The sequence below is a fragment of the Enterobacter cloacae complex sp. P1B genome (genome assembly GCF_014982345.1).
GTDB lineage: Bacteria > Pseudomonadota > Gammaproteobacteria > Enterobacterales > Enterobacteriaceae > Enterobacter > Enterobacter bugandensis.
Genome location: NZ_JADCLF010000001.1, coordinates 1 through 57,409 on the forward strand (window position 1 = coordinate 1; position 57,409 = coordinate 57,409).

The following is a 57,409-nucleotide window of genomic DNA, read 5'->3' on the forward strand; positions in this document are numbered from 1 at the left end:
CAAAAATACCCTCTCCCGGGAGGGAGGGGGGATAAAAATATTACTGTGCTTCTGCCAATTGACGGTCACGGCGGCACTTAAACACCCAGCCGATCAGCAGCAGAACGATCCACGCACAGCCCACGTACAGGGAAATGCGGGTATCCGGATGGTAGCCAATCAGGCCAATGATAAACACCAGGAAGATCAGCCCGACCACGGTCGTCGCCACCCCGCCCGGCACCTTAAACTTCAGCGCTTTCGCCTCATCCGGCGACAGACGGCGGCGGAAGGCAATCTGCGACAGCAGGATCATGATCCACACCCACACGGTCGCGAAGGTCGCCAGGGACGCAATCACCAGGAAGACGTTCTCCGGCATGATGTAGTTCAGGTAAACCGAGAACAGCAGCGCTACGGTCATCACCACCACCGTCACCCACGGCGTGCCGCGGCGTGAAGTTTTGGCGAACACCTTCGGCGCGCTGCCCTGCTCCGCCATGCCGTGCAGCATGCGGCCCACGCCAAAGACGTCACTGTTGATGGCCGAAAGCGACGCGGTCAGCACCACAAAGTTCAGAATGCTGGCAGCAAAGGCAATGCCCATATGCTGGAAGGTCAGGACAAACGGGCTACCGTTAGTGCCCACCTGGTTCCACGGGTAGATGGACATAATCACGAACAGCGTACCCACGTAGAACACCAGAATACGCATCGGCACCGAGTTGATGGCGCGCGGAATAGATTTCTCCGGATCTTTCGCTTCCCCGGCGGTGATGCCGATAATCTCGATGCCGCCGTAGGCGAACATTACCATCTGTAGCGACATCACCATCCCGAGCCAGCCGTTGCTAAAGAAGCAGCCGTTGCTCCAGAGGTTATGGATGCCGGTCGGCTGGCCGCCGTTGCCAATCCCCCAGATGATGATCCCGAAACCCGCCACAATCATGATGATGATGGTCGCGACTTTGAAGAAGGAGAACCAGAACTCCAGCTCGCCGAACACCTTCACGCTCATCAGATTGACGGCGCAAATGAGCAACACCACGCTCAGCACCCAGATCCAGTGCGGCACCGCCGGGAACCAGACGCCCATGTAGATGCCGAATGCGGTTACGTCGGCAATCGCCACAATCAAAATTTCGAAGCAGTAGGTCCAGCCGGTGATAAACCCGGCCAGCGGGCCGAGGTTTTCCTGCGCGTAGCGGGAGAAGGAGCTGGCAGACGGGTTGTGAACCGACATTTCGCCGAGGGCGCGCATGATGATATACGCCGCCACGCCGCCGATGATGTACGCCAGCAGCACGCTTGGACCGGCCATTTTGATGGCATCTGCCGAGCCATAAAAAAGACCGGTGCCGATAGCAGAGCCCAGCGCCATAAAGCGGATGTGGCGCGTGCTCAATCCACGTTTAAGTTTGTTAGTGCTTTCCATTTTAAATCTTGCCATTCAACACGAAAAAACAAAAAACCACGGGGCCTTAAGCCCCGTGGTTAAACAGTTTGTTGCCGTTGATTAATGAGCGTTCGATGTGACCTGACGCCCTGCAGCACGGTCCCAGATAACCGCCAGAACCAGTGCAACAACGGTAGGCATCAGCCAGGCCAGGCCCTGCTCGGACAGCGGCAGACGCTGTGTCCAGGCTGGCAGAATTTCAGCGAACGCTGATGCTTTAATCCCGTCAAGGATACCAAAAATCAGGCTGATAAACATGGCTGGCGCAATAATTCGTGAGGAGTTATGCCACCACGGACGGGTGAAGCTCAGCACCACCAGCACGATGCACGGCGGATAGATCGCCGTCAGCACCGGGATAGAGACCTGAATCAGGTGGCTCAGACCGAGGTTAGACACCGCCATGGAGAAGATACCGAGAATAAACACCAGGGTACGGTAAGAGAGCGGCAGATACTGCGCAAAGAACTCTGCGCAGGCGCAGGTCAGGCCAACCGCGGTTACCAGACACGCCAGGAAGATCAGCGCCGCCAGCAGCATGCTGCCCGCCCCACCGAAGGTGTGCTGAACGTAAGCGTGCAGGATAGCCGCACCGTTCGCGTTCTGATCAACCAGCATCGCGCTGTCAGAGCCCAGGCGGAACAGCGCCAGATACAGCAGCGTCAGGCCCACACCGGCCATCAGGCCAGCCCAGATGGTATAACGGGTCAGCAAACGCGCTTCGGTCACGCCGCGGGAACGCGCGGCGTTAACGATAACGATACCAAACACCATCGCGCCCAGCGTATCCATCGTCAGGTAGCCGTTCACAAAGCCGTTAGAGAACGCGGCGTTTTTATAGGCATCCATCGCGTCGCTTATCGGGCCGGCTGGCCAGATGATGGCCGCCACGGCCAGCACGATCAGCGCTACAATTTTCAGCGGCGCCAGGAAGTTACCTACCGTGTCCAGCAGCTTGCCCGGATAGAGGGAAACCAGAATCACGATGGCGAAATAAATCAGGCTGTAGATGAACAGCGGCATCGCGCCGTCGCCGGTCAGCGGGGCGATGCCCACTTCGAAGGAAACAGTCGCGGTACGCGGGGTGGCAAACAGCGGACCAACGGCCAGATAGCAGACGGTAGCCAGCAGAACGCCAGCCACTTTGCCAATCGGGGTGCTAAGGCTATCCACGCCGCCACCGACTTTCGCCAGTGCGATAACGGTCAGTACCGGCAGGCCCACGGCAGTAATCAGGAAACCAAACGCGGCGGTCCAGACGTGTTCACCCGCCTGTAAGCCAACCATTGGAGGGAAAATGATGTTGCCTGCGCCAACGAACAGCGCAAATGTCATAAAGCCCAGCGCGATAATGTCACGCGATTTTAAGTGATGGGTCATAAAACCTTACTGCCTGTGGATGTGGTGTTGAAAACGTTGAGATTTTTCGATTTCCCTGACGGGACGATACAGCCGAAAATTTGCTCAATTTCAGCGGGAAATGCTCCCGTCCTGGCGTGGAGAAGAATAGTTTTTCGATTTACCACGCAAATACAGTCGGTCTGACAGTATCTGGGGGGCAATTTAAACGCTTATAACGTTTAAAGGCAAGGAGGGATCGCAAAACCAGAACAATATGCCAGTATGAAAACGCACACCAGAACAATGCGCTAATTATAGGAAAAACCCATGGCTAATCATGCGAACAAAAAACAGCCAACCGTATAAAATTCACACGCGTTTCGCTTGACTGCAAAGCAAACGGGCCAGCGATGGCTGACCCGTGGAAAGGTAAAATGACACGCCTGCCGTCAGGCGCTCTTTTTGGCAATTAATCGTTCCGGGATAACGAAACTAAAGCGGGTTCCCTTACCCAGGGTACTCTGGATATCAAGACGGCTTTCATGGTGATTCACCGCGTGTTTCACAATCGCCAGCCCCAGGCCGCTCCCCCCCGTCTGCCGCGATCGCGCTTTATCCACCCGGTAGAAGCGCTCGGTCAGGCGCGGAATATGCTCCGGGGCGATCCCCGGCCCGTTATCCTCCACGCTAAACTCGGCACCTGCCGGCGTATGCTGCCAGCGCACCACGATATCCGTTCCTTCCGGCGTATGGTTTACCGCGTTGTACACCAGGTTGGAGATGGCGCTACGCAGTTCATCCTCGCTGCCCAGCACCTTCAGCGTGTTGTCGACGTCAAAGGTCAGCTGATGTTTTTTATGGCTTAACGTCTGCGCTTCACGCTCGACGACGCGCAGCATCATTGGCACATCAATGGTGTCATTCAGCGCAAGAGAAGGCGCCGCTTCAATCTTTGACAGCGTCAGCAGCTGCTTCACCAGCCCTTCCATACGGTGCGTTTGCTCGCGCATCGTATGCAGCGCTTTTTCACGCGGCGCGCCTTCCAGGGTTTGCTCCTGCATCATCTCCAGGTAGCCCTGCAGCACGGTCAACGGGGTGCGTAGTTCGTGGCTGACGTTGGCGAAGAAGTTACGACGCGCCCCTTCCAGCTGGTGCATCTGGGTGACGTCGCGCGCCACCATCAGCCACTGGCGATCGCTGTAGGGCATCACGCGGATTTCCAGATGGCGACCGTTATTCAGCTTCAGATTGTGGGGACGGGTGAAATCACGCTTTTTCAGATACAGCGTGAACTCGGGATAACGCAGAAGGTTGAGGATGTTCTGACCATTGTCGTCCGGCCAGCGCAGGCCCAGCAGCTGTTGCGCAAGCCCGTTACACCAGAAAATAGTTCCTTCTTCTGTCGTCAGGATCACCGCATCCGGCAGCGACTCTGCGCCGCTGCGAAAGCGTTTGATCAGGCTTCCCAGCTCGCGGCGACGCTTTTTATTACGCATCTGCATCTGGTGCAGGCCGTACAGCAGCGGCTCCCAGCTGCCGCTTCCCGGCGGCGGGGTCATACTGCGGTCCACCCACAGCCACCAGGAGAGACGCAGCAGGTTCCAGAAATGCCAGGCTAACAGCCCGGTGACCGCCGCCAGCAGAAACCACGGCAGATGCCCAAGTAAGGCCCCCAGAAGAAGGGCCGGAATACAGCATAAGATCAGTTCAAAGACGAGCCTTTTCCATGACAGACGTTCCAGCACGCGTCACACTCCTGTCATTATTCAGAAACGGGTCGAGAAACGATAACCCGTACCGCGGACCGTCTGTACCATGCGATCGTGGCCGCTCAGTTCCAGCGCTTTTCGCAGGCGGCGAATATGTACGTCAACCGTCCGGTCTTCGACATACACGTTAGTTCCCCAGACGTTATTCAGCAACTGCTCGCGGCTGTAAACGCGTTCCGGATGGGTCATAAAGAAGTGCAGGAGTTTAAATTCGGTAGGCCCCATGTCGAGGGGATTTTCGCCGGTCATCACGCGGTGTGACGTTGGGTCAAGGCTGAGGCCCTGCATCTCGATCACCTCTTCGACCGCCATCGGGGAAATACGGCGCATGACGGCCTTAATGCGGGCAACCAGCTCTTTCGGGGAGAAAGGCTTGGTAATGTAATCGTCCGCGCCGGTCTCCAGACCGCGCACGCGATCCTCTTCCTCTCCGCGCGCCGTGAGCATCACCACCGGGATGTCGCGGGTCAGCGCTTCACGCTTCAGATGTTTGATAAACTGCAGTCCGGAGCCGCCGGGCAACATCCAGTCAAGCAGAATCAGATCGGGCCAGGGTTCATTCAGCTGGTTCACCGCGCTGTCATAATCTTCCGCTTCAACCGGCTGGAAGCCATTTTGTTCGAGCACGAAGCACACCATTTCACGAATTGGAGCTTCATCTTCTACGACCAGAATACGTCTCGCCATACTTTGCCCTGTCTTATCTTATTTAAGTTACAAGTTTGTAATGCGGCGCCATTATGCGTCAGATTTATGACAGATTTATGAAAAACAGTACCACTATAAATGGCAAACTGTTGTTTTATTACAGCGGTTATTTTCCTTTCCCTGACAGTTTATAATCGCCCGCATCGTTTTTCGCCACGGATCTCCTATGCGCATACTTCACACCTCGGACTGGCATCTGGGTCAAAATTTTTACAGCAAAAGCCGTGCGGCTGAACATGAAGCGTTCCTGAACTGGCTTCTGGAAACGGCCCAGGCGCACGAGGTGGATGCCATTATTGTGGCGGGTGACATCTTTGATACCGGTTCGCCGCCGAGCTATGCGCGTGAACTGTATAACCGCTTCGTGGTGAACCTGCAGCAGACAGGCTGTCATCTGGTGATTGTCGCCGGTAACCATGACTCCGTCGCCACGCTCAATGAATCCCGCGACATCCTGGCGTTTCTCAATACCACCGTGGTCGCCAGCGCCGGGCACGCGCCGCAGATCCTGAAAAAACGCGACGGGTCGCCGGGCGCGGTACTGTGTCCGATTCCCTTTTTACGTCCGCGCGACATCGTGCAAAGCCAGGCGGGACTGTCGGGCGCGGAAAAGCAGCAGCATTTATTGCAGGCCATCACCGACTACTATCACCAGCAGCACGCGGAAGCCTGTGCCCTGCGCGGTGAACAGGCCATTCCGGTCATTGCCACCGGGCACCTCACCACCGTCGGGGCCAGCAAAAGTGACGCGGTCCGCGAGATCTATATCGGTACGCTGGACGCCTTTCCGGCGCAAAACTTCCCGCCCGCGGACTACATCGCGCTCGGGCACATTCACCGCGCCCAGGTCATCGGCGGCTGCGAGCATATCCGCTACTGTGGCTCCCCTATTTCGCTCAGCTTCGATGAAACCGGAAAAGCCAAATCCGTGCATCTGGTGAGCTTTGATGAGGGCAAACTCAGCGCCGTCGAGACGCTGGAAGTGCCGGTCACCCAGCCGCTGGCGGTGCTGAAGGGCGATCTGGCTGCCATCACCGCCCAGCTTGAGCAGTGGCGCGGCGCTGAGCTTAACCCGCCCGTCTGGCTGGATATTGAAATCACCACCGATGACTACCTGCACGATATGCAGCGGAAAATTCAGGCGCTGACCGAAGAGTTGCCGGTTGAGGTGCTGCTGGTGCGCCGCAGCCGCGAGCAGCGCGAGAAAATTCTGCTCGGCGCCCAGCGCGAAACGCTTAGCGAACTGCGCGTAGAAGAGGTGTTCGAGCGCCGACTGTCGCAGGAAGAGCTCGATGATGCGAAGCGCGTCAGGCTCAACGAGCTGTTCAGCCATACTCTGCACGCCCTCAATGACGAGGAAGAAAACGCATGAAAATTCTGAGCCTGCGCCTGAAAAATCTCAACTCCCTCAAGGGCGAGTGGAAAATTGACTTCACCGCGGAACCTTTTGCCAGCAACGGCCTGTTTGCCATCACTGGCGCAACCGGCGCGGGTAAAACCACCCTGCTCGATGCCATCTGCCTGGCGCTCTACCACGAAACCCCGCGCCTGAATAAGGTCTCTCAGGCGCAAAACGATCTGATGACGCGCGATACCGCCGAGTGCCTGGCGGAAGTGGAATTTGAGGTGAAAGGCGTTGCCTATCGCGCATTCTGGAGCCAGAACCGGGCGCGTAACCAGCCGGACGGTAACTTGCAGGCACCGCGCGTGGAGCTGGCCCGCTGCAAGGATGGCAAGATTCTGGCCGATAAGGTGTCGGATAAACTGGAGCAAACCGCGGCGCTCACCGGGCTGGACTACGGCCGTTTTACCCGCTCAATGCTGCTCTCGCAGGGGCAATTTGCCGCCTTCCTGAATGCCAAACCGGCCGACCGCGCAGAACTGCTGGAAGAACTCACCGGCACCGAAATCTACGGCCAGATTTCCGCGATGGTGTTTGAGAAACACAAAGCCGCCCGCAGCGTGCTGGAAAAATGCGAGGCGCAGGCGGCGGGCGTCGTGCTGCTCAGCGAAGAACAACAGCAGCAGTTGCAGCAAAGTTTGCAGGCACTTACTGACGAAGAGAAAACCCTGCTGGCCCAGCAGCAAAGCCAACAGAAAGATTTTCAGTGGCTTACGCGTCATGACGAGCTCGTGCGGGAGCAGCAGCGCGTTGCCGCCCTGCAGCAGCAGGCGCAACAGGCGCAGGCGAACGCGGCGCCGGAACTGGCAAAACTCCAGCTTGCCCAGCCCGCCGCCCAGCTTCGTCCGCTCTGGGAGCATCAGCAGGAGCAAACCGCACGTCTGACGCAAACCCAGCAGCGAATTAACGAAGTAAATACTCGCTTACAGACCAAAACCGCACTGCGCGCGCGGATCCGCAATACCGCCCTGCGTACCCATGAGCGGCTACAGGCCGAACTGACGGCGCTGGGACAGTGGCTGGCGGAGAATGAGCGTTATCGCCTGCTGGGCCAGGAAATTGCCGGCTGGCGCGCCCAGTTCTCACAGCTAAACCGTGACAAAAGTCAGCTCGTCGCGCTTGCTGCGCGGATGACTGAGCTACGTCAGAAGCTGGCTGAGATGCCGGAAAATACGCTGACGCTGACGGCGGATGAGGTCAGCGCGGCCATGGAGCAGCAGTCCCGGTCACGCACGCTGCGCCAGCAGCTGACGTCGCTGCATGCCCGCTATCAGCCGCTGCAAAAGCGCCTGAGCCAGAACGGTGAAAGCGTGCAGAAAGCCCTGGCGGAGCAGAGCAAGCTCAATGAAACCCTGGCGCTGCGCCGCCGGCAGTACAAAGAGAAACACCAGCACTATCTGGACCTGAAAGCCCTGTGCGAACGCGAAGCGACGATTAAAAATCTTGAAAGCTATCGCTCACGGCTTGAGGCAGGCAAACCCTGCCCGCTGTGCGGCTCCCACGAGCATCCTGCCGTGGAGACCTACCGGTCGCTTGAGCTGACGGATAACCAGCGTCGCCGTGATGCGCTCGAAAAAGAGGTCGCCGCGCTTAAAGAGGAAGGCCTGCTGGTGCTGGGACAGGTTAATGCCCTGGCTCAACAGATCCAGCGTGAGACAGACGAAGCGCAGGCCTTGTCTCAGGAAGAGCAAGCGCTCACTAAAGCATGGCTGGAGGCGTGCGCGTCTTTGAATATCGCATTGAATATTCAGGAGGATATCGCGCCATGGCTGAACGAGCAGGAACACTACGAGCGCCAGCTTTATCAGCTCAGCCAGCGTCTGACCCTGCAAAACCAGCTGAACGAGCAGGAAGCGCAGGAACGCCAGTATCAGCAGCAGCGCACCGCAACGCGCCAGGCGCTGGAACATACTCTTCTCGCGCTCTCGCTTAGCGTTCCCGAAGAGGGTAATGAAGCCGACTGGCTGCATGCCCGCGAAGCGGAATTTGCCCACTGGCAGGAGAAGCAAACGCAGCACGGCGTGCTTCAGGAACGCATGAGCGCGCTGAAGCCGCTGCTCGACACGCTTCCGGCAACACACGGCGAAGAGGCTGAGCCGGCCATTCCTGATGACTGGCGCGACATCCACAATGAATGCGTGTCGCTGCAAAGCCAGCTCGCCGCCCTGCAGCAGCAGGAGGCGCTGGAGCGCGAGCGCCTGCAGCAATCGCAGACGCAGTTCACCGCGGCGCTCTCCGCAAGCTGTTTTGCCGATCGGGACGCGTTCCTTGCCGCGCTGCTGGATGACGATGCTATTCGCTGCCTCGAACAGCTGAAACAGTCGCTGGAAAACCAGATACAGCAGGCCGCGGCCCTTTCCGGCCAGGCTAATCAGCAGCTGCAGGCGCACCTTGCGCTGCGCCCGGAAGAACTTGACGCGGATGCGTCTACCCTGCAAAGCCAGCTGCAGCAGCTGGCGCAATGGCTTCGTGAGAACACCACGCATCAGGGCGAGATCCGCCAGCAGCTTAAGCAGGACAGCGATAACCGCCAGCATCAGCAGGCGTTAATGCTGCAAATTGAAGAGGCCGCGCGCCAGGCCGACGACTGGGGCTATCTCAACGCGCTGATCGGCTCCAGCTCCGGCGACAAATTCCGCAAGTTCGCTCAGGGGCTGACGCTGGATAACCTGGTCTGGCTCGCAAACCAGCAGCTTAACCGCCTGCACGGCCGTTATCTCCTACAGCGTAAGGCCAGCGAGGCGCTGGAGCTGGAAGTGGTCGACACCTGGCAGGCCGATGCGGTGCGCGATACGCGCACGCTCTCCGGCGGCGAGAGCTTCCTGGTCAGCCTTGCGCTGGCGTTAGCGCTTTCTGACCTGGTCAGTCACAAAACGCGGATTGATTCCCTGTTCCTGGATGAGGGATTCGGCACGCTCGACAGTGAAACGCTGGATACCGCGCTGGATGCGCTCGACGCGCTGAACGCCACCGGGAAAACCATCGGGGTGATTAGCCACGTCGAGGCGATGAAAGAGCGCATTCCGGTGCAGATCAAGGTGAAGAAGATCAACGGACTGGGGTATAGCAGGCTGGACAGGGAGTTTGCGGTGGGGTGAGTGTTGGGTCGATTCGGTCTGGTGCCCTCTCCCTGGCCCTCTAAACATTAAAAACGGCAACGCAAGTTGCCGTTTTGCGTTTACTCCGGCCATAACCACGCCGCGCCGCGCACGCCACTGGAATCGCCGTGGACGGCTTTGCGGATCGGGGTTTCGCACTCGCCGCCGAAGACCCACTGTTTCACCAGATTTGGTACCGTGGCGTACAGCCGGTCAACGTTGCTCATGCCACCGCCGAGCACAATCACGTCCGGATCGAGAATGTTCACTACGTGCGCCAGCGATTTCGCCAGACGCATTTCGTAGCGGCTGAGCGCCAGTTCGGCCACCGGATCCTGTTCTTCCACCAAACGCATAATCTCGTTCCCCTTGAGCGGCTGGCCGCTCAGGCGGTGGTAGTCGGTTGCAAAACCGGTGCCGGAGATAAACGTCTCGATACAGCCCTGCTTGCCGCAGTAGCACGGCACCTCGGCGCGGTATTTAAGCTCGTCTTCATCCATCCACGGCAGCGGGTTGTGCCCCCACTCACCCGCCGTGCCGTTGCCGCCGATATGTGAACGTCCGCCAAAGGCCACGCCCGCGCCGCAGCCGGTACCGATAATCACCGCAAACACGGTCTGCGCTCCTGCGGCTGCACCATCAACGGCCTCAGAGACCGCCAGGCAGTTAGCGTCATTCGCCAGACGCACTTCCCGGTTCAGACGCTGGCTCAAATCTTTATCAAACGGCTGACCGTTGAGCCAGGTGGAGTTGGCATTTTTCACCACACCCGTATAAGGCGAAATGGAGCCGGGGATCCCCATCCCGACCGTGCCCCTCTCGCCCGTCGCCTGCTCGGCCATATCAACCAGCCGGGCAATCGTCTCGATCGTCTGGTGATAATCATCGCGCGGCGTCGGCAGACGGTGGCGGAACAGCTGTTCCCCCTGCTCGCTTAATGCGATGACTTCTGTTTTGGTGCCGCCCAAATCAATCCCAATACGCACAAGACTCTCCTCATTATTTTGATTATCAACAGAGTAGAAGCACGCTTCCCGATTAGCAATGCAAGCGATGCGACAATTCGTTATCATGCCCGCTGATTTAACGACAAGGCCGTGGAAATTATCATGCTGTGGTTCAAAAATTTGATGGTTTACCGTCTCAGCCGCGACGTTTCGCTGCGCGCAGAAGAGATGGAAAAACAGTTAGCCGCTTATAGCTTTTCCCCTTGCGGTAGCCAGGATATGGCGAAAACCGGTTGGGTTCCGCCAATGGGTTCACAAAGCGATGCACTGACCCACGCCAGCAGCACGGGTCAAATCATCGTCTGCGCCCGCAAAGAAGAGAAAATTCTGCCCACGCCGGTAGTTAAGCAGGCGCTTGAAGCAAAAATTTTCAAGCTGGAAGCCGAGCAGGGCCGCAAGCTGAAAAAAACCGAAAAAGATTCGCTGAAGGATGAAGTGCTGCACTCTCTGCTGCCGCGCGCCTTCAGCCGCTTCAGCCAGACGATGATGTGGATCGATACCGTTAACGGGCTGATCATGGTGGACTGCGCCAGCGCCAAAAAAGCGGAAGATACGCTGGCCCTGCTGCGTAAAAGCATCGGCTCTTTACCGGTCGTACCGCTGGCGCTGGAAACGCCGATTGAGCTGACCCTGACCGAGTGGGTCCGCAGCGGTACTGCGGCGCAAGGTTTTCAGATCCTGGACGAAGCCGAGCTGAAAGCCCTGCTGGAAGATGGCGGCGTGATCCGCGCGAAAAAGCAGGATCTGGTGAGCGACGAGATCGCCGTACACATTGAAGCGGGCAAAGTGGTCACCAAACTGGCGCTCGACTGGCAGCAGCGCATTCAGTTCGTGATGTGCGACGACGGTTCCGTGAAGCGTCTGAAGTTCTGCGACGAGCTGCGCGATCAAAACGAAGATATCGACCGGGAAGATTACGCCCAGCGCTTTGACGCGGACTTTATCCTGATGACCGGCGAACTGGCCGCGTTAATTCAGAATCTGGTGGAAGGTCTCGGCGGCGAAGCGCAGAGATAATTTCCCCTCCCCCTGATCCTCTCCCCAAAGGGGGAGAGGGAAGACGATTATTTCAGGTAGCGGCACAGATAAGAGGTCGGTTCAGCGACCTGCAAATGAAATTCGCTGTGGCCAGGGACGTTGAAAACTTGTCCGGCAGCGTAAACTTTCCATTCCGTTTCACCCGGCAGTAAGACGTTCAGCGCGCCGCTGACCACCGTCATCTCTTCCGCTTCCGCCGTGCCAAAGGTGTATTCCCCTTCAGCCATAACGCCCACACTGGCGCGGCCAGTGCTGCTGCTGGTAAAACCGATGGATTTCACTTTACCGGAAAAGTATTCGTTACTTTGAAGCATGAACTGGCCCTTATATTAAGAGATAAAAATTCACTATAGGGGCCATGCTCATCACCTGTCACGCAAAATCATTACGTCAGAAGTTCTGAGGCCAGGTGAGCCATCAGAACGTTGGATAACAGCACCGGCACGTCCAGCGCCTTTTGCAGTAAATCCCGGTGATGCTGGTGAAAACCAAGACAGTCCAGAATCAATACATCCGCCCCTCTCTCCAGCAGCTCCTTCCCGGCAGCAATGAGTTTAGCCTCGCTGTCCCAGAAGGGGTTTGCCAGCGCATACAGGGGCGTTTTTTCGAGCACGTGCCACTTTGCTTCCTGGTTGTCCATAAGCTCCTCGATGGGCACAATGACCCCCACCTGATGCCCGTCAACAATGGAGGCTACCAGCGGAGGAATAATGCGCATCGGCTCAAGCAAAATCGCATTGCGCGCGATGAGCCCCTTAATGGGGGCGGTGCTCATCAGCAAAATAACGTCATATTGCTGATTATCGAGTACTTCTATTACTGCCTGCAGCGAACGCTCAATTTTCTGCCGAGAAACATGCGCCAGTTTACCGTCGCTTAATAACGTCGCCAGGGGATCCTCCCCCGCCTCTACAGCGTAGTCTTCCATGACCTCTTCCCGGCTCATCTTACCCAGCAGGCTGAGATGCGTGATCTGTTGTTCAGATACATGCTCGGTTAAGAGCGGTAACACTTCGCTTACAGGGACCACACCAATGGTGAGGATCGCCAACGTTGCCTTCATCTTCTTCGCCTTCCATCACTACAGAAACGTATACACAGGTACAGGCTCTCTACGCTGTACAGTTCGTTTTTTCAACAAAACAGCACCAAGCGTAGCAGGCGATCTCTGCCCTGAAATGTAAAGATCGCCTGCCGATAACGGAGCTACCTGTAATAACTAAATATTAACTCCTGCTTAACATTTGCGATGAGTAAAAAGTGTGATTCAGGCACGGTATTGGAGCGTTTAGGAAAACATTCACGACTTTTCGGGATCTTCGTAGCGCCGTTTGGCATCCAGCGCTTCCTGTTCAGTCTCATGTTCACTGATCAGCGAGTCCGGTTTGGGGTGATCGGCACGCAGCTGGTACCAGGTGACGGTCTGGTCGCCATTGCCTTTTTCAACGGTAACAATACGTGCTTCGCGCGGATAGGGAGGTCTGGTTGGCATAGCTCATCCTTTTTTTATGTCTGAGCTATCAGTATAGACGGCGGTTAGCTGGCACACGCCAGACGCAGGGCGGTAATAATCTGAATTACCACATCTTCCGGGGCCGCAGAGGCATCCACAACATGGTGTGCCGCTTCACGGTAGAGGGCATCACGCTCGGCCAGCACTTCGCTCACCTCTTCGCTGAGCGGTCGTGACGTCAGCGCCGGGCGTTGTCCCTCTTCAGGAAATGCTTCAAGTCGCCCTACCAGAGCCGCCACCGGCGCGCAGAGATAGATCACAATGCCTTTTTCGCGCATAAAGTGACGATTACATTCGGCCAGAACAATACCGCCTCCCGTCGCAATGACGGCTGACGGCGTGGTGACCGCTTTCAGCGCGGCCGTTTCGCGGGCGCGAAAGCTTTCCCATCCCTCTTGCTCCACGATGTCTGCGATGGTTTTGCCGGCCTCGGTCTGCAACCAGTGGTCGGTATCAACAAACTGACGATGACATGCGCGTGCCAGTTCCACACCAACGGTGGTTTTCCCACAGCCGCGGGGGCCAACTAAAAAGATGGGTTGGGTCATAGCCAGGTGTTCCCCTTGATGCCGAATGGCTGAAGAGTGTAAAGAAATAATTGCAGAAGATGTGTCGAATACTTTACTGCAAAGCGGTACGGGATGACAACCCTGTGGAGGCCACACTGTACCACATATTGACAATAATTATCATTACGCCGTACGGCGCTTCACTTCCAGCAGCCATTTATCCAGTTCGGCAGCAAACTGCTGGCGATCGCGCTGGGACAGGCTGTCCGGTCCACCGGTCTGCACACCGCTGGCCCGCATCGTATCCATAAAATCACGCATAGTGAGTTTTTCCCGGATGGTTGAAGGCGAATAACGCTCGCCGCGCGGATTGAGCGCCGCCGCCCCTTTCTCCAGCACTTCCGCCGCCAGCGGAATATCGGCGGTGATGACCAGATCTTCCGCGCTGCACAGACGAACAATTTCATTATCCGCCACGTCGAACCCGGCCGGCACGCGGAGGGAGCGAATGAACCGCGAAGGCGGGACGCGAATATTCTGGTTCGCCACCAGCGTCAGCGGCATCTGAACGCGCTCGGCGGCGCGGAATAAAATCTCTTTAATCACATTCGGACACGCGTCCGCATCAACCCAAATCGCCATGTTGTCTCCCCATAATGACTCTGCCGACTATTGTCGCCTGCATTTCGTTGTTAAGCTATCAATCAGAGAAAACAACGCATAATGACGGAGAATCATGATGGACAAGAAAATCGGGTTTATCGGCTGCGGTAACATGGGCAAAGCCATCCTGGGCGGCCTGATCGCCAGCGGGCAGGTTCTGCCGGGTCAGATTTGGGTTTATACCCCGTCACCGGATAACGTCGCCGCGTTGCGCGATCAATACGGGATCAACGCCGCCGAAAGCGCGCAGGAGGTTGCCCAGGTTGCCGATATCGTCTTTGGTGCCGTTAAGCCGAACATCATGATCAAAGTGTTAAGCGACATCACCTCCAGCCTGAATAAAGAGACGCTGGTCGTGTCGATCGCCGCAGGCGTGACGCTCGATCAACTGGCGCGCGCGCTGGGCCACGATCGTAAAATCGTCCGCGCGATGCCGAATACCCCCTCACTGGTCAACGCCGGTATGACCTCCGTCACCCCTAACGCGCTGGTGACTTCAGAAGAGGTGGCGGACGTGCTAAACATTTTCCGCTGCTTCGGCGAGGCGGAAGTGATTGCAGAATCCATGATCCATCCAGTGGTCGGCGTGAGCGGTTCAGCCCCCGCGTACGTTTTCATGTTTTTAGAAGCGATGGCGGATGCCGCCGTGCTTGGCGGTATGCCGCGCGCGCAGGCGTATAAATTCGCCGCGCAGGCAGTGATGGGCTCCGCCAAAATGGTGCTGGAGACCGGTAAACACCCGGGTGAACTGAAGGATATGGTCTGCTCCCCGGCCGGTACCACCATCGAAGCGGTGCGGGTGCTGGAAGAACGCGGGTTCCGTTCTGCGGTTATCGAAGCGATGGCAAAATGCATGGAAAAATCAGAGAAGCTGAGTAAATCCTGATGTCTGGCCGGGCGTCAGGCGGCCACTTCGGTGCGGCCGCGCCCGGCATTTTTCGCCTTATACAGCGCCACATCTGCCGCCTTCAACCATTCCCGATAGTGTACAAACTGCGGCCCCCAGGGGGCCACGCCCACGCTGATGCGCAGAGGCTCCTTCGGCGCGCAGGGTAACGACAGCGTTTCCAGCCGCGCGTGAACCCGCGACATGACGGCGATGGCGCTTTCAGCGGCCGTCTGGGACATAATCACCGCGAACTCATCCCCGCCAAACCGGCCTATCGCATCGCCTGACCGTACCGACATCTGAAGCTGGCGGGTAATGGCCACGATGGCCTTGTCGCCTGCGTCGTGCCCCCAGGTATCGTTGATGTTTTTAAAGTGGTCGATATCAATCAGCAATATCGTGGCGGTGCAGTGGCTCCGGCGACAGTGCTCAAATTCATTGCGCAGCAGCATTTCCCAATGTCGGCGGTTAAAGACCCCGGTCATACCGTCACGGGTGCTCATCATTTCCAGCCGCCGCTTATGTTCCGCCAGCCTGACGGCCGTTCGATGGCTAAGCCAGGCAAACAGCATGGGATAAAGCATAAGGACAGGAAGCGTTAAGCCCCACTCCAGTGCCCCCGGATTAAAGGGCTGCGCTCTGCCAGCAAGCGGTAACGTAAGCAGCGCAGTAAGCAGGGTGAGCACGATCCCCGCGATAAAAAGGCGGCAGCCGCCAGAGCCCATCATGTTCATCCCCACCATCATCACCAGCGCCGCAGTGGGTAATACATACATCCCCATCACGCCGATCCAGACCCCGGCGATAACGGCATCCATCTTGAGGTTAAAAATTTCCTGCTGATGAGGTGAAGCGGCGCGGCAGGATAACTGCCAGGCAAAGTGCGGCCAGATGAATGCCCACCCCACCAGAAACAACCACCAGCCGCCGGGTAAAAAATGGCTGACCAGAATTTCCGCCACCGGGACAAACATCGCCGCCAGCCCGACAACGCGCGACAGCCGGGCTCGCCTGGCAAACTGGATGCCGGTACGGTGAGGGTCATCCTGAGAAAGGGTTAAACTCCACTCTTCCCGAATGCGCTTTTTGTAGTAATAAATGTCATCATTCATCATTTTTGGGAATATTCTGAAAAATTTTCCCAAATTATAGAGAGGGGGACTGCGGGGAAAGTATGAAATTTCGGGTGAGCCGCCGGAGCCGCTCACCCGTTAGAACTACACTTTTTTCTTCAGGCAGGCACTCATGAACTTGCTGCGATCGTCGCCCTTGAGGGACTGTTCGGTTGCTTTCGCATTACACTCGCGCATTTTTTGCTGCTGCGGCGTCAGGCTTTTTTCGCCGGGTTTCGCGGCGCCGTTTTTCAGGCAGTCGCTCATGTAGGTTTTACGTGCATCCCCCTTCAGACTCTGGGACGTCGCCTGTTGATTACAGGTGGTCATGCGTTGCTGTTGCGGCGTTAATGTTTTTTCTTCCGCGTTCGCCGAGGAGATCAGGAACAGGCCGGAGAGCAGAGTAACCAGTAATGTTGTTTTCATTGCACCATCCTTTTGTGAACGTTCCCTGTAAGTCTGGTTCGTGACAGGAAAAAAACCACCCGGCAGATGTGATTTCCGCCGGGAATTTATCATTTCAGTTCCAGCGCGCATGAATTGACGGTATCGGCATAAATGGCCGGGGTAATTAACAGGGGATGTAACGCGCTAAAAAGCGCGCTCTGTTTCAATTTATTTTCTTCATGTACAAATACAAAAATAAAACAGAGCGACTCCAGGCATCCTGCATGACAATCCTATGACATGTCAGTAACGGCTTAACTGCGCGGATGCCTCAACAGCTTCTTTACGTATTGCTGCAGCAACTCGGCATCCTCTGGCGGAACCTGCGTATCGGGCCGCGCCTTATCCAGCGCGCCTTCAATGCTTTCAATTAACGCCTGCTGATCCGATGTTGCCATCTGCCGCAGCAGCGCGGTGACAACTATTTCCAGCGCTTCGACCTGGGCGACCAGCTCTTTCGACTCCTCTTCCTTTTGTGCAAGCTTAACCAGCAACTCAGCAATGAGATTTTTCATCGTGCTATTTCCTTATGGGATTTCCTCTGAAATTAACACCAGGAATGAAATATGCAAAGCGGAGAAAAGTATTATCTTATGCAAAAGTGACATTGCCGCCAAATTAGCGCAGCGATCTTTTCAGCGAAACGTTTTCCTATAAAAAAACGCCGCATTTTGTTATATAAAAATGCGGCTACCATAAGAATATATAATACATCTGCGAAAAGATTATTTCGCTGATTTCGCCTCCGCTAATTGCCTGCGGCGACGCAGGGCAATAGCCAGCTGGATAATATTGATTAAAACGACAATCGCCGTCGCGGCAAATACCCAGCGAAAACCCGCCATTGCAGAAACGGACGCACCAATAAGCGGACCGGCGACGTTGCCTAAATACATAAACGACTGGTTATAGCCAAAAATACGCCCCGTGACCTGGTCGCTGGAATATTTGACCAGCAATGTCTGTACGGCGGGCAACATAGCGCCATCCGCAAAGCCGAGTAAAAACCGCAGCACGCCCAGCTGAAGCGGAGAGGTAACAAACGACATGGCGAAAAAGAGCACCACCGCAAATATCAGCGTCGCCATCAGGATGCGCCCCGTGCCGATCCTGTCGCCCAGTTTTCCCAGACGCGGGGCAGAGATCAGCGCGGAGACGCCCGGCACGGCGGCAATCATGCCGCTGAGAAAGGCGATATTGTTGCTGTCCGGCTCCATCGACTTGATAAACAGCGCCAGAATCGGGCCGACCGAACCGTTGCAGAGCTGGATCACCATGGTGGTGACAAACAGGCTAATTACGAGTCCCGGGTATGGCAGCGAGGCGAAGACGGCCTTGCCGCTCAGGCGCTCAGATTTACTGATAACGGGGCGGCCCCCCTCTTTGATAAGAAAGAGCGTAACCAGAAAGCTGATCACCAGCAGGATTGCGGTGATGATGAATACCGCGCGCAGACCGACATGGTCAGCCAGAAAGCCTCCCAGCAGCGGGCCGCCGATAACGCCGCTGATCTGGGCGGTGGAGAGCGTACTCAGCGCCCAGCCGCTGCGCTCGCGCGGCACTTGAGAGGCAACCAGCGCCATGGCGTTGGGAATATACCCAGACGTCAGCCCCATCACCGCCCGCAGGAAAAACAGCTGCCAGACGTTGGTGGCGAAGGCCTGGAGCAGAATAGCAATCGCCATCCCGAGGGAGGCGCGCAGCAGCATCAGCTTGCGCCCTTTCCGATCCGCAAGGCTGCCCCACATCGGTGACACAATGGCGGAAACCAGAAACGTGACGCTGAACGTCAGCCCGGACCACATGGACAGCGCTTCGTGGGAGCTGACCCCCAGCTGTGACACGTACAGCGGCAGGAACGGCAGGATCTGGCTGATGGCAAGCCCGGTGAAGAAGCAGCCGAACCAGACCGAGATGAGATTAACTTTCCAGGATTCCATACAGAAATAGTCTTCATTTTTAGGCGAATTCGCCGTCAGATTAGCAAGTTACGCGTCTTAACGTCGCACCAGAGATGCGGCCTCGCTGACTTTGGTGTTTTATCTTCCCAGTCATCATATTTGTGAAATAAGTCACAATTCATCCATTTTCTGGCGGAAGATTATGCTTCAGCGGCAGAGACCAAAGCCGCGCATTCCCAGATGAAAATGGCTGGCGTGCGCCGCGTTATATTCCGGCCCAAGACCGTTTCCGTAGTAACCGCAGCTTGCCGCCAGCAGAGCCTTCAGCCAGGGCTGCGTTTTTGCCGATTTCCAGCCGTTAAGTACCGTAACGCGCTCTCCGTTCGCCAGCCGAAAAGCGGCGATATCCAGCGCCTCTGCCGTGGCATGCTCGCTGCGCCGCGCATCGGGCCGGTGGTAGATATTGCGGCAGGCAAAGCTGCCGAGGTGCTCAATGCGCGTCAGTTCACTGCCGGTAAAGCGTTTAGTCAGGGGCCGGGCCTGCTGGCTGACAAACAGGGCTGAGCTGAGCGCCAGCGGACAGCTGGCAAGAAAACTGCCGTTCAGGCTCACCGGGCCAAAGTCACGCACGCGCACGACGTTGTTCAGCGGGCATTCCCCGCCGCTGTCAGCGACCGCCTGGGTGCGGATCAGGTTTTTTTGATTAGCCTGCGCTAACAGGCTCGCGCAGGCTTCGGGCGTTAAGTGCCGCAGCTTATACTGGGTAATGCGGCCAGGCGGGTCGTCCAGGTTCAGTGGCGTGAAAGGGTTGTAGTAAGACGGCAGCCAGCGATAGCCCGCCGTTGCGATTGCCCCAAGGATGAAAATGGTCAGCAGCGTTTTTCCTTTCACTCTCCCCCCTCACTGTTCCCCAAAACATTATGGCAGAAGGCCGCGAAACCCGCAGGGCATCGTGGTATGTTATTGGCTTTTCGTCAGACTGGAAGAGAGTGAGATGGCAAAGCAGCGCGTAGGTATTGTCTTTGGGGGAAAATCAGCGGAGCACGAGGTGTCATTGCAATCGGCTAAAAATATCGTTGATGCGATCGATAAAAGCCGTTTCGACGTGGTGCTGCTGGGCATTGATAAACAGGGCCAGTGGCATGTTAACGATGCCAGCCAGTATCTGCTGAATGCCCACGATCCGGCACACATCGCCCTTAATCCTTCGGAAATTAGCGTCGCCACCGTACCCGGCGTCGTGAAGGGTCAGCTCATCGACGCCGGCAACGCGCAGGCTCTCGCCCAGATCGACGTGGTCTTCCCCATCGTGCACGGCACCCTCGGCGAAGACGGTTCCCTGCAGGGAATGTTACGCATGGCCAACCTGCCGTTCGTGGGCTCGGACGTGCTGGGCTCCGCCGCCTGCATGGACAAAGACGTCACCAAACGCCTGCTGCGCGATGCCGGGCTGAATATCGCGCCGTTCGTGACGCTCACCCGCGCCAACCGCGACAAGCACAGCTTCGCGCAAATTAGCGCTGAACTGGGTCTGCCGCTGTTTGTGAAGCCAGCCAACCAGGGCTCCTCCGTGGGCGTCAGCAAAGTCACCACCGAAACAGAGTTCACGCAAGCCGTCCGTCTGGCGTTCGAGTTCGACCATAAAGTGGTGGTTGAGCAGGGGATCAAAGGCCGCGAAATTGAGTGCGCGGTGCTGGGCAACGATTTCCCACAGGCCAGCACCTGCGGTGAAGTGGTCTTAAACAGCGACTTCTACTCGTACGACACCAAATATATTGATGATAAAGGCGCCCAGGTTGTTGTTCCTGCGGATATCGATCCGGCCATTAACGATAAGATCCGGGCGATCGCCATTGAGGCCTATCAGACGCTCGGCTGCAGCGGCATGGCGCGCGTGGACGTGTTCCTGACGCCGGAGAACGAGGTGGTGATCAATGAAATCAACACGCTGCCGGGTTTCACCAATATCAGCATGTATCCAAAACTGTGGCAGGCCAGCGGGCTTGGCTACTCTGAGCTGATCACCCGCCTGATCGAGCTGGCGCTGGAGCGTCATGCCGCAGACAGCGCCCTGAAAAGTTCCGTTAACGGCTAATCGGCACCCTTAGCCGTCTCCTCCGCTGTCGTCTCTTCCGGACGGCGGCGGATTATCAGCCCTGCCAGCCAGAAACTGATTACCCAGGTCACCAGGCCCACGGCATAGGTTTGCCAGCCTTTCGCTTCAAATCCCAACAGCCCCACGACGCCGTTAAGAATAAAGATCAGCCCGATAGCAAAGGCGTAGTAGTGCCAGTCACGGCGAAGTTTGGACGTGAGCTTCATAACAACTCCGGCAGGAAAAAAAGACATCCTCTCACAGTTTCACCGCCAGGTCTGTGGCAGATGCGGAAATTCTGAAATGCGGTGCAGTTTCATTTAAGTTAACAAATTGTGACATGCTGCAGAAATCAACAATCCAGGAGAAATCCTGAGCGAAAATTACCACGATTCTGATATTGACAAATGCGATGACCTGTCAAACTCACCCCGTAAGACGCGTATTAAAACAGAGTGATATTTCGGGAGGTCAACATGGCTGACTTTACATTGTCGAAACCGATTTTTGGCGGCAAACCAAAAACCTCCACGGCGGGTAATATCGCGTATGCCTTGTTTGTCCTGTTCTGCTTCTGGGCTGGCTCCCAGCTGCTTAATATGCTGGTGCACGCGCCGGGCGTTTATGAACACCTGATGCAGGTGCAGGATAACGGACGCCCGCGGGTTGAAATCGGGTTTGGCGTGAGCACGCTGTTTGGCCTCGTTCCCTTCCTCGCGGGGTGTATGATTTTAGGCGTTGTCGCGCTCGTCCTGCGCTTTCGTCGTCGCCATTAAAGCCCCATACAGCGAGCCCGGCGATCGTCCACGCGTTTTGCGAACCATGCGGTGGTCAGGTTACGCGTGATCTTCGGGCTTTCCAGCTGAATCCCCGGCAGAATTGCCCTCGGCAACGTTTTCCCACTCTTCTTATCGGCAAGCGCAAACACTTTCTTGTAGAGATCCGTTTTCTCAAATGCCAGGCTGTCGCCTTTCTCAAGCTGACGGCGAATGTCGCTGTTGCTCATATCAAGCGTTGTCGATAATTTCCGGATCGCCCGCTCGGTGCTTCCCGCCTCGCTGCTGCCGTAGGCGATAAGATCGCCGTCCAGCGCCAGCTTGACGCCGCTTGCGCGGCTAACCGCGCTCTGAAACGCCGCGTTACGGCTGGCATACCAGCCCGCGTTAAAGTCTGCGAAGCGGTACAAGGGCTCGCTGTAGTTCGTCGGATAGTTCAGCAGATGATACGTGCCGAACCACAGCCCGCCGCGCAGGGAGAAGACCTCCTGACGCACCGTACCGTCAATTTCCCACGGGTAGCCGTCGGTATGCTTCTCGGCAAACGCAATGCTCACCTGCATCGGGCCGCCGGTGTGAACCGGGTTCAGTGAGCCAAACAGTTTCTGCCCCATCGGCACCATGTTAATGAAATCATCAAAGATGGCGCTGAGCTGTTTTTCGGTTTTCACCGTGTCCAGCCGCTCGCTGTAGCTTTTGCCGTTTGGCGAGGTGATTTTCAGCGCGGTATGCACGAGGAATACCGGGATATGCATCGATTCCGCGCGGCGGTCGATCTCTTTCCAGGCAATTTTGTTAAGACCCGGCACCACCGGGTCTGACTGGTACATCGACTCCTGCTGCGCCACCGCCAACACCGAGCAGATATTCTCCTCGGTTGGGGCAATCTTCTGGCTTTCAAAGGTTTTTGCCAGCGCATCCGCCCACGCATTGCGATCCTTCACGCTGGCGGGCATTTTTTGCCGCACAACGCTTGCGACATCCACGGGCTTCTCGCCCTTTTTAAGCGGAGCAGCCCCTTTTTCGGCACAGCCCGCCAGAACGAGGGCAGCCAGCAAGGACAGCGGTAACGCACGCGGTACGGCAAAAGACATAGCAACTCCCTGTATTAGCTAAATGTGTTGGTGACTTCCTGCAGGTCCCGATCGTCCAGCTCATGTTCAAAGCTGCGCAGACGTTTGTAGATGGACATCAGTTCCACCAGCGTGGTCCAGGAGTTGATCAGATACTGGAACGAGTTTCTGACCTGATCGAACACGTTGGTAATCTGGGTCAGTAAGCCCAGCGTGATTGTTCCCGCAACAATAGACGGGAACAACAGGAATAGTCCAAAAACAGTATCGACCTGCAGATAGAAAATACGGGCAATATTGAAATACATGTAGTGGAAATAGAGCCGGAAATAGTTGAAACGGACGTTGCGGAACAGCTCTTTTATCGTCGGGGGCGCAGCGCGCGTTGGGTCGTCCTCTCCGTAGACCAGCTCCTTACGATAGGCCGCTTCCACACGCTGATTCTTAAACTCTAAGCCCGGCAGCTTAATCCCGACGACGGCAAGCAGGCCTGTGCCCATAAGCGACCAAATCAGCGCCGGGATGAGCAGGCCGTACGGTAAATGTCCGACAATCGGCAATGCTGAAATATGCGGAGAAAGCGCGACCAGAATCGGTAAGAACGCAAACAGTTTCAGGATGGCATTAAGCAGGCTGACGCCCATATCCTCAAGCGTTGACGCAAAACGCATGGTGTCTTCCTGAACACGCTGAGCAGCACCTTCAATATGGCGCAGACGCTCCCAGTGGGTCATGTAGAATTCGTTCATCGCCGTACGCCAGCGGAAGACGTAATGGCTGACGAAGAAATTATTCAGCACCGCCACGGTGACAGCGATCATCGCAATGCCCATAAAAATTTTTAACTGATTATAAAGCTCGCCAATTGGCACCCTGTTAGGGGCGCTCAGCGCTTTCTGGATGAGATCGTAGAACGGGGCATACCACGCGTTAATGGCTACGCTCACTTCGACCAGAAACCAGGTGACAAAAATAATCAGCGACGTTCCGAGAATGGACCACGTCTGCCAGCGATGAGGGGAATAATTAAACCAGAACAGCGCAAACAGCCCGACGCACAGCGCGTAATAGGCATAAAACAGCAGATAGCTGAACGACCAGAAGCGCGCCGCGCTAATCGGCACCTCGCCTGTCGCCCCCACGATGCGCGTCAGCCATGCACCGCCGCCCGCCAGCCAGAACACGACTGCGATCAGTGCCCAAATAAATGCCGACAGGAAAAAAGGCCCCGGCTTTGGGAAAAAAGACTTAAACATGATACTTCCTTCTTGTTGTTATGGTTGTTGCTGTGCTCAACACATTACCACACGAATACCTTGCCCGAGCCGGACCCCGGCTCGGGCAAAAAGGTCAGACCCGTGGGTTGATTATTAGTTCGCTTTCCAGTTTTCGAGAATTGTTTCGGTGCGTTTCACCGCGACAGGGTTCGCTGGCGCAATGAAGTTTCGCCAGACGTCGTTGTGGTGGTGAATCAGGATCTGTGCTTCAGCAGCCGGGCGGTTGGCGGTGGTGTGGGCATCTTCCGCCACGGTAATGTGGTAACCCCGGCTGACGCCATTCTTGACCGTGGCGTCAACGCAGTAATCGGTGGCGCAGCCGCAGATGACAAACTCGCGAATGCCCTGCTCGCCTAACAGCGCTTCAAGCCCGGTGTTATAGAAGGCATCGCAGGCGGTTTTGGTCACGTACAGCGCGCCAGCAGGTTGATGGAGTTCAGGCAGCAACGCAAACCCGTCACTTCCCTCTTCCAGCCCCCTGGCCTCGGCATGCTGAATAAAAATCACCGTGTCGGCAGCCTGCGTAAGCTGGTTGATCAGAGAGACACACGTCTCGCGCTGATGACGCGGGGTTTCAAACACCCCGTTCTGCATATCAACCACCATTACCACACGCTTTTCAGACATACCGTTCTCCGCAAGATTGAGTAACACTGGTGCCTATCATAAGCCCGATGTCACAAAATGGGAGAGCGCGCGCAGGGAAATTCTTCATATTTACCCATGGTTACGTTTTTCTCGCTATGGTTATGCTATTCGGGGCATTGCACGGTGCCGATTAGTAGTATAAATACCCATTACTTTCCTCATTCACTTCATGGATGCTTTTCGTTGAAACGTTGTCTGCTCTCTTTTGCCGCGCTGTGTGCGGTGAGCTTCTCCACCGCCCAGGCAGCCCAGCCGCTGACGGCGCCCGTTTTGGCTTCCGATATTGCCGATCGCTACGCGAACCTTATCTATTACGGCAGCGGCGCGACCGGGATGGCAATGGTGGTCATCGACGGCAACCAGCGCGTTTTCCGCAGCTTTGGTGAAACGCGTCCAGGTAATAACGTTCGTCCGCAGCTGGATTCCGTTGTGCGCGTCGCGTCCTTAACCAAGCTGATGACCAGCGAAATGCTGGTGAAGCTGCTCGACCAGGGCGTGGTAAAGCTCGACGATCCGCTCAGCAAATACGCCCCGCCGGGTGCCCGCGTGCCGACGTATCAGGGCACGCCAATTCGCCTGGTGAACCTCGCGACGCACACCAGCGCTCTGCCGCGCGAGCAGCCGGGCGGCGCGGCGCACCGCGACGTTTTTGTCTGGCCAACGCGCCAACAGCGCTGGAACTACCTGAGCACCGCCACGCTGAAATCCGCCCCGGGCTCGCAGGCCTCTTACTCGAACCTGGCGTTCGATCTGCTGGCGGATGCGCTTTCAACGGCGGCGGGCAAACCTTACCCGCAGCTGTTTGAAGAGCAGATCACGCGTCCGCTGGGCATGAAAGACACCACCTTTACCCCTTCCCCGGACCAGTGCAAACGCCTGATGGTGGCAGAGAAAGGCGCAAGCCCCTGTAACAACACGCTGGCGGCCGTGGGCAGCGGCGGGGTCTATTCCACCCCTGGCGACATGATGCGCTGGATGCAGCAGTTCCTTTCTTCGGATTTTTACTCCCGCAGCAGCCAGGCCGATCGTATGCAGACCCTTATCTATCAGCGTACTCAGCTGCATCGCGTCATCGGGATGGACGTGCCGGGTAAAGCCGATGCGCTCGGCCTGGGCTGGGTCTATATGGCGCCGAAAAATGGCCGTCCGGGCATCATTCAGAAAACCGGCGGCGGCGGCGGATTCATTACCTACATGGCAATGATTCCGCAGTCCAACGTGGGCGCGTTTGTGGTGGTCACCCGTTCTCCGAACACGCGCTTCGTTAATATGAGTGACGGCATCAATAACCTGGTGGCCGAACTGAGCGCCAATAAAGCCCAGGTGCTTACTGCGTCTAACTGATCTTAATATTCCGTGGGCAAGCGGTTGATGCTGACCAGCTTGCCCCGGCTCATATTGATGTAGTTCCCCTGACGCAGCGCAGCCAGGACTTCTGCAACGACCGAACGTGAAATACGTGTGCTACGCTGAATATGATTCATAACGCCAATTTTTGAGCGCAGCGAGTCATCCCACTCGGCCATATTGATCAACATCGCCCGGATCTGACTATAAGAGTTATTTCCCACCAGCTGCAGGTCACGCTTGCCCAGAATATGGTTAATCCATGACACCCAGCAGAAAGCATCCTGCCAGAGATGATTTTGCTGAATAAGTTGACGCGTGGCAGAGACCGGTAAATAAAATCCAGAACAGGTTGTGTGTGTCATCATGGAATATTCCAGATAACTATCATTTATCCATGCATTCAAACCATAGATAAAAGGTGCCTGCGCAATGCCCATCAGAAGTTCATCAGATTTACGATGGATAGCGGTAAGACCAGACTGTATTACAAAAGTAAATGGCTCATCATCATTATTGCCGGTTGTTATTAATTGCTGTGGTTCGATCTTAAAGGGGGTACCTGCGACTTCCAGACATTTTGCGAGCCGGCTTAATTCAGAAAGTGGTTTCGCATTAACGTTCATGCATACCTCAAAGCATCTGTATCTGTCGGTTCTTTATTATTTTTAAACCATATAAAAAAGCGGGGGAAAATATCCCCCGCGCTTTCTATTTACCAGGTATATTTCACACCCAGGTTTGCTCCCCAGTTCTGGTCAACGTCGCCGCCGCCCAGATAAGTCGCATCGGTGTAAGCACTGAAGTTTTTGGTGAAGCTGAACTGGGTGCCCAGCCCCACGCGAACCGCAGAGCCTTCGACGCCGTTATCAATGCTGTCAGAGTTGATATCAGCATTATTGTCAGCATCGTCATAGACGTAAGCCAGCTTGAAGTACGGGGTCAGCGCCTGTTCGCCGCCGTAGTTGAAGGTATAACCCGCATCCAGGCCAAGTTCATAACGCATGCTGTCGTAAGACTGACCATCGATACGCATGTCGTTGCTCAGCTGGTAGTCGTCGCCTGACTGGAACAGACCGGAAATCGCCGCATAAGGGGTGATATAGCCTGAGAGGTTTGGTTTCCAGTCATAGCCCAGCTTCATCCCGAAGCCGACAGCGTCAGAGGTTGTATCACCGTCAACATACTGACCGTTGCTCATCGTGGCTGAGAGTTCGTTGTTGAAGCGCGTGTAGCTCAGGGAACTGTCCAGGAAGAGATCGTTCATGAACTTCGCCGATGCGTAGATCATCGCCGTCTGACTGTCCTGATCGACCTGACCCGTACGATCGCTGATATCGCCTTTCGCAAAACCTGCTGCACCACCGACGATCCACTTCGCATTATTACCGTCAATCTGCGTGTCCAGACCGACCATAATGCCGCTTACGTCCTGATCGTAGCTGACGGTGCCGTTATCCGCGTCAAAATTGCCGCCGAAATAGCTCACCCACGCTCCGCCGTTGTCTGCCAGGCCATGACGGCTGTTGGTCAGACGCGTACCCACGGTATCCTGCTGGAGATTCCAGATATTGGTGTTGGCAGAAGGAATGCTCAGCGCCATGTTGGCGTAGTCAGTCAGCTCTTTCTGCTGGAGAACAACGGTGTCACCCTCCTGCTGCGCCTGATAGGTATAAGCACCTAAATCAGCTTTGTTTGCAGCAGTAAAGCTGGCTGCGGTATCTGCGTTATTGTCGTAGACGCGAATGATCTCTTTGTTTTTGTAGTCGGCAACTGAACCAGCGCCGGTTGCATCGTCGATGCGCACCTTGTAGTTACCGGCAACGTCACCGTTCACCGCCAGATGGCCGTCGGAGTTCAGCGCGACAACACCGTAGTCATACTCCGCGTTGTAGCGATCGTTGGTGATATAGCGTGCGTTGTTCAGATCACTGTTCAGCACATAATCACGGCTGGCAACGTTGAGCACGCCGCCATCGGTCAGTACCATATTGTGCGTATCAACCTGACCCAGACCCAGCGCCAGCTCGGCACCGTTGTCTACGGTAATGGTGTTGGCATACAGCTCTGCTGTCTCTTCAGTCAGTGCCGCACGGCTATAGCTGTCCAGATACAGGCTGTCGGTTGCCACGGCTCCGCTGTCGCCAATATTCATGGTTGAAGCATTGGTCAGGGTGATTGAATCCGCCAGCAGGCCGGAGTTTTCAACATTGACCTGAGACTGGTTGTTCACCGTCAGCGCATCAATGTTGGAGACCTTGCGGGTATCCCACTCGGAACCGTTATCCAGCGCCACATTGAACAGGCCGCTTTGGTACACCTCTTCACCGGCAACGTGACCGTTGCTGTCGAAGGTAGAATCAGGCCAGATGCTGTTCGGGGACAGAGCGTGCCAGTCAACGTTGCTGTAGCCCTGGCCATACATCTGCGCAGTGCCGATAGCTTCAACGCTGGACTGCGCTGCACCGACCCACTTGCTGCCGTTAGTCAGCGTAACATCCAGTGTATCGGTACCGTCCCAGCCGTTGGTGGTTGGGTTATAGACACCATCTTCAGTGGTATCCGTTGCCGGATCGCCATTCTCGTAGAAGTTGTTATCAAAGGTGCTGGAGAAAAGAATGTCACCCGTTACGGTAGAGTGATCGAAGGTAGCGGTGGTCTGCATGGCGTTATCAGACGCGCCGGCCGCAACGATCAGCGCCGCATCATCCGCAGCCGAGGCGTTGGTTTCACCGTAGTCGCTCGGCTTCGCCGTTTGACCGTAGAACCCGTTGGTGCCCAGATCGCTGTACGCACCAGAGGTCAGCACGGAGTCTTTCACCACCAGCGTATCGGTAAAGACATTGCTGCTGTTAGCAACGCCATCAACGCCGTCGTATGGTGTGTTATCCAGCTCCTGATAACCCTGCGTCAGCGTGATACCCGCGACGTGGGAGTTGTTCTGAATAACGATATCAGATTCAACGTCCAGGGTAATTGCGTTACCCAGACCATAGGTGTCCAGATAATGCGTTTCAGTATTCTCGCCATTGACGACATCATACGCGTAATGCTCGTAGGCATCGTTGATGGTGGAGTTATCAACGGTCAGACTAAAACGATCGTACTGGGTATGACTGGTGCCGTCAGTATCCACGCCATCTGCACACGTCGTGGTCATACACTCTGACGTGATCATGCCGTTAATGGTGCTGTTAGAAATACTCAACGCGTTCGCACGGCCATTGACCCCATCATCCAGATAGTAAGTCGAAATAACACCGTTTACGGTTGATTTATTGATGACCGGATAAATGTCACCATCATGGGTGGCATCCGAGTAATCCCAATCTGCGTAGCCATAATACCACGGCGTAGATGCGGTATTATCATATCCAAAAGTATTATATGTCGTACCGGAAATATCTTTCGCATTAGCCTGAGAAGCGATAGCCAGCGTACAAGCTAATGCAAGTTGAGATACAACCAGTTTCTTTTTCCATGTTTGCATTGGGTCATCCCTCCTCAGGGACGTAAGCATGTTTGTCCGTAAATCAATTAGCAATGTTTAATTGCGGAGTGAATTATGCAGTTTCATTCAGAAAAGGTTCAATGAATGATTCATTTAAGTCCGTATCCAGACAATCAGCAGATGTCAAACGAGAGAAAAAGAGCGCTAAATATAAATACTATAAAGAAAAAGTCAAAATAAACTAAACAAGCAAAGGTGATATAAGTTTTATAAACAGATCATTTTTATTTATACATTCCCTTCGTAATAGAATTAACATCAATAATTCGAACCGACATTCCGCAGGATTAGTTAATTATATATAATTCACTGGCAATCATAGACAGGCCGCATTAATCGGTATCAAAATGCCCACTTTAGTAAAACACCTCACTTCACTTTGAGGTACACTAACCTTCTTTGTTCCACAAACATCAGGCATACCATGACCGATTTAATTGCACGTCCCCGCCGCCTGCGTAAGTCACCCGCACTGCGCGCCATGTTTGAAGAGACAACACTGACCTTAAACGATCTGGTGTTGCCGATTTTTGTTGAAGAAGAGATTGATGACTACAAAGCCATCGAAGCCATGCCGGGCGTGATGCGCATTCCTGAAAAATACCTGGCGCGTGAGATCGAACGCATCGCCAACGCGGGGATCCGCTCGGTGATGACCTTCGGCATCTCCCACCATACCGACGCCACCGGCAGCGATGCATGGAAAGAAGATGGCCTCGTGGCCCGCATGTCCCGCATCTGCAAAGATACCGTGCCAGAAATGGTGGTCATGTCCGACACCTGCTTCTGCGAATACACCTCCCACGGGCACTGCGGCGTACTGTGCGATCACGGCGTGGACAACGATGCCACCCTGCTGAACCTCGGCAAGCAGGCGGTCGTGGCTGCCGCTGCGGGTGCGGACTTCATCGCGCCGTCTGCGGCGATGGATGGACAGGTTCAGGCTATCCGTCAGGCGCTGGATGCGGCAGGCTTTACCGACACCGCCATCATGTCCTACTCCACCAAGTTTGCCTCCTCCTTCTACGGCCCGTTCCGTGAAGCGGCGGGTACGGCGCTGAAGGGCGATCGTAAGACCTACCAGATGAACCCGCTGAACCGCCGGGAAGCGATTCGTGAATCCCTGCTTGATGAAGCCCAGGGCGCAGACTGCCTGATGGTGAAACCGGCTGGCGCCTATCTCGATATTCTGCGCGACATCCGCGAGCGCACCGAACTGCCGCTGGGGGCATACCAGGTGAGTGGTGAATACGCGATGATCAAATTCGCCGCGCTGGCCGGTGCCATCGACGAAGAGAAAGTGATCCTCGAAAGCCTGGGCGCGATCAAACGCGCGGGCGCGGATCTGATCTTCAGCTACTTCGCGCTGGATCTGGCCGAGAAAAAAATCCTCCGCTAATCTTCACCAAACTGCAATACAACCGACATCTGCTCCTTCTACTGTCTTCGCAAGACGGCAGGAGGAGTAATCATGTTTAGCCTCGATAGCGTTCTCGACGATCTTTGGCCTCAGGCGAGGCCTGCACCCTGGCAAAAAAGTCTGTTAAAAAGGCTGTTTTACGAAGAAGAATTCCAGCAGTTTGCCGCCGCTCACCGCCACCTGAAAGGACTGGATATGGTGGAGCAAGTTCTGGAGCACCTTGATATTCTCTGCACCGTTTCCGCCCGCGATCTCGAACAAATCCCCGAACATGGCCCACTGGTCATTATTGCCAACCACCCGACAGGCACGCTGGACGGGCTGGCGCTGATGTACGCCGTCTCCCGCGTGCGGCGCGACGTTAAAGTCGTGACCAACCGGATGCTGACCCATCTCGAGCCTCTCAGTTCGCTGTTTATTCCGGTGGACAATATGGGCGGCAGGACGGCGAAATCGTCTCTGGTTCAGATGGAGCAGCATCTGCAAAACGCGGGCGTGCTGATCTTCTTCCCGGCGGGTGAAGTTTCACGCCCCACGCGCAAAGGCATTCGCGATAAAAAATGGCACTCCGGCTTTATCAAACTCGCCAGCAAGCTGCGCGCCCCGCTGCTGCCGGTGCATATTCAGGCGCATAACAGCCTGCTCTTTTATGCCAGCACGCTGGTGTCGCCGACATTGTCGATGCTGCTGCTAATGCAACAGATGTTCCGCCGCCGCCACAGCCAGCTGCCGATTAAAATCGGCCAGCAAATCGCCTGGCATCACTGGCATAGCGCCACGCTTTCGTCACGTGAGATGGGCGAGCAGTGCCGTCAGCACGTGATGCGTCTTGGCAAGGGATTGCCTGGCGTCTTCAAAACCCAGTGCGCCATTGCCCGTCCGGAAGACCGGGCCACCCTGAAACGCGAGCTGGCGCAGGCGGAGAGTCTGGGTAAAACCAGCGACGGTAAAACCATCTACCTGTGGCAGCGCAACGGGCAGGAAGAGGCGCCTCTTCTGCGCGAACTGGGCCGCCTGCGCGAGATTGCGTTTCGCGCGGTGGAGGAAGGGAGCGGTAAACGCCGGGACACCGACAGCTACGATGACGATTATCTGCACCTGATCCTCTGGGATGAAGAGGATCTGGAGATCGTCGGCGCGTATCGCTTTATGCCGACGGCCATGCAGATCGAAAAACGCGGCGTTGAAGGTCTGTACAGCTACAGCCTGTTCCACTACGACGACAAAATGCAGGACGTGCTTGAGCACGGCATTGAGCTCGGGCGCAGCTTTATTCAGCCGCGCTACTGGGGGCGTCGCGGTCTGGACTATTTATGGTCCGGCATCGGGGCTTACCTGGCGCGTTACCCACATTATCGCTACCTGTTTGGCCCCGTCTCCATCTCCGGCGGCTTACCGCCTGCGGCACGGGATCTGCTGGTCGCCTTTTACCGCCTGTGGTTCCCCGCGACGCATCCGCTAGCCGCGTCACGTCAGCCGTATCCGGCGTCGTTACCGGACGTACTGGCACAGTTTGGCGGCGTGGATTACGTGGACGATCTGACGAAGCTGAAATCCCTGCTCGGCAATCTGGGCTGCGGCATACCGCCGCTGTATAAACAGTATTCCGAGCTATGCGAGCCCGGCGGCGTGCAGTTTATTGATTTTGGCAGCGACCCGGCGTTCAACAATTGCGTAGACGGTCTGGTGCTGGTGGATTTGTGCTACCTGAAGGCGAACCGCTATCAGCGGTATATTGAGGCGCACCTTTAATTGGCCGGCAATTGTGCACCGTTTTCGCCGGGTGGCGCTGCGCTTACCCGGCCTACGGGTACTCCAGGATCAGGGGCGGTAAAACGGTTTATCGCCCAAAATTGTCGCCCGCTGCATAATCCTTCGCTGCGGCAGATAGTCCGCGTTGGCGTAGTGCTGCGTCACGCGGTTATCCCAGATCGCCAGGTCGTTCTCCTGCCAGCGCCAGCGCACCTGAAACTCCGGTTTAGTGATATGTGCGAACAGGAATCCCAGCAGCGCGTCGCTCTCTTTCTCCGTCACGTCCACAATGCGCGTCGTGAATCCTTCGTTCACGAACAGCGCCTGCTTGCCCGTGACCGGATGGGTGCGCACCACCGGGTGCAGCAGCGGCGGATGCTTCGCCACCGCTTCCAGCCAGCGCTGATGCTCCTCTTCGCTTTTACGGTACTTGTATTCCGGGAACGATTTTTTGAAGTCGTGCTCCGCCCGCAGGCCGCTCAGCAGCGTCCGGAACGGCGCAGAGAGCGCCTCAAACGCCGCAATCCCGCTCGCCCAGAGCGTATCGCCACCGGTCTCTGGCAGTAATTTTGCTGCCAGAATTGCCCCGGCGGGCGGCGTCTCTATAAAGGTGACGTCCGTGTGCCAGTTGTCGTTGTCAGGCGGGTTATCGTTGTGGGTATCCAGAACGATAATCTCCTCCACCCCTTCCGCATGCGGATAGACCGGGTGAATATGCAGGTCGCCAAAACGCAACGCCAGCGCGCGCTGCTGCTGCGGGGTGATCGCCTGCTCGCGAAGGAACACCACCTGATGGCGCAGCACCGCGTGGTACAGCTGCTCAAACTGGTTATCGCTCAGCGGGCGGGACACATCCAGGCCCGACACCTGCGCGCCAATGTACGGCCCCAGCGGGGTGATGGTCAGTCGTTCACTCATTGTATTTCTCCATGCCAGGGCGTCAGGCGGCGCTGTAGCGCGCGCAGCCCCAGTTCTAATCCGAAGGCGATCGCGGCAATTACCGCGATCCCTGCCAGCACCACGTCAGTCGCCAGGAACTCTCCCGCCGACTGAACCATAAACCCTAATCCTCGCGTGGCGGCGATCAGCTCTGCCGCCACCAGCGTGGACCAGCCCACGCCGAGGCCGATGCGCAGCCCGGTTAAAATCTCCGGCAGCGCGCCGGGTAGAATCACAAACAGCAGCACCTGCGTACGGCTGGCGCCCAGCGACTGCGCCGCACGAATGCGCACCTGCTGGGCACTCTTCACGCCCGCCAGCGCCGACATGGCAACCGGCGCGAAAATCGCCAGATAAATCAGCAGAATTTTCGACGTTTCGCCGATACCGAACCAGATCACCATCAGCGGCAAATAGGCCAGCGGCGGCACCGGGCGGTAAAGCTCAATCAGCGGGTCAAGGATGCCACGCACCGTCGGGCTTAGGCCCATCGCGATCCCGACCGGGATACCGATAACCACCGCCGCCAGCAGCGCCACCAGAATGCGCGTCAGGCTTGCGCCGAGATGCTGCCAGAGCGTAGCGTCCATAAAGCCCTGCGGCCCGGCGATGGAGATGAGTTTCGCCAGCACCTGTCCCGGCGGCGGCAGAAACAGCGGGCTGACCCACTGCTGGGCCGCAACCGCCCACCACGCTGCCAGCAGCACCAGCAGCGTGCCGACGCTCAACGTGAGCGGGCGCGAGAGCGGCCAGCGCAGCGCCGGACGCGTGCGGCGCGTTTTTTCACTAAAGACGATGCTCATGAGAAGGCCTCCCGCTGTTCGAACACGCGGCTTAAGACGTATTCACGCTGCTCAATAAACCGCGGATCGGATTTGATGCTGCGCACCGGCTCCCCGGCGACGTAGCGGCGGGCGAAATCCAGCGGCAGCCGCTCCAGCACGCGCCCCGGCCCCGGCGAGAGCAGCACCAGCTCGGTCGCCATAAACACCGCCTCTTCGATATCGTGGGTAATTAACAGCACCTGCTTGCCCGTCTCATGCCACAGGCGCAGCAGCAGAGTTTGCATCTGCTCGCGGGTAAAGGCGTCCAGCGCCCCGAACGGCTCGTCCAGCAGCAACAGCTGCGGATTCGCCGCCAGCGCGCGGGCGATCCCGACGCGCTGACGCTGGCCGCCGGAAAGCTGCCAGATAAAGCGTTTTTCCGCCCCTTCCAGCCCCACTTTTTTCAGCATCGCCCGCGCGGTTGCCAGCCGCTGTTCACGGTTCACACCCGCAAGCTGGAGCCCAAACGCCACGTTCTCCTGCACGTTGCGCCACGGAAGCAATCCTTCGTTCTGAAAGACCACGCCGCGCTCGGCGCCAGGGCCATCCACCTTTTTGCCTTCCAGTTGAATGGTGCCGTGCTGATACGGTACAAACCCGGCGATCAGATTCAGCAGCGTGGTTTTTCCGCAGCCGGACGGGCCGAGCACCACCAGCAGTTCACCGCTGCCCAGCGTCAGGTTGATGTCCTCCAGCGCGGGTTTACCACCGTAATCGGCATACAGGTTCGTGATGTTCAGCATGGCGGACTCCTTATTTCACAAAGCGGTCGGTGACGTACTGACTGTAATCCGCCGCGACCGCAGGCACTTTGCCCTGCTCTTTAAGGAAGGTGGCGGTATCTACAATCGCTTTGCTCACCGGCCCGTTTAGCTGCTGCACCTGCTGCGCGGGGGTCAGATAGGTATTGCCCCTCACCAGCCTCGGCACGTCCGCTTCCGGCACGCCGCTCAGGCGGGAGAGTTTTTCCAGGTTGGCGGGCTGCTTCAGCCACTCATCCGGGTTGCTGATGTACGGCTGCTGGGCGGCAATCGCGCTTTTGGCGAAGGCTTTCACCACCTCAGGATGTTTCTCGGCAAAGTCTTTGCGCACCACCCACACGTCGAGGGTCGGCGCGCCCCACTGGCCCACTTTCTCGGAGTCGGTCAGCACGGTGCCGTCTTTTTCCAGCTCGTTTACTGCCGGTGCCCACACGTAGGCCCCGTCAATATCCCCGCGCTGCCAGGCGGCGATAATCGCCGGCGGCTGAAGATTGATGATTTGCACCTGCCCCGGCTTGATGCCCCAGTGTTTGAGCGCCGCCAGCAGGCTGTAGTGGGTGGTGGAGATAAACGGCACGGCGATGCGTTTGCCGATCAGGTCTTCCGGTTTGGTGATGTTTTTCTTCACCACCAGCGCTTCGGAATTACCGAGCTGCGAGGCGAGGAGGAAAACCTCAATCGGTACCTGCTGGCTGGCCGCGACCGCCAGCGGGCTGGAGCCGATATTGCCAATCTGCACGTCGCCGGACGCTAACGCACGCACGACGGACGCGCCGCTGTCGAACTTGCGCCAGTCGACTTTCGCGCCGCTCTCCTTCGCAAAGGTATTGTCCGCCTGCGCAACCTTCGCCGGCTCAGCCGAGGTTTGATACGCGACGGTAACGTCCACCGCCTGCGCCTGAAATGCCCACAGCGCCAGCGCGCCGAGAAGTGTGATTCGCGATGAAATTGCCATAGTGCCTGCTCCCCTGTTGTTATGAGGGCAGTATTTCCGGCGCGGGAATTTTGATAAAGGAATAAAAAAGAATCGCTAATGACGATTCGTTTTTAGAAAAAAAGCGGGAAAGGATAGTTGATTTTGTGCGGTTGGTTTGTGCCGGGTGGCGCCTGCGCCTTACCCGGCACAAACTCAGCGCTGCGCGTTAAGCTCTGCAATATCCTTCGGCGTGGTGCGACAGCATCCGCCGATTAACTTCGCTCCCGCAGCCAGCCACTGCGGCAGATACCCCACCAGCGTCTCGCACGCTTCGCCGTGGTGGTGCCAGGTTTTGGTTACCGCATCATAATGCTCGCCCGAGTTCGGGTAGACCACCAGCGGCAGCGGCGTCAGGCTTTGCAACTGCTTCAGCGCCGCCGTGGTGTTTTCCAGCGCGATACAGTTGATGCCCAGCGCGACGACCTGCGGATAGTCCTGCAGAGAAGAAACCACCTCCCGCAGCGGCGTGCCGTCGCTCAGGTGCTCGCTGTCGCGCAGGGTGAAGGAGAACCACGCCCGCGCGCGGGGATATGCCGTCAGCAACGCGGCCAGCGCCTTTATTTCCGTGAACGACGGCAGCGTTTCGCAGGCCAGCAGGTCTGCACCCGCGTCCAGCAGCGCTTCCACGCGCGGGCGATGGAATTCTGTGAATTCTTCGGCACTGCGCACGTAGTCGCCGCGATACTCTGAGCCGTCTGCCAGATACGCGCCGTACGGCCCAACGGAGCCCGCTACCAGCAGCGTGCCCGCGTGCGGGTTTTCGGCCAGGTACGCTTCGCGCGCCTTACGCGCCAGCTCCACGCTTTTGCCAATCAGCGCGCGGGACTGCACCTCATCCAGACCGCGTGCCGCAAAGCCCGCAGGCGTGGCCTGGTAGCTGGCGGTGATCGCCACCTGCGCGCCCGCGCGGTAGTAATCAAGATGCACTTCACGGATAAGATCCGGGTTTTCCACCAGCACTTTGGCCGACCAGAGGCTGTCAGCAAGGTTACAGCCGCGCGCTTCCAGCTCCGTTGCCATTGCGCCATCCAGCACCACAAACGGCTGTTTTTCAAGGATGGCGGTAAGCGGATTATTCTGCGACATGTTCAGGCTCCTGCGATGTCATATTTCGGGTCAGGTAGTAGGCACCATAACACAGGGCGACGAACGGAAGCCCGCAATAAAGGGCAATGCGCTGGCTGGGGTCAAACCACAGGCCGACGCAGGCCACCACGCAGAGGATAAAACCGAGCACCGGCACCAGCGGATACCACGGCGCGCGGTACTGCAGCGCAGAGAGCGGCTGGCCGGACTGCAGATGACGGCGACGGAAAACGAAGTGCGACGCGCAGATGCTGATCCACACCGCCACCACCGCAAAGCCAGAAATGGCCGAGAGTGCGACAAACACCGAGTCCGGCGCCACCACGCTTGAGAACAGCGCCAGCACGCCGCCGAGCATGGAAACCGAGAGCGCCGTCAGCGGCACGCCGTTTTTGTTCACGCGGGCAAAGCAGCGCGGGAGCGTTTTCTCATTCGAGAGCGACCACAGCATGCGCCCGGAGGCGTACAGCCCGGAGTTCGCCGCCGAGAGGATCGCCGTCAGGATCACGAAGTTAAAAATATCAGCGGCATAAGGAATACCGACCTTTTCAAACACCAGCACGAACGGGCTTTTTTCCACGCCCGCCTGCTGCATCGGGATCAGCGCCGCCAGCACAAACACGGTGCCGATAAAGAAGATGATCAGCCGCGCGATGGTGGTGCGGATCGCAACCGGAATGACCTTGTGCGGATTTTCCGTTTCACCCGCCGCGATGCCGATAAGCTCGGTCCCGGAGAAGGCAAAGTTCACCGCCACCATGGTCATCAGGATCGGCAGGCCGCCGTGCGGGAACCAGCCCTCGGCGGTGAGGTTGCTTAAGCCCGGCGCGGGTGAACCGTCCTGCATCGGGATGAAACCAAAGACCGCCGCCCCGCCGAGGATGATAAAGGCGATGATGGTGATGACCTTCACCAGCGAGAACCAGAATTCCCCTTCGGCAAAGAAGCGCGTGGAGATGACGTTAAGGCCGAATATCACCACGCAAAAGACCACGCACCACGCCCAGACGGGCACCTGCGGGAACCAGTACTGCATGCAGAACCCGGCGGCGGTAAAGCTCGACCCGAGCGCCACCGTCCAGGTGAGCCAGTAGAGCCACGCCACGGTATAGCCCGTCGCCGGGCCGAGATAGCGGGCGGCATAGACGTGGAACGCGCCGGTTTCCGGCATCGCCACGGAGAGCTCACCCAAACACTGCATCACCAGCCAGACCACCAGCGCGCCGATCAGGTACGCCAGCAGCGTGCCCGCCGCCCCGGTCGTGGAAATGATGTAGCCGGTATTGAAGAATAACCCTGTCCCAATTACGCCGCCCAGCGAGAGCATTATCAGGTGGCGTGTTTTCATGGTGCGCTTAAGCTGTCCATTTTCTTGTTGTGTTTGCATATTACCTTCTATACGTATGGACATCTAAACATCCAAAGAAGGTGTTATACCGCGATTGTTAATAAAAAGCTAGATGACCAGACGTAAACGGGCACGTCGCGCGCTGAGTCTGGGGTGGGTTGTGAGGATCACATAAAGAATGGGACGCCAGGCCATAAGCACCTCCGCAAGCAGATACTAACAGCATGGTGCGGGAGCGTGCGATCTTCGGTCAGTCAAAAGTGCTATCCGTGAAGCGCAAATTCATACTGCGATATTGCTGAACTGGCCGCCGGGTTGGTAATTCTCGCAATCGGTTCTATAGTCGTCACAGTTTCTTAGTAACCAGGACTGACTGATGCGCTTTAACGGACTGACCAAAGGTTTCTTTATTTTTATTCTCGCCCTTGTGACCTGGGCCTTCTTCGACGTGCTGTCGCCCTACTTCTCCGCGATACTGTGGGCCGCTATTCTGACCGTCATTTTCAACCCGGTAAAAAACAAATTGCGTGCCGCGCTGGGGGATCGCAACGGGCTGGCCTCGCTGCTGACGATTGGCATTATCTGCCTGATCGTCTTTATCCCGCTGATGGTGATCCTCTCCTCGCTCGCCATCGAGCTGAACGTGGTTTACACGAAGCTTCAGGAGAACAACACCCAATTCCCAGAGGTAGTGGCGAGCATCTTCAACCACTTGCCGGACTGGGCCAGCGGCTTCCTGGCGGATCACAACCTGACCAACGCGGCGCAGATCCAGAAAAAACTCTCCGACGTTGCGCTGCAGGGCGGGCAGTATCTGGCAGGCAGCGCGTTCCTGATCGGCAAAGGCACGTTTGGTTTTGCGATTAGCTTCGGTATCATGCTTTATCTGCTGTTCTTCCTGCTGAAGGATGGACCGTATCTGGTACGCCAGATCCTCGACTCCCTGCCGCTGTCTGATTTTGTTAAACAGCACCTGTTCGCCAAGTTCGTCGGCGTCTCCCGGGCGACGGTGAAAGGGACGGCAGTGGTGGCCGTCGTTCAGGGCACGCTCGGCGGGATCGCGTTTGCCATCGTGGGCATCGACGGCAGCGTGCTCTGGGGCGCGCTGATGGCGTTCCTCTCGCTGGTTCCCGCCGTCGGCTCGGCGATTGTCTGGGTGCCAGCCGCCATTTACCTGTTCGCCACGCACCAGCTCTGGCAGGGGCTGTTTATTGTTGGCTTCTTCGTGATTATTGTCGGGCTGGTGGACAATATCCTGCGCCCGCTGCTGGTGGGGAAAGACACCAAAATGCCGGACTACCTGATTTTGATCACTACCCTCGGCGGTATGGAGCTGTACGGCATTAACGGCTTTGTGATTGGGCCGCTCATCGCCGCGCTGTTTATCGCCTGCTGGAACCTCTTCTCCGGCCGCGATCACGCGGGGAATGCCGAAGAGCTGGACGCCGAGTTCATCGAAGAGGGAAAAAACTCTCCAGATTTGTAGGGACGTGACGATAACGACCACATCAGGCGGCGCTGTGCCGCCTTTTTTTTCGCCTTAAATCATACGTTTTCTATAATTTGAAGAACGCCATCCTCTTTATGCGGTAAAAGGATCTCCAGGTGCGAATCGCGACAATAACCAACTGGGCCTACGGTGCCACGGTCTGCCTGACTATCGCCTCCGGCATTATCATGCTGATGGCCTCTGGTGCTGACACCGCCGAACGTCAGGCCATTGAACTACGTCAAAATTTTGATGAGCTTACAGAAAATATTGAAACCGACGCCTGGAAACAGTCCGATTTAGCGCGCCTGTATGTCATCAAAAAAAATCCGCAAATCCTGGATGAGTACAATGCGTCAGAGAAAAAACTGAAGAGCATCGAGCTGAAGCTGGAGAAACTGCAGGACACCGGCGCTTCAGATGACGAGCTGGCCCTGCTGCATGATGGTTTAAAAATCATTGATGCACTGCAGGATGAGCAGCAGGCGGCACTGACGAGCGCGGCCCGGGGTGAAGATGCGCAGGCCGTTGCCCTGCTCTATGGCATGCCCTACGAGCAGGAGCTTGAGCGCGCACAAACCCAAATCGATCGCTTTCGCCAGATACTCGACAAACGTGTCATTGCCTCCGTGCGGGAGGCGACGAAAAAATCGAAAGCGCTGCGCACGGCTTCTGAAGTGATGGTTGGCCTGACCGCCCTGCTGTTCTTGTTTGTGCTCGGCTTTATATTAAAACGCCGCGTGCTGCGCCCGGTGGTACGCCTGAGCGACGTGGTTCACCGTCTGGCCTCTCAGGACTTCGCCGTTGAAACGCCCAACTTTAACCAGATTGATGAGATTGGCGATATGGCCCAGGCCATCCGCATCTTTCGTGAAAACGGCCTTGCGCGACAGCGTCTGGAAAAAGAGCGTGACGCCGACTGGGCCATCCGCGAGCTGCTGGCGCGCATGACGCAGCGGCTGCAGGGGTGTGAAAACTTTGACGATGTGATCAACGTGGCGGAGCTGTTTGCGCCCAATATCGCGCCGGGGATAGCGGGCCGGCTCTACGTTTTTGACCGCGATCCGTGGCAAATGCGCTGCGTCGCCCAGTGGCTTTCACCGGCAGATGATGAGGCCACGTTCCACCCCGATGCGTGCTGGGCCGTGCGTCGCGGTCAGAGCCATCCGCCGGTTAACGGTGAACCGGATGTCGCCTGCTATCATCTCCCGGAATCACAGGCGGAAAGCGCGCTGTGCGTACCGCTTATCGCCCAGGGCGAGGCCATTGGGTTGCTCTCGTTCCAGAACATCACCCCGGAAAATGCTCCTGCACGCGCGTATCTGGAACTGATGGCCGAGGCGCTCGGACTGGCGCTGGCGAATCAGCGCCTGCGCGACGCGCTGCTGGAAAAAGCCTTGTTTGACCCGCTTACCGGCCTGCGTAATCGTCATCATCTGGAAGACACCCTGCACACGCAAATGACGCAGGCCATGCGCAACGGCGAGCCGTTAAGCTGCATGATGATCGACATCGATCACTTTAAAAGCATTAACGACCGCTTCGGTCACGAGGCCGGCGATCAGGTAATCAAAAACGTGGCGACGATTGTTCAGCGAGCCGCGCACGACGGCGGGCTGGCATTCCGCTACGGGGGCGAGGAGTTTCTGGTTCTGCTTCCCGGGGCCGGTGAAGCAGAAGCGCACGCCTGCGCGCAGAAGATTTACAACGGCGTGCATGCGCTATCGCTTCGCTACGGGCTGACCGAGATTGGGCCGGTGGATGTGTCGATTGGTATCGCCAGCTATCCAGAGCATGCTCAAAGTGACAACCTGCTGCGCGCCGCGGACGTGGCACTGTACCGGGCGAAAGAGCTGGGACGCTCGCGAATTGTGAGTTTTGGGATGCTGGAGGCGGGCTAGACCGCCCGCCGGGTGGCGAACGCGAAAATATCTGGCATCAAAAAATTATAAACTTTTCGTGATATTCTTTTTTAATAAAGTTTACCTTATATACTCTTCTCAGAGCGTAAAACGCACGTTATAAAAATAGTGGCTTTTCAGTCTATTATTCTTTAGCGCGTCTATAATCGCCTCATCATAAAAATATCCTCTGGCATATTACCGCGATTATAAAAAAATAATCGCCTCAACTTTATCCCTGTATTAATGCGTGGCTCGCAGATGTTCGTGCGCGTGTCAGGCATTATTCTTTCACACTGGAAAAACGTCTATGTCTAATGTGGATTTACGATCCAAAAAATCCTGGGTAGCGCTGGCCATCATCGCCGCGATCGTGGGCGCGATAGCATCCGCATTTGCGTGGACGGCGGGTTGGATCGGTTCTCGCACCACCAGTCAGGCATTAGTCTCGGAAACACCAACGCCGTTTCCTCCCGGATTTCGCCGGGCACATGGCAAAGGAATGTGTTTTACGGGAAACTTCATTCCAGCCGGTTCAGCAACGTCTTTGTCAACCGCGCGCCTTTTTTCCCAGCAGCACACCCCTGTTGTCGGACGGTTTTCCATCGGCACTGGCGACCCCCACGCGGCGGATAGCTCAACGAAAACCCTGAGCATGGCCCTGATGTTCAGAACAGACGATAACCAGCAGTGGCGTATGGCGATGAACAACGAACCCTTCTTTGCGACCCGGGACCCTGAAGGATTTCTGGCGCTGCACCAGGCAACCGCGCCAGACCCGGCCACCGGCAAGCCGGATCCACAGCGCCTCGCGGCATTCTTAAAAGCCTATCCGGAAGCAGAGAAATACCTCAAATGGGCGGCACAAAAGCCCGCCCCCGGGAGCTTTGCCGGCGCAACGTTCTACAGCATTAACGCCTTTTACCTCGTGGACGGTCTCGGAAATCGCCAGGCGGTACGCTGGATGATGCGCCCGCACGATCCTTTTGTGTCGCTGAGCGAGGAGCAGCGCCAGAAGGCCGATCGCAACATCATGTTCGAGGGCGTCAGCCAGAGGCTTGCTCAGAAGCCTCTCTACTGGGATTTTGTTCTGCAACTCGCCCAGCCGGGCGATCCGGTGGATGACCCTTCCCGGCCGTGGCCTAACGATCGCAGGCAGATCGTGGCCGGTACGCTGGAAGTGGTGCGCGTCGAAGCCCAGGCTGACGGTCCGTGCCGCGACGTTAACTTCGACCCCTCGACGGTTCCTTCGGGTGTGAACGTGTCTGACGATCCGGTGTTAAACGCGCGTTCTGCCGCGTATTCACACTCCTTTAGTCGCCGGGAACGGGAAATTGGTTACGGCAAAGCCACCGAAGCTGTTGAAAAGCAGGAGGTAAAATGAACCCGAATCAAGAACACGGAAAAGCGCCGCAGCATTTCAACGCCCTGGCAAGAGGACTACACTGGCTAATGGCGGCGATGATTCTGGCCATGCTGTTTATTGGTACCGCAATGATGACGACGCTTCATCACCGGATTGCGCTTATCGACCTGCATCGCCCTCTGGGGATTGCCATATTACTGCTGGCGCTGCTCCGTCTGGTGAACCGACTTCGTAGCAAGACGCCCCGGCTGCCTGCTGATTTACCCTTCTGGCAACTGCTTGCGGCTAAAGCGTCGCACTGGCTGCTGTATGCGCTCATGCTGGCAATGCCATTTTTGGGCTGGGCGCAGCTGTCGGCAGCAGGCTTGCCCGTCGTCATGTTCGAGGGATTTAATCTCCCACCGATTTTGCCAGTAAGCCCAACCCTTTTCGCCTGGTGTCACGATGCGCATAGCCTTCTGGCAAAACTCCTTTTTGCCGTGGTGCTATTACATATTTCTGCTGCATTAGTACATGCCTGGATCTACCGGGATAGCGTTTTTGCCAGCATGACGAAAAGCGGCAACCAGAAAAATTAAATAAAAAAAAGGCCTTTTTATCCGCTCTCGAATAAAAAATCGCCGGAGTGTGATAATTAAACGGCACAATTAGCGCGACATATAAATTGGCGAAAAATAACCAGGCGTCGTTGTCCCGGTAACCTGCAGTCTGGGGCATCCGACGTTATGGTTAGCAACGCTGCCCAGGCGATGCCTCGTGCGCGTCAATAAAAAACGATCGTTTTTTAGCCGAAAGCGACTTTATTCACATAATGGTCGCGTACTTAAAAAAAGAAGCACTCCCAGTGCTGTAAAACCCGCTCGCACCAAACCACTTCAACTCGATGATTTTAAAACATTTTCCTGCAACGCATATCCAAAAACGGTAGCGTCTCAACAAAATACATAAACTAGTAGGATAACTAAATTATAATTCATATACTTCTGTGCAAAAGTGGAGGCCATAATGCGATTAATCCTAATGCTGGTATGCTGTCTGGTTCAGAGTTTAGCCTGGGCGGGTGAACTGCCGAAACCCGCCGGAAAACCCATTTTGACGATTTACGGGAATATAGAAAATACTAACGAAGATGGAAAAGCAGTGTTTGATCTCGCAAGCCTTGAAAAACTCGGGATGGTGAGTTTCGAGACGACATCTCCCTGGTATACGGGCAGGACGAAGTTTGAGGGGGTTCCAATGAACAAACTCATGGATTATGTTGGAGCAAAGGGTTCTGTCGTTAATGTTATTGCCCTTAACGATTACGCTACCGCTATTCCTCTCAGCGATTTTAAGAAATATAACGCTATTCTTGCCTTAAAGATTAATGGCGAATATATGCGTATCCGCGATAAAGGCCCATCATTCATTGTATACCCTTATGACAGTCTTCCTGAGTTGAATAATCAAATTTATTACTCGCGTTCAGCATGGCAGGTTAGCAAAATGAAGATTGAATAGCAGTCAGGAGAACATAATGAACAGGATACTGGTTGGTATCATTTTTTCTCTTTTTATCACGACGGGATATATTGCATTTCTTGTTTACGATCGTCAGCAAGAGCTGCAAAAACTGACTCACTACACTGAGTCCTGGTCCGTGGCTCAACTGGTATCAGAGTACTACCGATTTGAATCATGGCTTGGTCTATACGCAACCGATACCGATGACGTTACGATAGACCAGGCCCGCATGCGTCTCGAAATTATGCTCAGCCAGGGCGAGTTACTGAACGGGGGAGACTTAGGCCGCTATATTGAGAGCGATAAAACGCATCAAGAGATCGCTGCACGCCTGAAAGAAATACTGGCGTATCTGGACAGTAACCTGGAAAAAATGAGCCATGAAGAATTAAAAAAGTTCCTGGCAAATATGCACCTGCTCGACGCGCCGCTCAGTCAACTGTCTTCAAGCGCATTAACCAAAGATATTAACACAATTAATGAATCCAACCATAAAATACAGATCCTATATTATATTTACTCTGTACTTTCGTTACTTCTGGTGATATTAAGCTTTATTCTGGGATTCTTAATGATCTATCAGAATAAAAATATTCTTAAAGCCCACATGCAGGTTAAAACCCTCGCTGACGAACTTCAGCGGTCAAAAGAAACGCTGCAAATACAGAATTCGAAGCTGGAATATGATGTGTATCATGACTCCCTTACCGGCATGAAAAACCGTCTATTCTTCTGGGACGATCTCAATAAAATTACCCTTCAGGCAGATAAAAACCATACCCCTGTCACGGTGATGTTATTTGATTTAGACCGGTTCAAAGAGGTCAACGATACCTATGGCCATGACGCCGGCGATTTACTGTTGAATCAGGTATCCCGACGGCTTACCTCAATGAGTAACGCGACGGATACGTTTTACCGCCTGGGCGGTGACGAATTTGCACTTCTCTCCAGCGGCCTGACCGAGAACGCAGCGGTTTCGCGCGCCAAAGAGATCAGCGCTCACATCAGTCTGCCCTATACGATCAATAACCAGCTGATAAAAATTGCCACCTGTGTAGGTATCGTTTTATCTGATAATGAGCGGCGCTCTGATTATCTCTATAAATTTGCCGATCTGGCCCTCTACGAAGCCAAAAAAGAGGGCTCACAGCAGATAAAAGTCTTCCGTCAGTGGATGCTGCAGAAGCTGCAGGAAAGCAGAACCCTTGAGCATGATATGGCTCTCGCGATCAGCAACCATGAATTCGTTGTTTATTACCAGCCTATTGTCGATTCATTCAGCAATGAAATTTACGGCTATGAAGCGCTTATTCGCTGGATACACCCGGTAAAGGGGATTTTGTCGCCTGATTACTTTATTTCTGTTGCTGAAAAAACAGGAATGATCAATGAGATTGGCAAAAATGTGCTTGAACTTGCCTGCCGGGAGGCGGTTTCCTGGGCGGTTCCGGCCAGAATCTCGGTAAACGTTTCACCTGTTCAGTTGGGGACTAAATCATTTACTGCAATGGTTCAGTCCATCCTGAAAGAGACAGGCCTGCCGGCCAGCCGCCTTGAGCTGGAAGTTACGGAGTCTTCGCTCTTCAGTGACAGCAACACGCCGCTTACTATTCTCAAAAAGCTCAGATCGCTGGGGGTAAAAATCTCCATTGATGATTTCGGAACGGGTTATTCCTCGTTATCAAGGCTGAGTGAACTCAATTTTGATAAAATTAAAATTGATAAATCCTTTGTGAATCCGATATCCACCCAAGACGATGCGCTTAATATTGTTAAACTGATAACCGGCATGGCGAAGAGCCTCAATATGCGGGTCATTGCAGAAGGTGTGGAAACCGAAGCGCAGCTTGAACGGCTTCAGGCGCTGGGCTGCGATCTTGTGCAGGGCTATCTGTTCGGAAAGCCACAGGCTGAAATCGATAAAAATATAAAAAACGGTACAGTGTGATCTTACCGGGATCACACTTTTCACCCCTGGGTATACACATACAATGACCGGGTGTTATCATTCACCCCGTAAATACCTTTCAACTCAATCCGAGGCTTTGATGCTGGAGAATGTAATCATCCGATAATCAGCTCCCCGACCTTTTCAGGCCGGACTGATTATCAATGCGCCGAAATCGAATGCGGACACCGCTGTGTGTTTGCACGTTTTGCACATGATGATTAAACAGGTTTTCCAGTATGAATTTATCCCGTCAGGAACAGCGTACCTTACACGTTCTCGCCAAAGGTGGCCGTATTGTGCACGTCCGCGATACGTCCGGCCGCGTCACCGCCGTTGAATGCTACAGCCGCGAAGGGCTATTGCTCAGCGACTGCACGCTCGCCGTCTTCAAAAAGCTCAAAACCAAAAAGCTGATCAAATCCGTTAACGGTCAGCCCTACCGCATTAATACTACCGGGCTGAACAACGTCCGTGCCCAGCCTGATAATCGTTAAGGAGAGGATGATGGATATCCCACGCATATTTACTGTTAGCGAAAGCGAACACCGCATTCATAACCCCTTCACGCCAGAAAAGTACGCCACGCTCGGGCGCGTGTTACGCATGAAGCCAGGCGCGCGCCTTCTCGATCTCGGAAGCGGTTCGGGAGAGATGCTTTGCACCTGGGCACGCGATCACGGAATTACTGGTATTGGCATCGATATGAGCCCGCTCTTTACCGCGCAGGCAACGCGGCGCGCAGAGGTGCTCGGCGTCAGCGAACGCGTCCATTTTGTGCATGACGACGCGGCTGGCTACGTGGCAGATGAACAATGCGACGTGGCGGCCTGTGTTGGCGCCACATGGATTGCGGGCGGCGTTGCCGGGACGATGGACCTGCTGGCACAAAGCCTTAAGCCCGGGGGAATCATGCTCATCGGTGAACCTTACTGGCGACAGGTTCCCGCAACGGAGGAGACGGCTCGGGCTTGCGGCGTCTCCTCCACCGCAGACTTTCTCACCCTGCCCGACCTTGTCGCGTCTTTCGATCGCCAGGGCTATGACCTGGTCGAAATGGTGCTGGCAGATCAGGAAGGGTGGGACAGATACGAAGCCGCGAAATGGATGACCCTGCGCCGCTGGCTGGAGCAAAACCCCGACGATGATTTTGCACAGGAGGTGCGCGCGGAGCTGACGGCAGCGCCTAAGCGCCATGTGGCTTACACAAGGGAATATATTGGCTGGGGCGTGTTTGCGTTAATTGCACGATAGGAGGGAGTGGCGGTATAGCCTTTTGGGGCTATACCGGCCTTAAGCATGAAGCGCTCAGCATTGTGAACGCTGCGCTACGCCTGGCATGAAAAAACTTCTATCATTGCTTTTTCTGTTACCGCATTCACAGGCGCTTTATGGACACCCCTTCTTTTCTCTATTTATTGCTTTTCCCGGCCAAAAAGATGATGAAAGTGGGTAAAGCCAATAATATCTATAACCGCATTCAGTCGCTAAAACGGGTCTGGGGCGATGTGGATTATGCCCATTCTTACCGCATTGCGTTACCACAGTCCGAGGTCTTTAAGCTGGAAAAAATGCTGCATTTTCTTTTGGCCAAATATCAAACGGGCATTGATGCCGGCGACGGCTATACCGAGCTGTTTTCCATTGAGGCGCTGGAGCCCGCCATTAAGCATATTCATTACGTCATTGAGCATGGGGTCATTGATGCTCAGCTCCTTCAGGGAATCGAAAAGCCACAGCTTCGGCCCGGCAAAAGCGCGGCGCATCGCCACGCGAAAATGAAAAAGCGGTCAGATACTATGATTAACAACGTTGTCAGGGTGACGGAACAGTTCAGCAGGATAAATCGTTTACTGCTTATCTTGCTATTTAAGCAGCACCGCCTTCGTTATCAATATGACATTGAAGGTAATACCATACTGTTTCGGATAGCAGACAACCGTACTGACCAACGCGATGCTCACAAAATAATGCGCATGTTCAGCTTTTTTATTGAAGACTTCAGATACTTGGGCGGGACCAACTACTGCTCGGGGGTCTTTGGTGAAGGCACGGTCACGCAATACAACGTGGAGTTGATTTCGGGCGACCCTGACGCACATCCTCTGGTGGCCTATCTCGCCTCGCAAACAGAGCGCTTGTTTAATAAATTGCCATCGCGATCGGCGTTATTAATGGAAGATCTGCCGATACTGGAATCGAGCCGAATCCTGCGTAGGGTATTACAGAGTGATGACGAGGATTAAGTTGCTTATGCGGCGACACTTAATGCTATTCAAGGGCAAGACGACGTACTGTCATCAAGACAGATGCCCTCTGGTGAATCCTGTATCGCGCTGTGGGAAGTCATGGATTATCGGTACGCCAGTTATATCTGGTGCTAGAAATCGCCGCTGAGGGCTTCTGGTGAAGCGTAGAAGGGATTGATGGGACTGCATGCGCTGGTGTGGAAAAAGATACGCATCTATGACCGCCAGGATGGGAGAATTTCGCCAGGTGAGGGTAGACCTTCTACCCGTTGTGGTAACGTCGCCGTAGTGGCTTTGTATCTGCTGGTGAATAGAAAAATATGCTTTTATGGCGTTTAATGCTCTGGCAGAATCAAAGGCCTGAAACCTGAAGTTGTGGGGTGACCAGACAAACTCATCCAAAATCCTTGAACAAGTAAACTCACCTCAAGTCCTCCCGAATGCTATCCTTCTGTTGATCAAATCGCTGTTGTATACCCCGCTTCACGCCAACGCGCCGAAAAGCAATACCTGACCAAAAAAGCCAAGTACTTATAAGATACAATATGTTAAATTACTGTACAATTAGTGAACAGATGCACTTCAAAACATCAAGTTATCTCCCTTGCGTCAGCCCAAAGCAGCATTGTGTAACTGCACTGCTTGTTGCAGTGAGGCGTGTCGCTGAAGGCATCACGTAGCGATATTTGGCGAAGAAAAGCGCTTTTCACCGAGGGTCTGGGCTGACGGTCTAGCAGATCACCAACAGAGCCGGGGATATTTTGAACAGGTGAATGTAAACTGGAAGGATAAAACAACGGGACACCCACGGGGGCGGGTTGTGAAAGTATTTCCTGTTATCTTCGACCTTATTGCACGTAAAATGACCAGACACATTTTGGGAAGGAGTCTTTAATGGATATTGCGCTGCTCAACAGGGGCTGGAACAGAACATGGTCAGATACCATGGTAAATCTGGAAGCCCGGAAACTCGTCGAAACTGCAAATCGGCTATCAGCATTCTATTTGCAAGATGGGATAACACGTATCAAGTTTGTCGAAGAGATAAGGCAGGTCGTAGAGAAAGAATTTGAAACTGCACGACGGGCCAAAACCGATGAAGAATGCATTGCATGCATCAAAAATCTGCGTGCCGAAACAGATAATCTGCAAGAACAAGAACGCCTGTTAAGAACCAGAGCCGCCCAACTTTATGCAAAGGTCGAGTTTGTCAGGGAAAACAATAAAATTGTCGGATATGTTATTTCGGCAATCCATATAGTGGTATCTGGAGCAGCATTATTTGGTGGGATGGTTATGATGTCCACTATGACCCCTGTTGGAGTTCTTGCAGGAGCAGTTTTATTTGTTGATGGTATTAACGGTATAACAAAAGAAGCAAGCCATCTTCGCTATGGTGAACAATCCAAATCGGAAGGGATTTTTGCTGATGGCGCAATGGAGACCGCACAATTTATGGGGTTTAGCCCAAAAAGTGGATTAGCTCTTTATAATACGGTGACTCTAGGGGCGAGTGTCTATAGTATCTTCGGCTTAGCAAGGAAACCCGGAGCTTGGCGATTATTCCGTTGGCTGCCGCGTGATTACTACCGAAAAGTTGACACAATGAGCAAGCCTAAGCTAACGATGAAAATCGCTGGATATGGTGTCAAAGCGAAAGTCATTTTTGATCTTCTGGCTACTGATAACAGTACTAATTAAGATTTGTTCGCTCTACAGAATCGCCAAGATTTATAAGCAAGTACAGGCGGTTGTATAAAAATTGCAACCGCTGCGCCACAAGAAAGGCCAATAGCACCAGAGAAAACACTCTGCTCAGATGCGAACATCACAAGAAAAATGAATACAGCAAGGCAACCGGATACAACCCACACGGCTAGAATAAATCGCCTGGCCAGGTCCCTGATTGCATTCCCCAACGTTCCACCATAGCTTTCAACGTTGTTCTTTATCTTCTTCAAATCCGATGGTGTAAAGCCAGAACTCAACAAAGCCTCATCAGTAACATCCATATTGTCCTCTCCGTATTTCTTAACTGGCAATGGCACACATAATCATAATGATGAACTTTACAGTAATCCATATGATGTTTGTGCAATGTATCAGATTTCAGACAATAGCATCCATAAAGCCCCGTTAGTGGTACAAGCAACAAGCGGAGCGTAGCAACTTCATCTGGCCAACCTGGTTGGTTTCGCTTTGCGGAAGTCACCAGTGACCAAATCAGATTGTCAGAGGGATCACACCTTATCAGGGTGCTCATTTACCTTTTGGAGCGTGAGCGAAGCGCTGGCAGAGCCGGATCTGTAGCTACCGGAGCATTACCACTATTCACCTGTTTACGCAGCCACAAGGCCGCACATCGGGCTTAAATGCGTGTGATCAATCTGTTTCGGGAGGATTTAGAGACGTTGGCAGCGTCATCAGCTTCGAGTTGATAGCGGTTCGTGGGGACTGTTCACGCTTTGTACCTGTTCGAGCTTTACAACTACAGGCCGCTACGTGCTCACATCCCTGAGTAGCCACTGTTAACCATAGCGGCAACTGTTGGTCATAGAATCCCTTAAAAAAAGATTATACCTTGAGAGCGATAATCGCCTTAAATCAGTGTTTTTATAGGATTTTGTTGTGTGAGTGCCGATAATAGGAGTCGAACCTACGACCTTCGCATTACGAATGCGCTGCTCTACCAACTGAGCTATATCGGCCCTGAAAGGCCAGTTACGAGTGTAACCACGGGGCAAAAGGTTAGATCTAACCGGGTGATGCGTCAATGCCCTTTTGAATCAAACGGCTATTTTTGCATCACCCGTGACTATTTACGCACGAATAGTATCGTCACCGAAGCCGATCCACTTATAGGTGGTCAGCGCTTCAAGGCCCATCGGACCGCGCGCGTGCAGTTTCTGCGTGCTGACCGCCACTTCTGCGCCAAGTCCGAACTGGCCGCCGTCCGTGAAGCGGGTGGAGGCGTTCACATATACCGCAGAGGAATCCACTTCATTCACAAAGCGATCGGCATTGCGCAGCGTACGCGTCAGGATCGCGTCAGAATGCTGCGTGCCGTGTTCACGAATGTGCGCAATAGCGTCGTCGAGATCCGCAACCACCTTCACGTTCAGGTCCAGCGACAGGAACTCGTCGTCGTACTGCTCCGCTTTTACGGGAACCACGCTAGCCGGGCCACCCTGGAGCAGCGCGAGGGCATTGGTATCAGCGTGAAGCGTCACCCCGCTCTCCGCCATCTGTTTGCTCAGGACTGGCAGGAAAGTACTCGCAATCCCCTGGTGCACCAGCAGCGTTTCCACGGTGTTACAGGTGCTTGGACGCTGGGTTTTGGCGTTGACGATAATCTTCAGCGCTGGCTCAATTTCGGCGCTGTCGTCTACCACGATATGGCATACGCCGATGCCGCCCGTGATGACCGGAATGGTCGACTGCTCGCGGCACAGCTTGTGCAGGCCCGCGCCACCGCGTGGGATCAGCATGTCGATGTATTTGTCCATGCGCAGCATCTCGTTGACCAGCGCGCGGTCAGGGCTCTCAATCGCCTGCACGGCACCCGCCGGCAAACCGCACTCTTCCAGCGCCTGCTGGATGACTTTCACCGTCGCGGCGTTGGTGCGCCAGGTCTCTTTCCCACCGCGCAAAATGGCGGCATTACCTGTTTTCAGGCACAGGGAAGCGACGTCAACCGTCACGTTCGGACGGGCTTCATAAATCACGCCGATGACGCCGAGCGGCACGCGGCGACGCTCCAGACGCAAACCGCTGTCGAGCAGCCCACCGTCAATCACCTGCCCTACCGGGTCGGCCAGATTACAAACCTGACGGACATCGTCGGCGATACTTTTAAGACGCGCCGGGTTCAGCGCCAGGCGGTCGAGCATCGCTTCGCTCAGGCCGTTTCGACGCGCTTCCAGCAGATCCTGCTCGTTGGCAAGCAAAATGTCCTGAGACTGTGCTTCCAGATAATCAGCGATTTTTTCCAGCACGCGGTTTTTCTCGCGGCTGGAAAGGAGCGCCAGTTTGTAAGAGGCGGCCTTCGCGGCTGCGCCCATTTGTTCCAGCATGTTCTGGCTCCTTAACGAATAATCATGTCATCGCGATGCACGGCAACCGGGCCATATTCATAGCCCAGAATAGCGTCGATCTGCTGCGAGTGGTGGCCCGAAATGCGGCGCAGGGCATCGCTGTTATAGCGGCTTACGCCATGCGCGATGTCGCGACCTTCCAGGTTACGGATGCGGATCACTTCACCACGGGAGAAGTTGCCTGTCACGCTTTTAATTCCTTTAGGAAGCAATGAACTCCCTCGTTCCAGAATCGCCGCGGTTGCCCCTTCATCAACGGTGAGTTCACCGGCAGGCGGCGCGCCAAAGATCCAGCGCTTGCGGTTCTCCAGCGGGGATTCCTGGGCGTGGAAGCGGGTGCCGACGGAAATGCCTTCCATCACGTCGCCAATCACGCCAGGGCGGCTGCCCGCAGCAATGATGGTGTCGATACCGGCGCGGCACGCCACGTCGGCGGCCTGCAGCTTGGTCCCCATCCCGCCCGTTCCGAGGCCGGACACGCTGTCACCGGCGATGGCGCGCAGGGCATCGTCGATACCATGAACATCGGTAATCAGCTCGGCTTCCGGGTTGGAGCGCGGGTCGGCGGTGAACAGCCCCTGCTGATCGGTCAGAAGCAGGAGTTTATCGGCACCGGCCAGGATGGCGGCCAGCGCAGAGAGGTTATCGTTATCGCCCACTTTTATTTCAGCGGTGGCAACGGCATCGTTTTCGTTGATAACGGGAACAATATTGTTGTCCAGCAGCGCGCGCAGGGTATCGCGGGCGTTCAGGAAGCGCTCCCGGTCTTCCATATCCGCACGCGTCAGCAGCATCTGCCCGACGTGAATACCGTAGATAGAGAACAGCTGTTCCCAGAGTTGAATGAGTCGGCTTTGTCCCACGGCGGCCAGCAGCTGTTTAGAGGCGATCGTCGCGGGGAGTTCGGGATAACCCAGGTGTTCACGCCCGGCGGCAATCGCCCCGGAGGTCACAATCACAATACGGTGCCCTGCGGCATGCAGCTGAGCGCACTGGCGTACAAGCTCAACAATGTGGGCGCGATTTAGGCGGCGCGATCCGCCTGTTAACACACTGGTACCGAGTTTTACCACCAGCGTCTGGCTGTCACTCATGATTCTCTGCCGTTCAACGATAAGGGAAAGTAATGTCGAACGAACGTTTTAACAGGAGTCAGCCCGGTTGCCAACTGCCTTAGTGCATCACCAGGCACTTTGTTGCGCGGGATCAGGAAGCGTAGCGGCAGAATTTGACAAATTTATTACCGTAATAATAAATCACAGTTTTTTAAAATTATTCTTAGTTTGTCATAAAAGTTTCATTCCAGAACGATAAAACCCTTCCTGTTTTTTCACGGGACTTAAGCATCAGCTTATCGTCCAGCGAATTTTTAAAGCGCGTTTATAAGACAGGATCGAAAATGAAAAAGAGCACTCTGGCATTAGTGGTTATGGGCGTGGTGGCTTCCGCATCTGTTCACGCAGCAGAAGTTTATAATAAAAACGGTAATAAACTGGACGTGTACGGCAAAGTGAAAGCTATGCACTATATCAGTGATGATGACACCAAAGATGGTGACCAGACTTACGTTCGTTTCGGTTTTAAAGGCGAAACCCAGATTAACGATCAGCTGACGGGCTACGGCCGTTGGGAAGCTGAATTCGCAGGTAACAAAGCTGAAAGCGACTCCTCGCAGAAAACACGTCTGGCGTTCGCCGGTATTAAACTGAAAGACTTTGGTTCACTGGATTACGGCCGTAACCTGGGCGCGCTTTATGACGTCGCGGCATACACCGATATGTTCCCTGAGTTCGGCGGTGACGGCCTGGCACAGACCGACAACTTCATGACGAAACGTGCCTCCGGACTGGCCACCTACCGCAATACCGACTTCTTTGGCATGGTAGACGGTCTTGATATGACCCTGCAGTACCAGGGCAAAAACGAAAACCGCGACGTGAAAAAGCAGAACGGTGACGGCTTTGGTACGTCTCTGGCCTATGACTTCGGCGGCAGCGATTTCTCCGTCATTGGTGCTTATGCCAGCTCCGATCGCACCAACGCGCAGAACCTGCAGGCGCGCGGTGAAGGTAAAAAAGCCGAGGGCTGGGCAACCGGTCTGAAATACGACGCGAACGATATTTACCTGGCCACTATTTATTCTGAAACCCGCAATATGGCCCCTATCTCCGGTGGTTTTGCAAATAAAGCGCAAAACTTCGAAGTGGTTGCACAATATCAGTTTGACTTTGGTCTGCGCCCATCCGTGGGTTATGTACAGTCCAAAGGTAAAGATATCGAAGGCATTGGCGACGAAGATATCGTGAAATATATTGACGTGGGCGCCACGTATTACTTCAACAAAAACATGTCCGCGTTTGTTGATTATAAAATCAACCAGATTGACGACGATAATAAGCTGGGCGTGAGCAGCGATGATATCGTTGCGCTGGGTGTGACGTATCAGTTCTAAGATTATCCAAATAAGAAAATCCCGGCATACAAGCCGGGATTTTTTTGCCCAGGGTAAATGCGGTCTGCTGCCCTCACCCCAGCCCTCTTCCACAGGAAGAGGGAGAAACCATTACGCGGTCAGCTTCACCGCTTCGCTGGAAAAGTCATCCGCTGGCTCGAACTTAAGGTCCAGGGTGGCCAGCAGCGCGCTCGCTTTGTCGTGGAACTCTTTCAGGGTGTATTCCAGGCGATCGATCACTTCCTGATCTTTGATGGTAGTAGCCTGCCAGTTGCCGTCTTTGTTAAACAGGCCAAACTGATAGCTATACGTAAAACGTGTCTCCTCTGCTTCCATTTCCATCCACCAGCCCCAGAATTCACGTTTTTCGGGTGCAGGCTTCACGTTGACGCATACAGCCAGGCAGTCGAAAAAAAAGCGATTCTCTTCACACTGCTCTTCTCGAATATACGGGCCGAGAGCCATAAATTTCTTGATCAGCCTACTTTTCGGGTGTCCACTCGGTAACGTCATTGCGATCTCCTTTTGTGAAGCCACTGTTTTACCAAACCAGCGAAATTTAGCAATCTATTAACACACTCTCTGGGCGATCCAGCGCGTGATCTCTTTCAAGGCTTTGTCAAAATTCTGATACACCGGGCTGAACGGCACCTCAAGCAATTTGCCATCCGCAGATGACGAAGTGATTAAGCGCGACTCTTCTTCCGGGCTGAACGGATCGTTTTTCCAGAAACCGGACAGCATCGGCGTCGGGCAGCGGCGTCCAAGCAACCCTTGCGTTTTTAACGAGTAGCGATTGAGTTCGACACGCAGCGCTTCGTCTGAGGCATCATGCATGCCAAGTCGACTGGCAAGGACGTCCAGATACATCTCCGGCACGCTGCCCTGACGGGCAGGATCGCTGAGCAGGGCGTGAACCACCGGGCCCAGGCAGGCGACGGCCTTCAGACGTGAAGATTCAAGGTAAGCCAGACGCACCGCAACGTTGGCACCAAAACGGAAGCCGAACGCCGCGACGCGGGTGTGGTCAACCCACGGAACATTTTCCAGCGCTTTAAGCGCATGCTGGTGCAGCAGGCTCGAATCCTGCGTTAACTTCCACTTCGATGAGAATCCAATAGAAGGCATATCGAGCGTCAGCATCGCGATCCCTTTTGGTGCGAAGTAGCGCTCATACAGGCTGTAATAGTCGATTTGCAGGGAATCCAGCCCGCCGCACATTAGCACGGTCGGGAACGGGCCGTCGCCTTCAGGCATGTGCAGGAACCCGGTGACGGGCGCACCGCCCGGAACGGCGAACTCAAGCTCGCGCATCTGACCCGGCAGACGTTGAGCAGCCTCCTCATAGGCACGATTCGCCAGCGCCTGAGCCTGCTCGGCCAGCTCATCCCCTTTCAAATGCGGATAGGCGGCGATGGCGTAGAGGTTGGCCGCATGCAGCCAGTGCTTGCCGCTTCGCGTGGCATCCTCTTCCTGGCTGGCTTTTTGCTGCCAGAGCATCGCCTGTTTAGACCATTCGTAGATCCAGTTCCCGCCCCGGTAGCCCACCACCGTGTCGTAGAGCTCACTGTCGGTACGCTCCGACTCGCTCATTACGATACGCGCCTGCACGTCGAGGATTTCACGGGGATCGATACCGCGCCAGATCCACATCAGGCGGTTAATCATGCGATACCAGTGGGGCACGTTTTTACCGTCTAACGCAGACTGGACGGCAGGCATGGTTCCCGGATTAAACC

The 57,409-nt window shown here is 55.3% G+C and carries 52 protein-coding genes and 1 tRNA gene (1 of these 53 cut by a window edge); 20 read left to right on the forward strand and 33 right to left on the reverse strand.

Going from position 1 to position 57,409, the window contains the following annotated elements:
* Positions 1-40 precede the first annotated feature (40 nt).
* From proY to phoB, 4 genes are all read right to left on the reverse strand, one after another.
* A complete protein-coding gene (gene proY, locus INF77_RS00005; RefSeq protein ID WP_193532771.1) occupies positions 41-1,414 on the reverse strand; it encodes a proline-specific permease ProY in 1,374 nt (457 codons plus the stop codon).
* An 81-nt stretch (positions 1,415-1,495) separates the two neighbouring features.
* Positions 1,496-2,815, reverse strand: a complete 1,320-nt coding sequence (gene brnQ / locus INF77_RS00010) for a branched-chain amino acid transporter carrier protein BrnQ (protein ID WP_028012134.1) — start codon at positions 2,813-2,815, stop codon at positions 1,496-1,498.
* Positions 2,816-3,225: 410 nt separating this feature from the next.
* A complete protein-coding gene (gene phoR / locus INF77_RS00015; protein ID WP_047363942.1) occupies positions 3,226-4,521 on the reverse strand; it encodes a phosphate regulon sensor histidine kinase PhoR in 1,296 nt (431 codons plus the stop codon).
* Positions 4,522-4,542: 21 nt separating this feature from the next.
* Positions 4,543-5,232 carry a phosphate response regulator transcription factor PhoB gene (gene phoB / locus INF77_RS00020; protein WP_008503265.1) on the reverse strand — a complete coding sequence of 230 codons (690 nt, stop codon included), beginning with the start codon at positions 5,230-5,232 and terminating at the stop codon, positions 4,543-4,545.
* A gap of 187 nt (positions 5,233-5,419) precedes the next feature.
* Between phoB and sbcD the strand changes: the two genes are divergently transcribed.
* Both sbcD and sbcC read left to right on the forward strand, forming a co-directional pair.
* Positions 5,420-6,625 carry an exonuclease subunit SbcD gene (sbcD, locus tag INF77_RS00025; RefSeq protein ID WP_063155366.1) on the forward strand — a complete coding sequence of 402 codons (1,206 nt, stop codon included), beginning with the start codon at positions 5,420-5,422 and terminating at the stop codon, positions 6,623-6,625.
* Positions 6,622-9,753: an exonuclease subunit SbcC gene (gene sbcC / locus INF77_RS00030; protein WP_193031429.1), complete on the forward strand. Its 3,132-nt coding sequence runs from the start codon at positions 6,622-6,624 to the stop codon at positions 9,751-9,753. The genes sbcD and sbcC overlap by 4 nt, the downstream gene beginning before the upstream one ends.
* Positions 9,754-9,833: 80 nt before the next feature.
* Here the strand turns inward: sbcC and mak are convergent, their stop codons facing one another.
* Positions 9,834-10,739 carry a fructokinase gene (gene mak, locus INF77_RS00035; RefSeq protein WP_045259882.1) on the reverse strand — a complete coding sequence of 302 codons (906 nt, stop codon included), beginning with the start codon at positions 10,737-10,739 and terminating at the stop codon, positions 9,834-9,836.
* 123 nt (positions 10,740-10,862) lie between these two features.
* Between mak and rdgC the strand changes: the two genes are divergently transcribed.
* Positions 10,863-11,777, forward strand: a complete 915-nt coding sequence (rdgC, locus tag INF77_RS00040; protein ID WP_014882739.1) for a recombination-associated protein RdgC — start codon at positions 10,863-10,865, stop codon at positions 11,775-11,777.
* Between the two features lie 47 nt (positions 11,778-11,824).
* On the opposite strand, the gene ppnP is transcribed toward rdgC, so the two are convergent.
* The 5 genes from ppnP to INF77_RS00065 form a co-directional block, all read right to left on the reverse strand.
* The gene (gene ppnP, locus INF77_RS00045) at positions 11,825-12,112 is read right to left on the reverse strand and encodes a pyrimidine/purine nucleoside phosphorylase (RefSeq protein ID WP_008503270.1); all 288 of its coding nucleotides are present in this window, start codon (positions 12,110-12,112) and stop codon (positions 11,825-11,827) included.
* 71 nt (positions 12,113-12,183) lie between these two features.
* Entirely contained in the window at positions 12,184-12,861 is a 678-nt protein-coding gene (locus INF77_RS00050) for an AroM family protein (RefSeq protein WP_193532772.1), read from the reverse strand.
* A gap of 237 nt (positions 12,862-13,098) precedes the next feature.
* Positions 13,099-13,290 (reverse strand): protein YaiA, encoded by a 192-nt coding sequence (gene yaiA / locus INF77_RS00055; protein WP_003859135.1) that lies wholly within the window; start codon positions 13,288-13,290, stop codon positions 13,099-13,101.
* 44 nt (positions 13,291-13,334) lie between these two features.
* On the reverse strand, positions 13,335-13,859 hold the full coding sequence (gene aroL, locus INF77_RS00060) for a shikimate kinase AroL (protein ID WP_028012127.1): 525 nt from the start codon (positions 13,857-13,859) through the stop codon (positions 13,335-13,337).
* Positions 13,860-14,003: 144 nt separating this feature from the next.
* On the reverse strand, positions 14,004-14,462 hold the full coding sequence (locus INF77_RS00065) for a YaiI/YqxD family protein (protein WP_010428006.1): 459 nt from the start codon (positions 14,460-14,462) through the stop codon (positions 14,004-14,006).
* Between the two features lie 97 nt (positions 14,463-14,559).
* Here INF77_RS00065 and proC point away from each other — a divergent pair, with 97 nt between their 5' ends.
* Entirely contained in the window at positions 14,560-15,369 is an 810-nt protein-coding gene (gene proC, locus INF77_RS00070; protein ID WP_041911103.1) for a pyrroline-5-carboxylate reductase, read from the forward strand.
* 14 nt (positions 15,370-15,383) lie between these two features.
* Here the strand turns inward: proC and adrA are convergent, their stop codons facing one another.
* The 5 genes from adrA to INF77_RS00095 form a co-directional block, all read right to left on the reverse strand.
* Positions 15,384-16,487 carry a diguanylate cyclase AdrA gene (gene adrA / locus INF77_RS00075; RefSeq protein WP_193532773.1) on the reverse strand — a complete coding sequence of 368 codons (1,104 nt, stop codon included), beginning with the start codon at positions 16,485-16,487 and terminating at the stop codon, positions 15,384-15,386.
* A gap of 102 nt (positions 16,488-16,589) precedes the next feature.
* The gene (gene psiF, locus INF77_RS00080) at positions 16,590-16,910 is read right to left on the reverse strand and encodes a phosphate starvation-inducible protein PsiF (RefSeq protein WP_041911105.1); all 321 of its coding nucleotides are present in this window, start codon (positions 16,908-16,910) and stop codon (positions 16,590-16,592) included.
* A 275-nt stretch (positions 16,911-17,185) separates the two neighbouring features.
* Positions 17,186-17,446 (reverse strand): anti-adapter protein IraP, encoded by a 261-nt coding sequence (gene iraP / locus INF77_RS00085; protein ID WP_028012123.1) that lies wholly within the window; start codon positions 17,444-17,446, stop codon positions 17,186-17,188.
* Between the two features lie 210 nt (positions 17,447-17,656).
* Positions 17,657-18,871: a multidrug efflux MFS transporter gene (locus INF77_RS00090; RefSeq protein WP_193532774.1), complete on the reverse strand. Its 1,215-nt coding sequence runs from the start codon at positions 18,869-18,871 to the stop codon at positions 17,657-17,659.
* Positions 18,872-19,039: 168 nt separating this feature from the next.
* Positions 19,040-19,723, reverse strand: coding sequence for an extensin family protein (locus INF77_RS00095; RefSeq protein WP_063437824.1), 684 nt, complete (start codon positions 19,721-19,723; stop codon positions 19,040-19,042).
* Positions 19,724-19,826: 103 nt separating this feature from the next.
* Between INF77_RS00095 and ddlA the strand changes: the two genes are divergently transcribed.
* Positions 19,827-20,927 (forward strand): D-alanine--D-alanine ligase, encoded by a 1,101-nt coding sequence (ddlA, locus tag INF77_RS00100; protein ID WP_049001847.1) that lies wholly within the window; start codon positions 19,827-19,829, stop codon positions 20,925-20,927.
* Here the strand turns inward: ddlA and INF77_RS00105 are convergent.
* Positions 20,924-21,154 carry a DUF2754 domain-containing protein gene (locus tag INF77_RS00105; protein ID WP_028012119.1) on the reverse strand — a complete coding sequence of 77 codons (231 nt, stop codon included), beginning with the start codon at positions 21,152-21,154 and terminating at the stop codon, positions 20,924-20,926. The two genes, ddlA and INF77_RS00105, sit on opposite strands and share 4 nt — an antisense overlap.
* A 249-nt stretch (positions 21,155-21,403) precedes the next feature.
* Here INF77_RS00105 and INF77_RS00110 point away from each other — a divergent pair, with 249 nt between their 5' ends.
* Complete coding sequence (locus tag INF77_RS00110) at positions 21,404-21,703, forward strand: DUF2755 family protein (protein ID WP_014882725.1); 300 nt, start codon at positions 21,404-21,406, stop codon at positions 21,701-21,703.
* On the opposite strand, the gene INF77_RS00115 is transcribed toward INF77_RS00110, so the two are convergent.
* The 3 genes from INF77_RS00115 to INF77_RS00125 form a co-directional block, all read right to left on the reverse strand.
* Positions 21,700-22,797, reverse strand: coding sequence for a DUF1615 domain-containing protein (locus INF77_RS00115; RefSeq protein WP_150142933.1), 1,098 nt, complete (start codon positions 22,795-22,797; stop codon positions 21,700-21,702). The genes INF77_RS00110 and INF77_RS00115 overlap by 4 nt on opposite strands.
* Before the next feature lie 14 nt (positions 22,798-22,811).
* A complete protein-coding gene (sbmA, locus tag INF77_RS00120; protein ID WP_028012117.1) occupies positions 22,812-24,032 on the reverse strand; it encodes a peptide antibiotic transporter SbmA in 1,221 nt (406 codons plus the stop codon).
* Positions 24,033-24,146: 114 nt separating this feature from the next.
* Positions 24,147-24,680 (reverse strand): isochorismatase family protein, encoded by a 534-nt coding sequence (locus INF77_RS00125; protein ID WP_069733293.1) that lies wholly within the window; start codon positions 24,678-24,680, stop codon positions 24,147-24,149.
* A gap of 204 nt (positions 24,681-24,884) precedes the next feature.
* On the opposite strand from INF77_RS00125, the gene ampH reads away from it, so the two are divergent.
* Positions 24,885-26,045 carry a D-alanyl-D-alanine-carboxypeptidase/endopeptidase AmpH gene (gene ampH, locus INF77_RS00130; protein WP_041911111.1) on the forward strand — a complete coding sequence of 387 codons (1,161 nt, stop codon included), beginning with the start codon at positions 24,885-24,887 and terminating at the stop codon, positions 26,043-26,045.
* Between the two features lie 2 nt (positions 26,046-26,047).
* Here ampH and INF77_RS00135 read toward each other — a convergent pair whose 3' ends face one another.
* Together INF77_RS00135 and INF77_RS00140 are read right to left on the reverse strand one after the other, a co-directional pair.
* A complete protein-coding gene (locus INF77_RS00135) occupies positions 26,048-26,674 on the reverse strand; it encodes a helix-turn-helix domain-containing protein (protein WP_028012114.1) in 627 nt (208 codons plus the stop codon).
* Between the two features lie 89 nt (positions 26,675-26,763).
* A complete protein-coding gene (locus INF77_RS00140; RefSeq protein WP_193532775.1) occupies positions 26,764-29,538 on the reverse strand; it encodes an autotransporter outer membrane beta-barrel domain-containing protein in 2,775 nt (924 codons plus the stop codon).
* A 445-nt stretch (positions 29,539-29,983) separates the two neighbouring features.
* Between INF77_RS00140 and hemB the strand changes: the two genes are divergently transcribed.
* Together hemB and INF77_RS00150 are read left to right on the forward strand one after the other, a co-directional pair.
* Positions 29,984-30,958 carry a porphobilinogen synthase gene (gene hemB / locus INF77_RS00145; RefSeq protein ID WP_048959625.1) on the forward strand — a complete coding sequence of 325 codons (975 nt, stop codon included), beginning with the start codon at positions 29,984-29,986 and terminating at the stop codon, positions 30,956-30,958.
* Between the two features lie 72 nt (positions 30,959-31,030).
* Positions 31,031-32,731: a lysophospholipid acyltransferase family protein gene (locus tag INF77_RS00150; RefSeq protein ID WP_193532776.1), complete on the forward strand. Its 1,701-nt coding sequence runs from the start codon at positions 31,031-31,033 to the stop codon at positions 32,729-32,731.
* A 69-nt stretch (positions 32,732-32,800) separates the two neighbouring features.
* Here the strand turns inward: INF77_RS00150 and tauD are convergent, their stop codons facing one another.
* From tauD to mmuP, 6 genes are all read right to left on the reverse strand, one after another.
* Positions 32,801-33,649 (reverse strand): taurine dioxygenase, encoded by an 849-nt coding sequence (tauD, locus tag INF77_RS00155; RefSeq protein WP_041911116.1) that lies wholly within the window; start codon positions 33,647-33,649, stop codon positions 32,801-32,803.
* Entirely contained in the window at positions 33,646-34,473 is an 828-nt protein-coding gene (gene tauC / locus INF77_RS00160) for a taurine ABC transporter permease TauC (RefSeq protein WP_193532777.1), read from the reverse strand. The genes tauD and tauC overlap by 4 nt, the downstream gene beginning before the upstream one ends.
* Entirely contained in the window at positions 34,470-35,237 is a 768-nt protein-coding gene (tauB, locus tag INF77_RS00165) for a taurine ABC transporter ATP-binding subunit (protein ID WP_048957570.1), read from the reverse strand. Before tauB ends, tauC begins: the two co-directional genes overlap by 4 nt.
* Positions 35,238-35,247: 10 nt before the next feature.
* Positions 35,248-36,210, reverse strand: a complete 963-nt coding sequence (gene tauA / locus INF77_RS00170) for a taurine ABC transporter substrate-binding protein (protein ID WP_193532778.1) — start codon at positions 36,208-36,210, stop codon at positions 35,248-35,250.
* A gap of 174 nt (positions 36,211-36,384) precedes the next feature.
* Complete coding sequence (gene mmuM / locus INF77_RS00175) at positions 36,385-37,317, reverse strand: homocysteine S-methyltransferase (RefSeq protein ID WP_193532779.1); 933 nt, start codon at positions 37,315-37,317, stop codon at positions 36,385-36,387.
* Positions 37,304-38,704: an S-methylmethionine permease gene (gene mmuP, locus INF77_RS00180; RefSeq protein WP_193532780.1), complete on the reverse strand. Its 1,401-nt coding sequence runs from the start codon at positions 38,702-38,704 to the stop codon at positions 37,304-37,306. Before mmuP ends, mmuM begins: the two co-directional genes overlap by 14 nt.
* A 337-nt stretch (positions 38,705-39,041) precedes the next feature.
* Between mmuP and INF77_RS00185 the strand changes: the two genes are divergently transcribed.
* The 10 genes from INF77_RS00185 to INF77_RS00230 all read left to right on the forward strand — a co-directional run bounded on the left by INF77_RS00185 (position 39,042) and on the right by INF77_RS00230 (position 50,825).
* Positions 39,042-40,151: an AI-2E family transporter gene (locus INF77_RS00185; protein ID WP_047367583.1), complete on the forward strand. Its 1,110-nt coding sequence runs from the start codon at positions 39,042-39,044 to the stop codon at positions 40,149-40,151.
* A 119-nt stretch (positions 40,152-40,270) separates the two neighbouring features.
* Positions 40,271-42,055 (forward strand): diguanylate cyclase, encoded by a 1,785-nt coding sequence (locus INF77_RS00190; protein WP_088205249.1) that lies wholly within the window; start codon positions 40,271-40,273, stop codon positions 42,053-42,055.
* Between the two features lie 310 nt (positions 42,056-42,365).
* Positions 42,366-43,439, forward strand: coding sequence for a catalase family peroxidase (locus INF77_RS00195; RefSeq protein WP_150142929.1), 1,074 nt, complete (start codon positions 42,366-42,368; stop codon positions 43,437-43,439).
* Complete coding sequence (locus tag INF77_RS00200) at positions 43,436-43,999, forward strand: cytochrome b (protein WP_193532781.1); 564 nt, start codon at positions 43,436-43,438, stop codon at positions 43,997-43,999. Before INF77_RS00195 ends, INF77_RS00200 begins: the two co-directional genes overlap by 4 nt.
* A 427-nt stretch (positions 44,000-44,426) precedes the next feature.
* Positions 44,427-44,921, forward strand: coding sequence for a molybdopterin-dependent oxidoreductase (locus INF77_RS00205; protein ID WP_028012099.1), 495 nt, complete (start codon positions 44,427-44,429; stop codon positions 44,919-44,921).
* Between the two features lie 16 nt (positions 44,922-44,937).
* Positions 44,938-46,875 carry a bifunctional diguanylate cyclase/phosphodiesterase gene (locus INF77_RS00210; protein ID WP_193532782.1) on the forward strand — a complete coding sequence of 646 codons (1,938 nt, stop codon included), beginning with the start codon at positions 44,938-44,940 and terminating at the stop codon, positions 46,873-46,875.
* A 239-nt stretch (positions 46,876-47,114) separates the two neighbouring features.
* Complete coding sequence (locus INF77_RS00215; protein WP_028012097.1) at positions 47,115-47,372, forward strand: YjhX family toxin; 258 nt, start codon at positions 47,115-47,117, stop codon at positions 47,370-47,372.
* Positions 47,373-47,382: 10 nt separating this feature from the next.
* Positions 47,383-48,129, forward strand: a complete 747-nt coding sequence (locus INF77_RS00220) for a cyclopropane-fatty-acyl-phospholipid synthase family protein (RefSeq protein ID WP_193532807.1) — start codon at positions 47,383-47,385, stop codon at positions 48,127-48,129.
* Positions 48,130-48,266: 137 nt separating this feature from the next.
* Positions 48,267-49,121 (forward strand): GIY-YIG nuclease family protein, encoded by an 855-nt coding sequence (locus tag INF77_RS00225; RefSeq protein WP_193050748.1) that lies wholly within the window; start codon positions 48,267-48,269, stop codon positions 49,119-49,121.
* A gap of 897 nt (positions 49,122-50,018) precedes the next feature.
* Positions 50,019-50,825: a DUF4225 domain-containing protein gene (locus tag INF77_RS00230; RefSeq protein WP_023306876.1), complete on the forward strand. Its 807-nt coding sequence runs from the start codon at positions 50,019-50,021 to the stop codon at positions 50,823-50,825.
* On the opposite strand, the gene INF77_RS00235 is transcribed toward INF77_RS00230, so the two are convergent.
* The 4 genes from INF77_RS00235 to proB form a co-directional block, all read right to left on the reverse strand.
* Positions 50,822-51,136: a hypothetical protein gene (locus INF77_RS00235; RefSeq protein WP_015673660.1), complete on the reverse strand. Its 315-nt coding sequence runs from the start codon at positions 51,134-51,136 to the stop codon at positions 50,822-50,824. The two genes, INF77_RS00230 and INF77_RS00235, sit on opposite strands and share 4 nt — an antisense overlap.
* Positions 51,137-51,759: 623 nt before the next feature.
* A tRNA-Thr gene (locus tag INF77_RS00240) sits at positions 51,760-51,832 on the reverse strand.
* A gap of 111 nt (positions 51,833-51,943) precedes the next feature.
* Complete coding sequence (proA, locus tag INF77_RS00245; RefSeq protein WP_193532783.1) at positions 51,944-53,197, reverse strand: glutamate-5-semialdehyde dehydrogenase; 1,254 nt, start codon at positions 53,195-53,197, stop codon at positions 51,944-51,946.
* Between the two features lie 11 nt (positions 53,198-53,208).
* Entirely contained in the window at positions 53,209-54,312 is a 1,104-nt protein-coding gene (gene proB / locus INF77_RS00250) for a glutamate 5-kinase (protein ID WP_193532784.1), read from the reverse strand.
* A 305-nt stretch (positions 54,313-54,617) separates the two neighbouring features.
* On the opposite strand from proB, the gene phoE reads away from it, so the two are divergent.
* Complete coding sequence (phoE, locus tag INF77_RS00255) at positions 54,618-55,670, forward strand: phosphoporin PhoE (protein ID WP_028012086.1); 1,053 nt, start codon at positions 54,618-54,620, stop codon at positions 55,668-55,670.
* 111 nt (positions 55,671-55,781) lie between these two features.
* On the opposite strand, the gene crl is transcribed toward phoE, so the two are convergent.
* Together crl and frsA are read right to left on the reverse strand one after the other, a co-directional pair.
* Positions 55,782-56,183: a sigma factor-binding protein Crl gene (gene crl / locus INF77_RS00260; RefSeq protein WP_193532785.1), complete on the reverse strand. Its 402-nt coding sequence runs from the start codon at positions 56,181-56,183 to the stop codon at positions 55,782-55,784.
* Positions 56,184-56,240: 57 nt separating this feature from the next.
* Positions 56,241-57,409, reverse strand: partial view of an esterase FrsA gene (gene frsA, locus INF77_RS00265; protein ID WP_028012084.1) — the 3' portion only. Its footprint extends 76 nt past the window's final position; the window shows 1,169 of its 1,245 coding nt (coding positions 77-1,245); the start codon falls outside the window, past its right edge; its stop codon occupies positions 56,241-56,243.

What these genes read in the sequence shown, in the direction of transcription:
- proY (WP_193532771.1), bottom strand. Translation starts at nt 1,414, where the DNA reads ATGGAAAGCACTAACAAACTTAAACGTGGATTGAGCACGCGCCACATC.
- brnQ (WP_028012134.1), bottom strand. Translation starts at nt 2,815, where the DNA reads ATGACCCATCACTTAAAATCGCGTGACATTATCGCGCTGGGCTTTATG.
- phoB (WP_008503265.1), bottom strand. Translation starts at nt 5,232, where the DNA reads ATGGCGAGACGTATTCTGGTCGTAGAAGATGAAGCTCCAATTCGTGAA.
- sbcD (WP_063155366.1), top strand. Translation starts at nt 5,420, where the DNA reads ATGCGCATACTTCACACCTCGGACTGGCATCTGGGTCAAAATTTTTAC.
- sbcC (WP_193031429.1), top strand. Translation starts at nt 6,622, where the DNA reads ATGAAAATTCTGAGCCTGCGCCTGAAAAATCTCAACTCCCTCAAGGGC.
- rdgC (WP_014882739.1), top strand. Translation starts at nt 10,863, where the DNA reads ATGCTGTGGTTCAAAAATTTGATGGTTTACCGTCTCAGCCGCGACGTT.
- ppnP (WP_008503270.1), bottom strand. Translation starts at nt 12,112, where the DNA reads ATGCTTCAAAGTAACGAATACTTTTCCGGTAAAGTGAAATCCATCGGT.
- INF77_RS00050 (WP_193532772.1), bottom strand. Translation starts at nt 12,861, where the DNA reads ATGAAGGCAACGTTGGCGATCCTCACCATTGGTGTGGTCCCTGTAAGC.
- yaiA (WP_003859135.1), bottom strand. Translation starts at nt 13,290, where the DNA reads ATGCCAACCAGACCTCCCTATCCGCGCGAAGCACGTATTGTTACCGTT.
- aroL (WP_028012127.1), bottom strand. Translation starts at nt 13,859, where the DNA reads ATGACCCAACCCATCTTTTTAGTTGGCCCCCGCGGCTGTGGGAAAACC.
- INF77_RS00065 (WP_010428006.1), bottom strand. Translation starts at nt 14,462, where the DNA reads ATGGCGATTTGGGTTGATGCGGACGCGTGTCCGAATGTGATTAAAGAG.
- proC (WP_041911103.1), top strand. Translation starts at nt 14,560, where the DNA reads ATGGACAAGAAAATCGGGTTTATCGGCTGCGGTAACATGGGCAAAGCC.
- adrA (WP_193532773.1), bottom strand. Translation starts at nt 16,487, where the DNA reads ATGATGAATGATGACATTTATTACTACAAAAAGCGCATTCGGGAAGAG.
- psiF (WP_041911105.1), bottom strand. Translation starts at nt 16,910, where the DNA reads ATGAAAACAACATTACTGGTTACTCTGCTCTCCGGCCTGTTCCTGATC.
- iraP (WP_028012123.1), bottom strand. Translation starts at nt 17,446, where the DNA reads ATGAAAAATCTCATTGCTGAGTTGCTGGTTAAGCTTGCACAAAAGGAA.
- INF77_RS00090 (WP_193532774.1), bottom strand. Translation starts at nt 18,871, where the DNA reads ATGGAATCCTGGAAAGTTAATCTCATCTCGGTCTGGTTCGGCTGCTTC.
- ddlA (WP_049001847.1), top strand. Translation starts at nt 19,827, where the DNA reads ATGGCAAAGCAGCGCGTAGGTATTGTCTTTGGGGGAAAATCAGCGGAG.
- INF77_RS00105 (WP_028012119.1), bottom strand. Translation starts at nt 21,154, where the DNA reads ATGAAGCTCACGTCCAAACTTCGCCGTGACTGGCACTACTACGCCTTT.
- INF77_RS00110 (WP_014882725.1), top strand. Translation starts at nt 21,404, where the DNA reads ATGGCTGACTTTACATTGTCGAAACCGATTTTTGGCGGCAAACCAAAA.
- INF77_RS00115 (WP_150142933.1), bottom strand. Translation starts at nt 22,797, where the DNA reads ATGTCTTTTGCCGTACCGCGTGCGTTACCGCTGTCCTTGCTGGCTGCC.
- sbmA (WP_028012117.1), bottom strand. Translation starts at nt 24,032, where the DNA reads ATGTTTAAGTCTTTTTTCCCAAAGCCGGGGCCTTTTTTCCTGTCGGCA.
- INF77_RS00125 (WP_069733293.1), bottom strand. Translation starts at nt 24,680, where the DNA reads ATGTCTGAAAAGCGTGTGGTAATGGTGGTTGATATGCAGAACGGGGTG.
- INF77_RS00135 (WP_028012114.1), bottom strand. Translation starts at nt 26,674, where the DNA reads ATGAACGTTAATGCGAAACCACTTTCTGAATTAAGCCGGCTCGCAAAA.
- INF77_RS00140 (WP_193532775.1), bottom strand. Translation starts at nt 29,538, where the DNA reads ATGCAAACATGGAAAAAGAAACTGGTTGTATCTCAACTTGCATTAGCT.
- hemB (WP_048959625.1), top strand. Translation starts at nt 29,984, where the DNA reads ATGACCGATTTAATTGCACGTCCCCGCCGCCTGCGTAAGTCACCCGCA.
- INF77_RS00150 (WP_193532776.1), top strand. Translation starts at nt 31,031, where the DNA reads ATGTTTAGCCTCGATAGCGTTCTCGACGATCTTTGGCCTCAGGCGAGG.
- tauD (WP_041911116.1), bottom strand. Translation starts at nt 33,649, where the DNA reads ATGAGTGAACGACTGACCATCACCCCGCTGGGGCCGTACATTGGCGCG.
- tauC (WP_193532777.1), bottom strand. Translation starts at nt 34,473, where the DNA reads ATGAGCATCGTCTTTAGTGAAAAAACGCGCCGCACGCGTCCGGCGCTG.
- tauB (WP_048957570.1), bottom strand. Translation starts at nt 35,237, where the DNA reads ATGCTGAACATCACGAACCTGTATGCCGATTACGGTGGTAAACCCGCG.
- tauA (WP_193532778.1), bottom strand. Translation starts at nt 36,210, where the DNA reads ATGGCAATTTCATCGCGAATCACACTTCTCGGCGCGCTGGCGCTGTGG.
- mmuM (WP_193532779.1), bottom strand. Translation starts at nt 37,317, where the DNA reads ATGTCGCAGAATAATCCGCTTACCGCCATCCTTGAAAAACAGCCGTTT.
- mmuP (WP_193532780.1), bottom strand. Translation starts at nt 38,704, where the DNA reads ATGCAAACACAACAAGAAAATGGACAGCTTAAGCGCACCATGAAAACA.
- INF77_RS00185 (WP_047367583.1), top strand. Translation starts at nt 39,042, where the DNA reads ATGCGCTTTAACGGACTGACCAAAGGTTTCTTTATTTTTATTCTCGCC.
- INF77_RS00195 (WP_150142929.1), top strand. Translation starts at nt 42,366, where the DNA reads ATGTCTAATGTGGATTTACGATCCAAAAAATCCTGGGTAGCGCTGGCC.
- INF77_RS00200 (WP_193532781.1), top strand. Translation starts at nt 43,436, where the DNA reads ATGAACCCGAATCAAGAACACGGAAAAGCGCCGCAGCATTTCAACGCC.
- INF77_RS00205 (WP_028012099.1), top strand. Translation starts at nt 44,427, where the DNA reads ATGCGATTAATCCTAATGCTGGTATGCTGTCTGGTTCAGAGTTTAGCC.
- INF77_RS00210 (WP_193532782.1), top strand. Translation starts at nt 44,938, where the DNA reads ATGAACAGGATACTGGTTGGTATCATTTTTTCTCTTTTTATCACGACG.
- INF77_RS00215 (WP_028012097.1), top strand. Translation starts at nt 47,115, where the DNA reads ATGAATTTATCCCGTCAGGAACAGCGTACCTTACACGTTCTCGCCAAA.
- INF77_RS00220 (WP_193532807.1), top strand. Translation starts at nt 47,383, where the DNA reads ATGGATATCCCACGCATATTTACTGTTAGCGAAAGCGAACACCGCATT.
- INF77_RS00225 (WP_193050748.1), top strand. Translation starts at nt 48,267, where the DNA reads ATGGACACCCCTTCTTTTCTCTATTTATTGCTTTTCCCGGCCAAAAAG.
- INF77_RS00230 (WP_023306876.1), top strand. Translation starts at nt 50,019, where the DNA reads ATGGATATTGCGCTGCTCAACAGGGGCTGGAACAGAACATGGTCAGAT.
- INF77_RS00235 (WP_015673660.1), bottom strand. Translation starts at nt 51,136, where the DNA reads ATGGATGTTACTGATGAGGCTTTGTTGAGTTCTGGCTTTACACCATCG.
- proA (WP_193532783.1), bottom strand. Translation starts at nt 53,197, where the DNA reads ATGCTGGAACAAATGGGCGCAGCCGCGAAGGCCGCCTCTTACAAACTG.
- proB (WP_193532784.1), bottom strand. Translation starts at nt 54,312, where the DNA reads ATGAGTGACAGCCAGACGCTGGTGGTAAAACTCGGTACCAGTGTGTTA.
- phoE (WP_028012086.1), top strand. Translation starts at nt 54,618, where the DNA reads ATGAAAAAGAGCACTCTGGCATTAGTGGTTATGGGCGTGGTGGCTTCC.
- crl (WP_193532785.1), bottom strand. Translation starts at nt 56,183, where the DNA reads ATGACGTTACCGAGTGGACACCCGAAAAGTAGGCTGATCAAGAAATTT.